This window comes from Nonomuraea sp. NPDC048882, from assembly GCF_040649755.1.
Taxonomy (GTDB): domain Bacteria; phylum Actinomycetota; class Actinomycetes; order Streptosporangiales; family Streptosporangiaceae; genus Nonomuraea; species Nonomuraea maheshkhaliensis.
This window is the reverse complement of record NZ_JBEZGB010000013.1, coordinates 64142-120513: the sequence shown is the minus strand read 5'-3', so window position 1 is coordinate 120513 and position 56372 is coordinate 64142. Positions and strand designations below refer to the sequence as shown.

At 71.3% G+C, this 56372-nt stretch carries 52 protein-coding genes (1 of these 52 cut by a window edge); 27 read left to right on the top strand and 25 right to left on the bottom strand.

The genetic code is table 11. The features are described 5' to 3' along the window. Positions 1–1128, bottom strand: partial view of a prolyl oligopeptidase family serine peptidase gene (locus AB0C27_RS38305; RefSeq protein WP_357854797.1) — the 5' portion only. The gene continues 945 nt to the left of window position 1, outside the view; only the first 1128 of its 2073 coding nucleotides appear in the window; its start codon is at positions 1126–1128; its stop codon lies off the left edge, out of view. Positions 1129–1161: 33 nt separating this feature from the next. On the opposite strand from AB0C27_RS38305, the gene mshB reads away from it, so the two are divergent. The 3 genes from mshB to AB0C27_RS38290 are packed head-to-tail and all read left to right on the top strand — an operon-like array spanning position 1162 to position 3007. Next, entirely contained in the window at positions 1162–2067 is a 906-nt protein-coding gene (mshB, locus tag AB0C27_RS38300) for an N-acetyl-1-D-myo-inositol-2-amino-2-deoxy-alpha-D-glucopyranoside deacetylase (protein WP_357854794.1), read from the top strand. Positions 2068–2078: 11 nt separating this feature from the next. Continuing rightward, positions 2079–2495, top strand: a complete 417-nt coding sequence (locus tag AB0C27_RS38295) for a DUF6113 family protein (RefSeq protein WP_357854791.1) — start codon at positions 2079–2081, stop codon at positions 2493–2495. A 17-nt stretch (positions 2496–2512) separates the two neighbouring features. After that, positions 2513–3007, top strand: coding sequence for a flavin reductase family protein (locus AB0C27_RS38290; RefSeq protein WP_357854788.1), 495 nt, complete (start codon positions 2513–2515; stop codon positions 3005–3007). Between the two features lie 109 nt (positions 3008–3116). Here the strand turns inward: AB0C27_RS38290 and AB0C27_RS38285 are convergent, their stop codons facing one another. Further along, positions 3117–4214, bottom strand: a complete 1098-nt coding sequence (locus tag AB0C27_RS38285; protein WP_357854785.1) for a hypothetical protein — start codon at positions 4212–4214, stop codon at positions 3117–3119. A 74-nt stretch (positions 4215–4288) separates the two neighbouring features. On the opposite strand from AB0C27_RS38285, the gene AB0C27_RS38280 reads away from it, so the two are divergent. Beyond that, positions 4289–4714, top strand: coding sequence for a hypothetical protein (locus AB0C27_RS38280; protein ID WP_357854782.1), 426 nt, complete (start codon positions 4289–4291; stop codon positions 4712–4714). 69 nt (positions 4715–4783) lie between these two features. Here the strand turns inward: AB0C27_RS38280 and AB0C27_RS38275 are convergent, their stop codons facing one another. From AB0C27_RS38275 to AB0C27_RS38240, 8 genes are all read right to left on the bottom strand, one after another. Next, the gene (locus AB0C27_RS38275; protein ID WP_357855522.1) at positions 4784–7270 is read right to left on the bottom strand and encodes a penicillin acylase family protein; all 2487 of its coding nucleotides are present in this window, start codon (positions 7268–7270) and stop codon (positions 4784–4786) included. A 143-nt stretch (positions 7271–7413) separates the two neighbouring features. Then, a complete protein-coding gene (gene cysS / locus AB0C27_RS38270; protein WP_357854779.1) occupies positions 7414–8781 on the bottom strand; it encodes a cysteine--tRNA ligase in 1368 nt (455 codons plus the stop codon). A 20-nt stretch (positions 8782–8801) separates the two neighbouring features. Then, positions 8802–10646, bottom strand: coding sequence for a sigma factor-like helix-turn-helix DNA-binding protein (locus tag AB0C27_RS38265; protein WP_357854776.1), 1845 nt, complete (start codon positions 10644–10646; stop codon positions 8802–8804). 48 nt (positions 10647–10694) lie between these two features. Then, positions 10695–12515 carry a UvrD-helicase domain-containing protein gene (locus AB0C27_RS38260; protein ID WP_357854773.1) on the bottom strand — a complete coding sequence of 607 codons (1821 nt, stop codon included), beginning with the start codon at positions 12513–12515 and terminating at the stop codon, positions 10695–10697. A gap of 4 nt (positions 12516–12519) precedes the next feature. After that, a complete protein-coding gene (locus tag AB0C27_RS38255; protein ID WP_357854770.1) occupies positions 12520–14880 on the bottom strand; it encodes a hypothetical protein in 2361 nt (786 codons plus the stop codon). Positions 14881–14992: 112 nt separating this feature from the next. Then, positions 14993–15769 (bottom strand): class I SAM-dependent methyltransferase, encoded by a 777-nt coding sequence (locus AB0C27_RS38250; protein WP_106240821.1) that lies wholly within the window; start codon positions 15767–15769, stop codon positions 14993–14995. A gap of 102 nt (positions 15770–15871) precedes the next feature. Next, positions 15872–16942 carry an extracellular solute-binding protein gene (locus tag AB0C27_RS38245; protein ID WP_357854765.1) on the bottom strand — a complete coding sequence of 357 codons (1071 nt, stop codon included), beginning with the start codon at positions 16940–16942 and terminating at the stop codon, positions 15872–15874. 17 nt (positions 16943–16959) lie between these two features. Beyond that, positions 16960–17190: a hypothetical protein gene (locus tag AB0C27_RS38240; RefSeq protein ID WP_357854762.1), complete on the bottom strand. Its 231-nt coding sequence runs from the start codon at positions 17188–17190 to the stop codon at positions 16960–16962. Positions 17191–17295: 105 nt separating this feature from the next. Here AB0C27_RS38240 and fdxA point away from each other — a divergent pair, with 105 nt between their 5' ends. The 3 genes from fdxA to AB0C27_RS38225 all read left to right on the top strand — a co-directional run bounded on the left by fdxA (position 17296) and on the right by AB0C27_RS38225 (position 19557). Continuing rightward, on the top strand, positions 17296–17622 hold the full coding sequence (gene fdxA, locus AB0C27_RS38235) for a ferredoxin (RefSeq protein WP_106240826.1): 327 nt from the start codon (positions 17296–17298) through the stop codon (positions 17620–17622). Between the two features lie 114 nt (positions 17623–17736). Then, the gene (gene dapC, locus AB0C27_RS38230; protein WP_357854759.1) at positions 17737–18807 is read left to right on the top strand and encodes a succinyldiaminopimelate transaminase; all 1071 of its coding nucleotides are present in this window, start codon (positions 17737–17739) and stop codon (positions 18805–18807) included. Between the two features lie 93 nt (positions 18808–18900). Next, complete coding sequence (locus AB0C27_RS38225; protein WP_357854756.1) at positions 18901–19557, top strand: DUF4178 domain-containing protein; 657 nt, start codon at positions 18901–18903, stop codon at positions 19555–19557. 15 nt (positions 19558–19572) lie between these two features. Here AB0C27_RS38225 and AB0C27_RS38220 read toward each other — a convergent pair whose 3' ends face one another. Then, the gene (locus AB0C27_RS38220; protein WP_357854753.1) at positions 19573–20385 is read right to left on the bottom strand and encodes a hypothetical protein; all 813 of its coding nucleotides are present in this window, start codon (positions 20383–20385) and stop codon (positions 19573–19575) included. A 43-nt stretch (positions 20386–20428) separates the two neighbouring features. Here AB0C27_RS38220 and AB0C27_RS38215 point away from each other — a divergent pair, with 43 nt between their 5' ends. The 6 genes from AB0C27_RS38215 (at position 20429) to AB0C27_RS38190 (ending at position 25513) form a co-directional block, all read left to right on the top strand. After that, positions 20429–21262 carry a 2,3,4,5-tetrahydropyridine-2,6-dicarboxylate N-succinyltransferase gene (locus AB0C27_RS38215; protein WP_357854750.1) on the top strand — a complete coding sequence of 278 codons (834 nt, stop codon included), beginning with the start codon at positions 20429–20431 and terminating at the stop codon, positions 21260–21262. Next, positions 21262–22329 carry a succinyl-diaminopimelate desuccinylase gene (gene dapE, locus AB0C27_RS38210; RefSeq protein ID WP_357854747.1) on the top strand — a complete coding sequence of 356 codons (1068 nt, stop codon included), beginning with the start codon at positions 21262–21264 and terminating at the stop codon, positions 22327–22329. Before AB0C27_RS38215 ends, dapE begins: the two co-directional genes overlap by 1 nt. 216 nt (positions 22330–22545) lie before the next feature. Further along, positions 22546–23343, top strand: coding sequence for a TIGR00730 family Rossman fold protein (locus tag AB0C27_RS38205; protein ID WP_357854744.1), 798 nt, complete (start codon positions 22546–22548; stop codon positions 23341–23343). A gap of 22 nt (positions 23344–23365) precedes the next feature. Next, positions 23366–23950 carry a TIGR00730 family Rossman fold protein gene (locus AB0C27_RS38200; protein WP_357854741.1) on the top strand — a complete coding sequence of 195 codons (585 nt, stop codon included), beginning with the start codon at positions 23366–23368 and terminating at the stop codon, positions 23948–23950. An 82-nt stretch (positions 23951–24032) separates the two neighbouring features. Next, on the top strand, positions 24033–24965 hold the full coding sequence (locus tag AB0C27_RS38195) for a hypothetical protein (RefSeq protein ID WP_357854738.1): 933 nt from the start codon (positions 24033–24035) through the stop codon (positions 24963–24965). Positions 24966–24994: 29 nt separating this feature from the next. Next, positions 24995–25513 (top strand): DNA-3-methyladenine glycosylase I, encoded by a 519-nt coding sequence (locus AB0C27_RS38190; protein WP_357855519.1) that lies wholly within the window; start codon positions 24995–24997, stop codon positions 25511–25513. Here the strand turns inward: AB0C27_RS38190 and AB0C27_RS38185 are convergent. Genes AB0C27_RS38185 through AB0C27_RS38175 form a run of 3 tightly spaced genes read right to left on the bottom strand, consistent with a single transcriptional unit; the run spans position 25485 to position 29419 of the window. Then, on the bottom strand, positions 25485–27812 hold the full coding sequence (locus tag AB0C27_RS38185; RefSeq protein ID WP_357854735.1) for a polysaccharide lyase 8 family protein: 2328 nt from the start codon (positions 27810–27812) through the stop codon (positions 25485–25487). The two genes, AB0C27_RS38190 and AB0C27_RS38185, sit on opposite strands and share 29 nt — an antisense overlap. A 36-nt stretch (positions 27813–27848) precedes the next feature. Beyond that, positions 27849–28625, bottom strand: a complete 777-nt coding sequence (locus tag AB0C27_RS38180; RefSeq protein WP_357854732.1) for an enoyl-CoA hydratase-related protein — start codon at positions 28623–28625, stop codon at positions 27849–27851. Beyond that, the gene (locus tag AB0C27_RS38175) at positions 28622–29419 is read right to left on the bottom strand and encodes a PaaX family transcriptional regulator C-terminal domain-containing protein (protein ID WP_346110980.1); all 798 of its coding nucleotides are present in this window, start codon (positions 29417–29419) and stop codon (positions 28622–28624) included. The genes AB0C27_RS38180 and AB0C27_RS38175 overlap by 4 nt, the downstream gene beginning before the upstream one ends. Positions 29420–29578: 159 nt before the next feature. On the opposite strand from AB0C27_RS38175, the gene AB0C27_RS38170 reads away from it, so the two are divergent. Beyond that, positions 29579–29746, top strand: a complete 168-nt coding sequence (locus AB0C27_RS38170; RefSeq protein WP_020545024.1) for a DUF3117 domain-containing protein — start codon at positions 29579–29581, stop codon at positions 29744–29746. A 79-nt stretch (positions 29747–29825) separates the two neighbouring features. Continuing rightward, on the top strand, positions 29826–31229 hold the full coding sequence (locus AB0C27_RS38165) for a leucyl aminopeptidase (protein WP_357854729.1): 1404 nt from the start codon (positions 29826–29828) through the stop codon (positions 31227–31229). 133 nt (positions 31230–31362) lie between these two features. Here the strand turns inward: AB0C27_RS38165 and AB0C27_RS38160 are convergent, their stop codons facing one another. After that, on the bottom strand, positions 31363–32001 hold the full coding sequence (locus tag AB0C27_RS38160) for an O-methyltransferase (RefSeq protein WP_346110978.1): 639 nt from the start codon (positions 31999–32001) through the stop codon (positions 31363–31365). Between the two features lie 173 nt (positions 32002–32174). Between AB0C27_RS38160 and sigE the strand changes: the two genes are divergently transcribed. The 4 genes from sigE to AB0C27_RS38140 all read left to right on the top strand — a co-directional run bounded on the left by sigE (position 32175) and on the right by AB0C27_RS38140 (position 35934). Beyond that, positions 32175–32807, top strand: coding sequence for an RNA polymerase sigma factor SigE (gene sigE, locus AB0C27_RS38155; protein WP_357854726.1), 633 nt, complete (start codon positions 32175–32177; stop codon positions 32805–32807). A 1-nt stretch (position 32808) separates the two neighbouring features. Next, positions 32809–33336: a zf-HC2 domain-containing protein gene (locus AB0C27_RS38150; RefSeq protein WP_357854723.1), complete on the top strand. Its 528-nt coding sequence runs from the start codon at positions 32809–32811 to the stop codon at positions 33334–33336. 165 nt (positions 33337–33501) lie between these two features. Then, positions 33502–35298, top strand: coding sequence for a trypsin-like peptidase domain-containing protein (locus AB0C27_RS38145; RefSeq protein ID WP_357854721.1), 1797 nt, complete (start codon positions 33502–33504; stop codon positions 35296–35298). Positions 35299–35565: 267 nt separating this feature from the next. Beyond that, complete coding sequence (locus AB0C27_RS38140) at positions 35566–35934, top strand: sec-independent translocase (protein ID WP_357854718.1); 369 nt, start codon at positions 35566–35568, stop codon at positions 35932–35934. 119 nt (positions 35935–36053) lie between these two features. Here the strand turns inward: AB0C27_RS38140 and AB0C27_RS38135 are convergent, their stop codons facing one another. The 3 genes from AB0C27_RS38135 to AB0C27_RS38125 form a co-directional block, all read right to left on the bottom strand. Next, on the bottom strand, positions 36054–37190 hold the full coding sequence (locus tag AB0C27_RS38135) for a P-loop NTPase (RefSeq protein WP_357854715.1): 1137 nt from the start codon (positions 37188–37190) through the stop codon (positions 36054–36056). Positions 37191–37443: 253 nt separating this feature from the next. Then, on the bottom strand, positions 37444–37923 hold the full coding sequence (locus AB0C27_RS38130) for a DUF1003 domain-containing protein (protein WP_357854712.1): 480 nt from the start codon (positions 37921–37923) through the stop codon (positions 37444–37446). Then, positions 37913–39124, bottom strand: a complete 1212-nt coding sequence (locus AB0C27_RS38125; RefSeq protein ID WP_357854709.1) for a CBS domain-containing protein — start codon at positions 39122–39124, stop codon at positions 37913–37915. Before AB0C27_RS38125 ends, AB0C27_RS38130 begins: the two co-directional genes overlap by 11 nt. A gap of 93 nt (positions 39125–39217) precedes the next feature. Between AB0C27_RS38125 and AB0C27_RS38120 the strand changes: the two genes are divergently transcribed. Beyond that, a complete protein-coding gene (locus AB0C27_RS38120; RefSeq protein ID WP_357854706.1) occupies positions 39218–40198 on the top strand; it encodes an EamA family transporter in 981 nt (326 codons plus the stop codon). 12 nt (positions 40199–40210) lie between these two features. On the opposite strand, the gene AB0C27_RS38115 is transcribed toward AB0C27_RS38120, so the two are convergent. Then, entirely contained in the window at positions 40211–40594 is a 384-nt protein-coding gene (locus AB0C27_RS38115; protein WP_357854703.1) for a hypothetical protein, read from the bottom strand. A gap of 64 nt (positions 40595–40658) precedes the next feature. On the opposite strand from AB0C27_RS38115, the gene AB0C27_RS38110 reads away from it, so the two are divergent. Beyond that, positions 40659–41591 (top strand): CoA ester lyase, encoded by a 933-nt coding sequence (locus tag AB0C27_RS38110; RefSeq protein ID WP_357854700.1) that lies wholly within the window; start codon positions 40659–40661, stop codon positions 41589–41591. Here the strand turns inward: AB0C27_RS38110 and AB0C27_RS38105 are convergent. Together AB0C27_RS38105 and AB0C27_RS38100 are read right to left on the bottom strand one after the other, a co-directional pair. Beyond that, on the bottom strand, positions 41581–42126 hold the full coding sequence (locus tag AB0C27_RS38105) for a DUF6529 family protein (RefSeq protein ID WP_357854697.1): 546 nt from the start codon (positions 42124–42126) through the stop codon (positions 41581–41583). The two genes, AB0C27_RS38110 and AB0C27_RS38105, sit on opposite strands and share 11 nt — an antisense overlap. Then, a complete protein-coding gene (locus tag AB0C27_RS38100; protein ID WP_357854694.1) occupies positions 42123–42851 on the bottom strand; it encodes a hypothetical protein in 729 nt (242 codons plus the stop codon). Before AB0C27_RS38100 ends, AB0C27_RS38105 begins: the two co-directional genes overlap by 4 nt. A gap of 99 nt (positions 42852–42950) precedes the next feature. Between AB0C27_RS38100 and AB0C27_RS38095 the strand changes: the two genes are divergently transcribed. Both AB0C27_RS38095 and AB0C27_RS38090 read left to right on the top strand, forming a co-directional pair. Next, on the top strand, positions 42951–43937 hold the full coding sequence (locus tag AB0C27_RS38095; protein ID WP_357854691.1) for a CPBP family intramembrane glutamic endopeptidase: 987 nt from the start codon (positions 42951–42953) through the stop codon (positions 43935–43937). A gap of 181 nt (positions 43938–44118) precedes the next feature. Continuing rightward, positions 44119–47223, top strand: coding sequence for a hypothetical protein (locus AB0C27_RS38090; protein ID WP_357854688.1), 3105 nt, complete (start codon positions 44119–44121; stop codon positions 47221–47223). 85 nt (positions 47224–47308) lie between these two features. Here the strand turns inward: AB0C27_RS38090 and AB0C27_RS38085 are convergent, their stop codons facing one another. Continuing rightward, positions 47309–47710: an NUDIX hydrolase gene (locus AB0C27_RS38085; RefSeq protein ID WP_357854685.1), complete on the bottom strand. Its 402-nt coding sequence runs from the start codon at positions 47708–47710 to the stop codon at positions 47309–47311. Between the two features lie 89 nt (positions 47711–47799). Here AB0C27_RS38085 and AB0C27_RS38080 point away from each other — a divergent pair, with 89 nt between their 5' ends. From AB0C27_RS38080 to AB0C27_RS38070, 3 genes are all read left to right on the top strand, one after another. Further along, positions 47800–48426 (top strand): DUF6758 family protein, encoded by a 627-nt coding sequence (locus tag AB0C27_RS38080; protein ID WP_357854682.1) that lies wholly within the window; start codon positions 47800–47802, stop codon positions 48424–48426. A gap of 52 nt (positions 48427–48478) precedes the next feature. Further along, the gene (locus AB0C27_RS38075; protein WP_346110958.1) at positions 48479–49195 is read left to right on the top strand and encodes an MBL fold metallo-hydrolase; all 717 of its coding nucleotides are present in this window, start codon (positions 48479–48481) and stop codon (positions 49193–49195) included. 71 nt (positions 49196–49266) lie between these two features. Next, positions 49267–50184: a PD-(D/E)XK nuclease family protein gene (locus AB0C27_RS38070; protein ID WP_357854679.1), complete on the top strand. Its 918-nt coding sequence runs from the start codon at positions 49267–49269 to the stop codon at positions 50182–50184. Positions 50185–50262: 78 nt separating this feature from the next. On the opposite strand, the gene AB0C27_RS38065 is transcribed toward AB0C27_RS38070, so the two are convergent. The 3 genes from AB0C27_RS38065 to AB0C27_RS38055 all read right to left on the bottom strand — a co-directional run bounded on the left by AB0C27_RS38065 (position 50263) and on the right by AB0C27_RS38055 (position 54638). Next, positions 50263–51177 carry an oxygenase MpaB family protein gene (locus AB0C27_RS38065; protein WP_357854676.1) on the bottom strand — a complete coding sequence of 305 codons (915 nt, stop codon included), beginning with the start codon at positions 51175–51177 and terminating at the stop codon, positions 50263–50265. A 13-nt stretch (positions 51178–51190) separates the two neighbouring features. Further along, positions 51191–52081 (bottom strand): alpha/beta hydrolase, encoded by an 891-nt coding sequence (locus AB0C27_RS38060; protein WP_357854673.1) that lies wholly within the window; start codon positions 52079–52081, stop codon positions 51191–51193. Between the two features lie 559 nt (positions 52082–52640). Further along, positions 52641–54638, bottom strand: coding sequence for a DEAD/DEAH box helicase (locus tag AB0C27_RS38055; RefSeq protein WP_357854670.1), 1998 nt, complete (start codon positions 54636–54638; stop codon positions 52641–52643). 353 nt (positions 54639–54991) lie between these two features. Between AB0C27_RS38055 and AB0C27_RS38050 the strand changes: the two genes are divergently transcribed. Beyond that, positions 54992–55636: a ferritin-like fold-containing protein gene (locus AB0C27_RS38050; RefSeq protein WP_357854667.1), complete on the top strand. Its 645-nt coding sequence runs from the start codon at positions 54992–54994 to the stop codon at positions 55634–55636. Positions 55637–56372: the final 736 nt, after the last annotated feature.

The following is a 56372-nucleotide window of genomic DNA, read 5'->3' as shown; positions in this document are numbered from 1 at the left end:
GCCGTCCCACGTCCACAGCTGGATCTCGGTCGGGTCGCCGCTCGCGCTGAACAGCACGCTGTCGTGATCGACGTCGAGCACGGCGCGCACCTGCAGCGTCGGGGGCGTGACGGCGCGGTCGCCGACGAACAGCCGGTGGCCGCCCTCGGAGTTGGCCACCCACACGAGCGAGCCGTCGTCGAGGTGGGCGGGCACGCCGCCGACGATGTCGACCCAGGCGGGGTCGGTGTCCTCGCGCACCAGCGTGGACGCGCCCGTCGCCGGATCGACCGTGAACAGCCGCATCGTCCGCTGGTCACGGGTGAGGGTGACGATGGACAGCGCGTGGGAGTCCCAGGCGGCGGTGGTGAGGTATTCCTCGTCGTACGGCACCGCCACCCGCGACCCGTCGAGCCCCAGCACGAACAGCCCGGTCACCGCGTTGGGCGTGCCGGCGGCCGGATAGCGCTGGGCCACGGCCGGACGGTCGGGGTTGGCCGGGTCGGCGATGTGCCACACGTGGACGGGGGCCTCGTCGGCCCGCTCGACCAGGAGCGCGTCACTCGAAGGGGCCCACCAGTAGCCCCGCATCCTGTCCATCTCCTCGGCGGCGATGAACTCGGCCAGCCCGTAGGACACCGTCTCGGTCTCCGGCTCGGCCAGCGCGCGATCGGCGCCGGAGGACAGGTCCTGGACGCGCAGGGCGCCCCCGGTGACGTAGGCGACATGTCGCCCGTCGGGGGACAGGCGGGGGTCGATGACCGAGCCCGGGGTGTCGAGCTCGCGCACCTGCCCGTCGGCCAGCTCCACCACGTAGAGCGCGCCGGACAGGGCGAAGCAGGCCCTGGTCAGGTCGGCGTCGGGGGCGTAGGCCACCACGCCGCCCGCCGACTCGCGGCTGCGCTCGCGCCTGGCCCGCTCCTCCGGTGGCAGGTCCTCGTCGTCCGCGTGGAGGGTGCGCGGATCGACCACCAGGCGCTCGACGTGGGTGCCGGTGTCGAGCTCCCACATACAGGTCACCGGATCGGTGCCCGACCTGGTGCGCAGGAACACCACCCGGCCGCCGTCGGGGGAGATCGTGAAGCCCCTGGGCACGCCCAGGGTGAAACGGCGGGTCCTGGCAGACAGGCGCGGGAAGCTCTCGCTCATGGCCTCAATCCTGCCATTGCTACGCTCGTGGGCATGACTGATCGACGGCTGCTGCTCGTGCACGCCCACCCGGACGACGAGTCGATCGGCACCGGCGCGACCATCGCCAAATACGTCGCGGAAGGCGCCCACGTCACGCTCGTGACCTGCACGCTCGGCGAGGAGGGGGAGATCATCCCCCACGACCTCGCGCAGCTCGCCTCCGACCGGGACGACGCGCTCGGCCCCTACCGGGTCGGTGAGCTCGCCGCCGCCTGCCAGGCGCTCGGCGTCGAGGACCACCGATTCCTGGGCGAGCCGGGCCGTTACCGCGACTCGGGCATGATGGGCGCGGCCACCAACGACCACCCGAAGGCGTTCTGGAGCGCCGACCTCGACGAGGCGGCGGGCGAGCTGGTCAAGGTCATCCGTGAGGTACGCCCGCAGGTCCTCGTCACGTACGACGCCAACGGCTTCTACGGCCATCCCGACCACATCCAGGCGCACCGGGTTTCGCGCAGGGCGTTCGAGCTGGCGGCGAAACCCGGCTTCGGCGAGGGCGAGCCCTGGCAGATCGCGAAGTTCTACCACACGGCCATGGCCAGGTCCGTCATGCGGCGCGGGGCGGAGGCGATGCGCGAGTCCGGGACCGGCTTCCTCCTGGAGGAGGTCGACGACATGCCCTTCGGCTGTCAGGACGAGGACATCACCACCGAGATCGACGCGCGTCCCTGGATCGGCAACAAGATCGAGGCCATGCGGGCGCACGCCACGCAGATCACCGTCGAGCCGCCCTGGTTCGCGCTGTCCAACAACATCGGCCAGGAGCTCCTGGGCGTCGAGCACTACACGCTGGCCATCGGCGTGCCCGGCCCTCCGGTGCCTGGTCCGCCCGTCGAGGCGGGGGGTCTCGGAGAGCCGTACAACCGCGAGAACGATCTCTTCGCGGGCATCCACTAACCTCGTGCGATATGGAACATCGCAGCCAGGCCGAGTCGGCGCTGGGCGGGGCGGCGTACGGGATGCTGTTCGTGCTCGGGGTCGTCATGGCGATCGTGGGAGGGTTCACGCATCCCGTGTGGCAGCCCGGCCTGATCCCGGTGTCGGCGATCGGCTGGGTGCTGGCGTTGTTCGGGGTGTGCGTGGGGGCGGGCCGGCTGATGCGGGCGAGGCTCGGCGCCACGACGGCCGGGCTCGGGTGGCTGCTGGTGACGATGCCGTTCACGCTGGAGCTGAGCGCCGGGGATCTGGTGATCGCGAGCGGGGCGCCAGGGTTTGTCTACCTTTACGGGGGATTGGTCGCTCTCGTGGCGGGCTATCTACTTTCGCCCTCGTCAGGAGGGGGTTCGTGGCTCTTGCGTGGGTACCCTCCGAAGAATCCGATGTAGAGGCATAAAGTGGCTAAGTGCATTCCATCGAGCGGCACGTGGACCCGGCAACCTACCGTAAAGTCGTCGGCCGCTTCGCCACAGGAGTCGCGATCGTCACGACCAGACTCGGTGACGTCGATCATGCGATGACCGTCAACTCCTTCACCTCCGTCTCGCTCGATCCGCTGCTCGTGCTGTTCTGCGCGGAGAAGGTGGCCCGGTTCCACGACGCGGTGCTGGAGACCGGGACGTGGGGCGTGTCGGTGTTACCGGCCTCCATGGAGGACGCCTCGCGCTTCTTCGCCCACCGGGGGCGGCCGCTGAACGGCCAGCTCACCAGGTGGCCGCATCATCGGGGGGAGTCGGGGGTGGCGCTGTTCGACGGGGCCATCGCCACCGTCGAGTGCGCGACGACTGCAGTGCACGACAGCGGGGACCACTCGATCGTGGTGGGCGAGGTGAGCGCGCTGGACACTCCGGCGGACGCCGCGCCGCTCCTGTACCACGAGGGGCGTTACAAGACCTTCTGAGGCTAATGTCCGCCGGGTCGGGAGCGGGGAACGAGGCCGGGCATGGACCGGGCCAGGCGCTTCGGCCTGGCCCGGTCGTGTGCTCGTGCTACTGGTCGGGGACGGTGACCTACTCGTGATGCGCGGCGGTCGTGGCGTCGGCCTTGGTGTCGGTCGTGGTGTCGGTGGGGGTGTCGGTGGGGGTGTCGGTCGGGACGCTCGTGTCCGTCGGCGTCGGCGTCGGGGTGGGGGTCGGTGTCTCGCCCGGCGTCGGGGTCTCCGAGGGGTCCTCGGCCGGAGGTTCGGACGGCGGCGGGCAGGTCGGGATCTCAGCCGTCGGGGTCGCGCTCGGCGGAGCGGTGTCCGCGGGCGGGTCGCTCGGCGTTTCTGACGGCGGTACGGTCGGCGGATCGGACGGGGGATCGGTCACCGTGGGCGTAGGCGTAGGCGTGGGCGTAGGCGTAGGCGTGGGCGTAGGCGTCTCGCTGGGCGTCGGCGTCACGGTGGGGGGAACGCTCGCGGACGGTGAGGTCGTGTCCGCGGGAGGCGCCGTGTCCGTGGGATCGGCAGGCGGCTCGCTGGGCGGATCAGTGGGTTCGACGGACGGCTGACAGGTGAACGTCACCGTCGGCCCCGGCTCCGTGACGGTGACCGTGGGACCCGGTTCGGTCACCGTGACCGTCTCCTTGATGGTGACGGTCGGCAGCGGCGCCATGGCGACGTCGGCCTCGCCTTGCTTCTTGTACGTGCCGCGCCCCAGCCGGGCCCGGGTGTTCCCTTCACCGCCGAGCACGGTGAACTCCACGCTCGCGGTCTTGCACGATCTTCTCTTGCACACCCGCTGCTCGACGGCGAAGAAGCCCGCGCCTTCGTAGGTGACCGAGACGTTCAGATAGGAAACGCCCCGCCTCTTGACCACCTTCGTCTCGGCGGTGTATTCCCCGGTCGTGGGGCTCTCCGTGGGAGTGGGGGCCGGGGTCAAGGTCTCGGCCGGGGGCGGCGTCTCGGTAGGCGGCGTCGCACCAGGTGTCTGGGACGGGGGCGTCTGGGACGGGGGCGTCTCGGACGGCGGCGACGTGGAGGGTTCGGCGGCTAACGCCAGCCGCGCGTTGGAAGGGGTGTCAGTGAATCGTAGGGAATCGGTCGCTGACGTCTGGGTGATCGCGACTCCGCCGGCTCCTGCCAGTGCAACGGTGCCGAGCAGCGCGCCCAGGATGGAGAATCTCATAATCCTGCTCTTTGGGAGATTTCAGGACGGGGATCATTATTCCGACTTGTCAAGATTGGTCAAGACTCAGACGCATGAACAGGCGCTTCCGGTTCCGGCGGGCGGCGAACTACGTCAACCTCTCCACGCCGCTCGGTCTGCTGATCGCTTTCGTCGGCAGGGCGTCCAGGACGCCCGGTCCCAACGGCCTCATCCTGGCCTTCGGTTACCGCTACAGGTTCCCCATCGCGGGGGCGTTCACCGTCGGGAATGTAGTCCTGACCAGGCAGGACTCACTGAGTGAGCAGCTCATCCTGCACGAGGGGCGCCACGCCACGCAGTGGGCCTGGTGCGTCGGGCTGCCGATGCTGCCGCTCTACCTGCTGTCCATGCTCGTGTCGGTGATCGTCTGCGGGCACCAGGCCTCGTACAACGTGTTCGAACGGCTGGCCGGGCTGGACGACGGCGGTTACCCGCGCAGGCCAGCGCGGTGGCGGCGCGGCACCGGCAGCGCGGGTTGACGCGATCGTGTAAAGAAAGGCGCTCCGGTCAGGGCTCGCTCTCCGCCGAGAGGACGCCACCCCGCGTGCTCACGGCGTGAGCCGCAGCGTGTGGACCGCCGCCTTCTTGACCGCCTCGGGCGAGGAGTACATCGGCAGCAGCTCCCCCTTCGCCCACACCTTCGCCTGGTCCCAGTAGTTGTCGTGGAAGGCGTGCCCCGAGGCGCCGGTCAGGTTGATCCAGCGGGACTTGTCCAGGTCCGACAGATCGACGACCATGCGCATCGACGGCACGGCGGTCACCGCGTACCCCTCCTGGACGTTCCACCCCGTGGCGTTGACCGCGTCCTTGCTCCCGGACACCGCCAGTGGCCCCCGGTTGAACAGCGCCTCGACCGGCGCGACGCCCGACACGCCGAGCGAGCCGTTGACCAGTTCGAGCTGGTGCAGGTCGCCCCAGCGCCACGCCTTGACGTCCGTCCCGAGCCGGTCGGCGAGCTCCTGGTACGCCGACGCCAGCGCCTGGCGCAGGACGTCGTCGCGGCTCTCCTTGAGCTCCTTGGTGCCCACGTCGTCCCAGAACGGGTCGTCAGGGGCCTCCAGAAGCCGCCTGACGACCTCGTACCAGCGGTCGCCTCCCGTGGGCCGGGCCGCCTCCGGCAGGTCGTCGTCGAACGTCAGCGTGAGCAGGTGCCGCCAGACGGCGTTGAAGTAGGCCGCGGCGGCCGAGCCGGATTCCTGCGTGCGGTCCCACGACTTCAGTAACTCCCTCGCCTGTACGGCGGGCCCGGCCAGGTCCACCTTCATCAGGGCGGGCACCAGCGTCTCGGCGAAGCCGTTGGCGGAGTCGCGCTGGATCCGCAGCATCGTCTCCGTGTCGATCGGGCCCTTCTGGAGCGCCTCCCTGAGCAGGGTGCGGATGCGTTCCGAGCGGTAGCCGTAGGCCCAGTCCTTGGTCAGCAGCGGCTGGTAGCGGGCGGGGTCGATGACGGCGTTGTTGGCGGTGACGATGTAGCCGTCCTCGGGGTCCTCGACGGTGGGCAGCTGGTCGTACGGGATGGGCGCGGGCCGCCACTCGTACTCGCCGGTCCAGCCGGGAACGGGCCAGGTGCCGTCGCCCTTCTCCCGTACGGGGACGCGCCCGGGGGCCTGATATCCGATCTTGCCTGTCGTGTCGGCGTAAATGAGGTTCTGGGAGGGGACGTCGAACAGCGAGGCCGCCGCCTTGAACTCGTTCCAGTCGGTGGCCTTGTTCAGCGCGAAGATCGCGTCGGCCGTGCGGCCCGGCGTCAGCGCGGTCCACTGCAGCGCCACCGCGTTGGCCTCGCCGCTGGGCCGCGCGTTGGGCATCACCTCGTTGATCAGCGGGCCGTGCCGGGTGCTCTTGACGGTGATCGTGACGGGCGACCCGCCGGCCACCTTGATCACCTCTTCGCGGGTCTCCAGCTTGACCTGCTCGCCCTGGTACAGGTACGTGTCGCCGGTCACCTGCTCAAGGAACAGGTCGGCCACGTCGGGCCCGAGGTTCGTGAAGCCCCAGGCGATCTTGTCCGTGTGCCCGATGACCACGCCGGGCAGCCCGGCGAAGGTGAACCCGGTCACGTCGTACGGGCACGCCTCGGTGATCGCGCGGCAGTGCAGCCCCGCCTGATACCAGACCGACGGCATCTGCGCCGACAGGTGGGGGTCGTTGGCCAGGAGCGGCTTGCCGCTGAGGGTGTTGGCGCCGGAGACCACCCACGAGTTCGACCCGACGCCCTCCCGGTCCGCGGTGCTCATGGTGCTCGGCACGTTCCGCAGCGTCCCGGCCGCGTCGGTGAGCGCCCGCCCGGCCCGCACCCGTGGCTGGGCCCGCTGGTCGAAGCGGCTCTGGGCGATGCCGCCCTCGTTGACGATCGGCAGATGGCGGTCGTAGGGGTAGCCGGGATAGAGCTGGTCGACGCGCTCCCTGGGCAGCTTGGTCAGGGCGAGCGCGCGGTCGATCTCGTCCTCCATGTTGGAGCGCAGGTCCCACGCCATGGCCTTCAGCCAGGCCAGGGAGTCGACCGCGGTCCACTTCTCCGGCGTGCCACCGCCGCCCTGGAGCTTGAGCACGGAGTATTCGAGGCTGCGGTCGGAGGCGTTGGGGTTGGCGCTGAGCCAGGCGTTGACGCCCGCCGCGTACGCGTCGAGGTAGTCCTTCGTCTCCTGGGCCAGCTCGGGCAGCTCCTGCTCGGCCACCCGGCGCCAGCCCATGGTCCGCAGCGCCTTGTCGTTGGCGAGCGTGGCGGCGCCGAACAGCTCGGACAGGCGTCCTGCGGTCGTGTGACGGCGGAAGTCCATCTCGTAGAAGCGGTCCTGGGCGTGCACGAAGCCCTGGGCCATGAACAGGTCCTTGGCGCTGTCAGCGTAGATGTGTGGAATTCCAGATTTATCGCGATAAATCTCCACACTTCCCGTCAAGCCGGGCAGCCGCAGCGACCCGTCCACCTGGGGGAACGACTTCCGCACCGTGTAGACCAGCACGCCCGCCAGCACGAGGACCAGCGCGAGCGCGACGGTCAACGACCGGGCGGCCCACCGCAACGGCCACGGCATCCACGCATAGGGCCTCACCGCCACCTCCTTCATGCCGAACTGGCATCAAGTCTGGCAGTTCGCGATCACTCCTCCGGACGCGTTCCCGGCCGCGACGGCGCCGACCGCGGGCGCTCGGCCCCACGTCCTTCGGGCCGCGACGATCACTCCCAGGTCTGGCCTTCGGAGGTGTCGGACACCCGTACGCCCAGGTCGGCGAGCTTGTCGCGGAGCCGGTCGGAGGCCGGCCAGTCCTTCGCCTCGCGCGCCCGCTCCCGCGCCTCCAGCAGCTCACCGGCCCCGGGCGGCAGCACCTTGGCCTTGCCGATCTCGGTGGACAGATCGAGCGCCAGCACCTGGTCCAGATGGAGGAACGTCTCGAACTTCGTCCCTGGCGCCACCGATTCGTCCCGCTCCAGCTCGCGCAGGATCCGCAGCGCCGCCGGAGTGTCGAGGTCGTCGTCGAAGGCCGCCTCGACCCGGTCGGCGTAGTCCCTGGACAGGGGAGCGCTGACCGACTCGGACCACTCGGCCACCCGGGCCCGCCACCTGCGCACCGTACGGTCGGCGGCCCGCAGCGTGTCCCAGGTCAGGTTGAGCTGCTGGCGGTAGCGGTGCTCCAGGAACGCCAGCCGCACGGCCAGCGGGTCCAGCCCCTCGGCGACCACGTCGGACAGCAGCACCACGTTGCCCGTCGACTTGGCCATCTTGCGCCCGTCGAACAGCAGGTGCTCGCCGTGCACCCAGTGACGCACCACCTCGTGCCCGGCCGCCGCGTCGGACTGGGCCCGCTCGTCCTCGTGGTGCGGGAAGCGCAGGTCGATCCCGCCGAGGTGGAGGTCGATGCGCGAGCCGAGGAAACGCAGCGACATGGCCGAGCACTCCACGTGCCAGCCGGGAAAGCCCCTGCCCCAGGGCGTGTCCCAGGTCAGCTCGCCCTCGGCGGGCTTCCACAGGGCCCAGTCGGCGTGGAACCGCTTGCGGGGATCGACGGCCTCGATGCGGTGGGCGGGCCTGAGCTCGTCGAGCCGGTTGCCGGATATATCGCCATATGAGGGGAACGTACGGACATCGAAGAAGACCGACCCGTCGGGCACGGTGTAGGCGTGCCCCTGCTCGATCAGCTTGGCGATCAGCTCCACCATCAGCTCGACGCTCTCGCTGGCGCGCGGCATGTGCTCGGGCGGGCGCAGGTTGAGCGCGGAGGCGTCGGCCACGAACGACTCCTCGTGGAAGCGGGCCAGCTCCAGCGGCGAGCGCCCCTCGGCCTGCGCCTGGGCCAGAACCTTGTCCTCGCCCTCACCGGCGGAGGAGTCGGCGAGGTGGCCGACGTCGGTGATGTTCTGGCAGGCCACGACCCGCACCCGCCGCCGCTCCAGGACCCGTCTGACCAGGTCGGAGAGCACGTAGGTGCGCAGGTTGCCCACGTGCGCGGGGCGGTAGACCGTCGGCCCGCACGTGTACATCCGCAGCGCCCGCCCGGCGTCGATCCGCTCGACCTGCCTGGCGCGCGTGTCGTAGATCCGCAACATCTCCCGAGCTTAGCCCGGCGTCATCCGCCCAGGAAACCGAGTATGTCCCGGTCACCGCGCTCGCGCAGCCTGGCGATCACCTCTTCGCGGCCGGCCGTGTCGGGCAGCCCGATCCTGGCCCCGATCAGGCGCAGACCCTCCATCTCCGAGCTGACGGGAGCGGTGTAGCCGAGCAGGTAGAGCGCCCGGTTCACCGGCGGCATCGCCAGGGGCGCGGCGGGCAGGTAGCGCGTCAGCAGCTCGCCGCCGTCGGACACGGTGAGGAAGACGTGGTCGCCCTCGTTGGCCTTGTACTCGACCAGGATGTTGCGGATCGACCCCATGGTGGGCTGGTTGTGCCAGCTGATCACCACGTCGCCGGACGGCGCGGAGGCGGTCAGTTGCCCGCCGGGCGCCATCCCCAGGTACGCCGCGAACCCCGTCGGCAGCGGCGAGCCGGAACCGCGCAGGTGCTCGGCGTTGATGTCCACCCGGTGCCACCAGCGCCCGTCGCGGGAGCGGAAGCTGCGCCGGGTCTCCGAGACGTCCTTGCGCGGCTGGTACGGCTCCGCCTCCCCGCCCGGCGAGGTGCCCGCCACCCGGATCCAGCCCCGCTGCGTGCGCTCGAACCCCGGCCCGCCCGAGTACGCCCGCACGGAGCTCTCGCTCACGTCGTAGCGCGAGGTGAGGTTGGCCACGATCGTGCTCACCGACGCCTCGCCGCCGGCCCGCTCGATCTCCCTGGCGATCATCTCCCTGATCCCCAGGTATTCGTCGCCGCCCCACCTGGTCAGCCCGTACTTGTTGCGGTCGAGCCGGCGGAAGCGCTCGTCGGCGGTGAGCTGGTTGCGGATGCCGACCAGGCTGTAGTCCTCGCCGATGCGCTCCTGGATCTCCTCGGGCGACAGAGGTGTGCCCGCCACCGCCAGCACCGCCTCGGCCTTCTCGTTGATGCTGCGCGGCCACGGCACCACGTGCTGGCCCAGCACGCGAAGCTGCGGCACGGCCAGGATCCACCGCTCGGCCACGTCCTCGTGCACGCCGAGCTGAGACACCATGGACACGGCCTCGGGCAGCGGGCGGGGCCCGTCGGTGAAGAGCTGGCGCGTCTTCTCCCGCAGGTCGTCGGCCCCGCCGGCCACCAGCCAGCCGTCCGACTGCTCGTAGCCGGTCATCAGCGTACGCACGAACCGCCACGCCGGGATCCCCAGCGCGCGCAGGTCGCCCGCGTGCCACGGCACGACGGTCTGCAGGTCCTCGGCCGGCACGGCCACGCCCAGCCGCCCGCGCAGCCACGTCACGTGGGCGACCAGGCCGCCCGCCTCGGGCTTGGCGAGCCAGGCGTCGATCTGCTCGCGCAGGTCGCGCTCGATCTGCCTGATCCGCTCCCTGGTGACGGAGAAGCGCTGCGCCAGCTCGTCCAGGGTGGCCCGCTGCTCGGCGTACAGCCGGTCGCGCGCGATGGCCCGCTGCCGGTCGTCCAGCGCCGCGAACAGCTCGTCGATCAGCTCGGGCAGCGGCTTGTCCGTCCTTGCCGGGCCTGGCCCGGCCTCGGGCGCGGGTTCGAGCAGCCGCTCGAAGACGCCGCTGAACAGTTTCTGCACCACGTCCTTGCCCAGCGTCTCCGGCGTCCGCTCGGCCTCGGCGGGGTCGGAGAACCGCAGCAGCGGCAAAATGTCGCCGAGCGTCAGATGCCCCCAGCAGGCCACGGCCAGGTCGGCCAGACGGCCCGCCACGGTCTGTGTGCCGACGATGGCGCACGCGCGGTCGAGAGGAATCGCCTGCCACCAGGCCTCGGGCAGCTGTGGCTCCTCCACGATCGGCGCGATCTGACCAGGAGAGGTCCAGCGCAGTGGTGGCGTGAGGTCGCTCAGGCTGAGGTTCATTGAGGTCCAACCGGCAAAGGGAAGATATCCGCAGTTCAGACTATGTGATCAGAGCGGTAGAAACGGGCTGCCTCTTCCAGAATGGGAGATATAGAGCATCGAGCGAGCACGGGTGCAGGCGACGAACAGTATGCTCCGTTCGCGTTGCAGAGCGTGCGCGCGTGCTTGCGGTTCCTCCGGCAGCGGCCCTGGCACCACGTCTTCGGCGACGCCGACGAGCGCCACGCGTTCGAATTCGAACCCCTTGAGTTGCGGGAAGCTCGCCACCCGCACATCCAGGCCGTCGAGCGCGCGGCCGGCCCGGCGCGCGAGCCGCTGGTGACGGGCGCCGACGGCGATCTCGCCGGCCGGCACGCCGTCGGCCAGCCAGCCCTCGACCGTGGCGCGCAGGCCCGCCAGCTCCGCCTCCAGCGTGTCGTACGCCCGCACGAGCGGCCGATCGCCGTTGCGCGTCGCGCTGAGGCCGTACATGTCGGTGACCCCCGCGACGAGCCCGGAGGACAGGCCGCCGCCGCGCAGCCGGACGACGAACGACAGCACCTCCTGCGGCAGGCGGTAGGAGAGCTTGAGCGCGTGCTGGACGGCGGGGATGCCGAGCGCGCCGAGCGCCACCCGAGCGTCGGTGACGCGCTGGTGCGGATCGCCCACGATGAACAGGTCGTCACGCGCCCGCGGCGCCGCCGCCCGCAGCAGCCGCCACTGCGCCGCGCTGATGTCCTGCGCCTCGTCCACGACGATGTGACGGTACGGCTTCAGCCCGGGATCCACATCGTCGAGCAGATCACCCGTCGAGATCGACAGCAACCGCAACGCCTCGTCGGTCAGCTCGGCCAGCGAGCGCGCCCCCGGGCCGACCAGCGCCGGGCGGCGGCCCTCGGCGTCGGCCACGATGCGCAGGGCCAGGCGTTCGACGTTGTCCACCTCGACCCGCTTGCGCACCACCTCGTCCTCGATCAGCAGGTCCAGCTTGGCCGACAGCTCGTCGGCCAGGCTCTGCGAGAACGTCACCAGCAGCACGGGCCCCGCGCCGCGCGCCGCCAGATGGGCCGCCCGGTGCAGCGCCAGGACGGTCTTGCCGGTGCCCGCCCCGCCGATGACCAGCACCGGGTGCTCGTACCTGGCGGCCCTGGCCAGCCGGTGCTGCGGCGGGTCGAGGAACGTGCACCAGTCCGGCGCGTCCAGCACCCGCTCCAGCGCCACCTTGTCCTGGACGAACGCCGCGCGGTCGGGGCTGCGCCGCAGCGCCGCGTACAGGTCGTCGGTGTCGATCGGGCCGCTCTCCGGGTCTGCGGCCCGCCAGGCGTCCAGCTCGCGCCACGCCTCCGCCAGGGTGCCGCCGCGCGCCAGCACGGCCAGCGGGGCGTACTGGGTGGGCGGCAGCAGCGGTTCGAGCGCGGCCACGTCGGCCTCGGTCGTGATCAGCCGGAACAGCGGCAGCGCGTGCAGGTCGAGGCCGAGGCCCAGCAGGTCGCCGTCGCAGATCGGGTCGAACAGCCCGGACGACCCCGCCGATCGGCGTAATGCGGGCTCCACCCGCTCCAGGGACTCCGCGTCCCACTCCTCGACGACGCCGATCACCGGGTTGACGCCGTAGCGGTGGCGGCGCGCGTACGACCAGGCCTCGGCCTCCGGCAGCACGTCGCGCAGCCAGTAGACGTCCCGCTGCCGCACCACCACCCCGCGGTGGCCGGCCGCCAGGCGCAGGGTCGCGACCCGCGGATCGCGCGCGCCCCGCACCCTCTCGGCGTGCGGGGCGCCGGCCACGTTCAGCAGGAACCGGCGCAGCGCGACCACGGCGTCCCTGCGCACCGGCGGGGCCAGTGCGCTGAGCTCCCTGGGGAACTCCGGGCCGATCGCGAGCCGCGGCACAGGCTCAGTCCAATAGTTCGAGCAGGTCGCGGTCACCGCGTTCGCGGAGCCTGTTGAGCAGGTCGGGCAGGGCGACGGGGCCCGTCATGCCGATCCTGGTCGCGATCACCCTGGCCGCTTGATCTCGTGTGCCTCCAGGGGCCGTGTACCCGACCAGGCGCAACGCCTTGGTGATCTTCTCGGCGCCCTGCGCGGCGACCGGCAGGTGCCTGGCCCTCAGCACGCCCTCGTCCGACAGCGTCAGGAACAGGTGGCCGCCCTCGCGGGCGCCCACGTCCACCAGCAGGTGCTCGATGGACTGCAGCACCGGCGAGCCGTGCCAGGTCATGGTCAGCTCGCCCGCGGCGCTCCTGACCGTCCTGCTCTCACCCGGGTTCAGCCCCAGGTACGAGGCGAAGCCCGTCGGCAGCGCGCACTCGCCGCCCGCCAGCTGCTCGCCGGTCACGTCCACGCGCAGCCACCAGCGGCCGTCCGGCTGCCTGAAGCAGCGCCTGGTCTGAGAGACGTCCTTCAGCGGCTGGTACGGCTTGTCCGGCTCGGGCGCGCCGCCGTTCGTCTCGCTCGCGGGCGGGGCCACCGGGCTGAACGCCTGGAACTGTGGCGGGCCCGGGGGAGGCGGCGGCGTCTGGGCGGGGCCGAACGCCGACTGCAGCAGCTCCACCGGCTCCTGGCGCATGGCGGCCTGCTGGTCGGGGCCGTACTGGTCAGGCTGATCGTGAACCTGCTGGTCCGGGATCCGCTCGGGCTGGGCCTCGGGCTCCTGGGGCTGCTCGTACTGCTGCTCCCGCACGGGCGGCGGGGCCAGCGTGGTCAGCACGAACTGCCAGGCGGGGACCTCCAGCGCGCGGATCTCGACGTTGTGCCAGTCGGCCGCGCCGATGATCCGCTCCTTGGGCGCCTCGGGGCCGATCGTCGCGACCAGCTCGTCCAGATGAGCGCGGTACGGGGCCGCCTCGTCGCTGGACAGCCAGTGGTCGAGGCGGGCGCGCAGCTCGTCCTCGGTGGCGGCGATCTCGGCGGGCGGGACGGCGAAGAGCTTGGCGAGCTGGTCCACGGCGGAGGGCTCGTCGGTGAAGACCCGGTTCTGGGCCACGGCCCAGCTCTTGTCGTCCAGACCGGCGAACGCGGCCTCGATCAGCTCGGGCAGCTCCTGCTCGCGACCGCCCTCGGCACCGGCCTGCTCGCCGTGCTGCTCGGCGGGCTCCAAGGGGAACTGCTCGACCGGGACCTGCTCGGCGTGAATATTTTCGTGAACGTCTGCGTGACCGTTTTCGTGAACGTTTTCTGGGATCTGCTCATCGAGGACGTCCCCGGCCGGCTCGGCCTCCTGGGCGTCGGGCACGGGCTCGTCGGCGGTATCGAGCGCGTCCCCGTGGTGCACCGCGAGCGCGTCGCCGTGCGGCGCCTCCAGTGCGTCCCCGTGCGGCGCCTCCAGCGCGTCTCCGTGGTGCTCGTGGTGCTCCTCAAGGGCGTCGCCGTGGTGTGCCGCCACGACCTGCTCGCTCTCGGGCTCGCTCCCGGGCGCGCTCTCCGGCTCGGCTTCCCGCGCGACGGCCTCCTCGGCCTGTTCCGCGACGGCGACCTCGGCCGCGTGCTGGGCGGCGGCCACCTCGGCGTCGTGCCGGGCGGCGTCCCCAGCCTCGGCACCGGTTTCAGGGCCATTCTCAGCGCCGGCGGCGTCCCCAGCGGCGTTCTCCGCCGCGACCGGCCCCGCGTGGGCCTCTTCGGCCTCGTGCTCCGGCTCCGGCGCCGCAGCGGCGGGCTCAGCCTCGCGCGCGGCCACCGGCTCGGCGGGCTGGGCGGCCACCAGCTCCGCGGGCTGGTCCGCGGGCTGGTCCACTGGCTGGTCCACTGGCGGGGCGACGGGCTCGGCGGCCACAGGTGCGGCCTGCGGCAGGCCGGCGGGCGTGGCGAGCGGCGGCTCCTGCCTTCCGCCCAGGGCAGGAGCGGCGTACGCGAGCGGCTGCGCGAGGTGCACCAGGACGGCGGAGAACAGCGTGTTCAGCACCGGCCGCGCCTGGATGAAGGGCTGGTCCACCAGCTCCCGGCTGGTCAGCGCCAGCAGACCGGCCCACGACCCGGTGCGGTCGAGCGCGATGGCGACCGCGGGCTCGTCGGCCTCGTCCGGGTCCAGCACGTGCAGCGCGGGCAGGACGTCGCCGATCGAGGCGGCCGGCCAGTGTTCCAGGGCGATCTCCGTCAGCAGCTCGCCCAGCGACTCGGGGCCGATCGCGGCCAGGACGCGGGGCATGGGCAGGCTGCGCCACCACGCATCCGGCAGGTCCGGCTGCCCGGTGAGTAGCGTGATCGTCGACGCGTCGCTCCACCTCAACGGTGGTACGAGGTCGCTCAGGCAGAAGTTCATCCCGTTCCGTTCACCAGCCCCTCACGCCGCCGCAGCGGTGCAGCCCAAATCTCGCCGCCCACGGAACAGACCATAGTCCGGCAAAACAGCCCTACGCATCATGCACGACGCATCAACGCCGAACAGCGGCAAAGCGTAGACGCACGTAGTCGGCCATCCAGCCAGTCTCCCTGCGAAGTGCGGGCGCGGCCAGTTCGTTGACGCGACGGAGCAGGGGCTCCACGATCTCCGGGGGAAGCCCTTCGAGCACCGATGCGGCGAACACGCGCACCCAGTCGGCGGCCCCGCCGGGGCACTCGTCAAGGGGGGTCGGCCGGTCGAAGTATTCGAGCAACCTGACGACGAACCCCTCCTGCTCGAGGCGGCGGGCGTACTCGGCAGGCGTGGGAAAGTACCACGGGAGCTCGGGTTCGCGCAGGCCGTATTCGCGCCACGCGGTCAGCATCGCGGTGGTCAGCTCGGCGCAGTTGCCCGCGCCGCCCATCTCCGCGACGAAGCGTCCGCCAGGCTTGAGTGCCTCGCGGACGCTGGCGATCACGGCGGCGGGGTCGCGGCTCATCCAGTGCAGCGCCGCGTTGGAGAAGACCGCGTCGTACGGGTCCACCACCGTGAAGTCGTGCCCGTCGCCGATGATGAAGTCGATGCCGGGATACTGCGCCAGCGCCTTCTCGATCATGGCGGACGAGCCGTCGATGCCGAGGACGTCGGCGCCCCTGAAGGCGATCTGCGCCGTCAGCACCCCGGTGCCGCAGCCGAGGTCGAGCACTCGCTCGCCGGCCCGGGGGTCGAGCAGGTCGACCAGTGGCGCGCCTTGGGTCGATACGTAGCCGAAGCTGCTGTCGTAGGCGCGACTGTTCCACCGCTCCAAACTCGGTGTGTCGTATCGCAAGACGATCAGCTCACAATCGATCAGACATCGGGCCCCCGTGGCCGTGCTGTCTGTTCACTTTAGAGGCTGATTGTCGCTACCACATATCAAGTCACATAGGACTCATCCCACCTTCTTGCCCCACTCCTTCCTCAGGTACGCCTTCGCCGCGTCTGCCTGCGGAATCGTCATGAGCACCGGCGGGCCGGGCGCCTTGGGCAATTTCCCGGCCTGCTCCCTGTCGAGCGTGCCCTTCATGAGCATCGCCTCGCCGCGCACCGGCCGGGCGTACCCCTTCTGGAGCAGGTTCTGGCCCTCGTCGGAGAACAGGAACTCCTGCCAGAGCCGGGCCGCGGCCGGGTGCGGGGCGTTCTTGTTGATCGCCTGCACGTGGTAGCCGCCGAGCGCCGCGTCCCGGGGGATCGTCACCCTCCAGGCGTCGCCGTGCTCGGCGCTGCGCGCGGCGTTGAGGTGGTCCCAGGCGATGACCACGTTGGCCTTGGCCAGGTCGGTCAGCCTGCCCGCCTGCTTGAGCTTGGCGAACAGCTCGACGCCCTGCTGCGGCTGCGGCGTCCCCGAGCGCATGGACGCCGCCATGACGCCGCCGAACGCCGACGCCGAGCGCAGCGGGTCGCCGTCGAGGGCGACCTTGTAGCCGGGCCCGAGCAGGTCGGCGAAGGAGGCGGGCGGCTTGACCGCGCGGGGGTCGTAGCCGATGGACATGTAGCCGCCGTACGCGGCGTACCAGGCGCCGGACGGCTCCTTCACGTGGTCGGGCAGGTCCTGCCAGCCCTGGACCTGGTAGCGGGCGAACCGGTCGGCCGCGGAGACGGCCACGTCCATCGTCAGGTCGAACACGTCGGGCTTGAGCTGAGCGGCGGCGTCCAGTTCGCGCTTGCTGCTCGCGGTGGGCTCCAGCTCGTTGACCTTGATGTCGTACTTGTCGGCGAAGGTGTCGATGACCTCGCCGTAGTTGACCCATTCGCGGGGCAGGGCGATCACGTTGAGCTCGCCCTCGCGCTTGGCGGCCTCGGCCAGGCGGTCCATGGTGCCGAAGCCGGCCTTCAACGAGGTGGCTCCGGTGTTGATCGGCGGCAGGTTCCTGGCCTCGGTGGAGGCGGTGTCCGTGGACGACGCGCCGCATCCGGCGCTGGCGAGGATGGCTGCTGCGGCGGCGCAGGTACGTAAAGTCACGTATTGAATACTTACTGTTACATCCGCCCAGGTCGAGGAGGCGCGGCCGGAACGACCTTGGCGGCCACGAGTGTCTCTTCGGGGATCTCCACCACGGTGCCATCCCTTTTGCGAACTTTGAGAAGTCCGTCCGACCACGACACGAGCACGCCCACCGCGTCGCGGAACCCGCCCGGGACGCGTCTGCGGGTGGTGATCCGTGCGCCAATATCCTGACTTGTGATGGCGATGACGAGGCGCGCGGCCATGAGTTTGGCACCCTCCGTTTCGGCCAGCGTGCAAGCACGGCAATACTAGGGCGTAGCAAACCGCGGTCGAAGTCATGCCATGGTGCGGAGAAGAAGGAGCTCGAGGTGACCTACGTCATCGCGCAGCCTTGCGTGGACGTCCTGGACAAGGCGTGCATCGAGGAATGCCCCGTTGATTGCATCTACGAGGGCGAGCGCATGCTTTACATCCACCCCGACGAGTGCGTGGACTGCGGCGCGTGCGAACCAGTGTGCCCCGTCGAGGCCATTTTCTACGAGGACGACCTTCCCGAGCAGTGGAAGGACTTCTACAAGGCGAACGTGGACTTCTTCGAGGACCTCGGCTCGCCCGGTGGCGCCTCGAAGGTGGGCAAGATCGAGAAGGACCATCCGGTGGTGGCCGCCCTGCCGCCGCAGGGCGAGGACCACTGACGAGTCCCGACGTCGTGCACGGGGGCATCCGCAGGGATGTGCCCCGTTCGCGCCGTGCGCCCGTGACGCGGCTCCGCTGAGTCGCCGCGCCCCAGTACGCCGAGGAGAAGAATCGTGAACAAGCTGCCTGACTTCCCCTGGGACCGGCTGGAGCCGTACAAAGAGCGTGCGCTGGCACATCCCGACGGCATCGTCGACCTGTCGGTCGGCACGCCCGTCGACTCGGTGCCGCGGGTCGTCCAGGACGCCCTGGCCGGAGCGTCCGACAGCCCCGGCTACCCGCTGACCCACGGCAGCGTGGCGCTGCGCGAGGCCGCGGCCGGCTGGCTGAGGCGCAGGCACGGCGTCACGGTCGGGCCGCGCGACGTGCTCCCGCTGATCGGCTCCAAGGAGTTCGTCGCCTGGCTGCCCACCTACCTGGGCGCCAAGCGGGTGGTCTTCCCCGAGCTGGCCTACCCCACCTACGACGTGGGCGCCAGACTCGCCGGCGCGGTCGGCACCGCGTCCGACAGCACGCTCGCGCTCGGACCCGAGCCCGTCGACCTCATCTGGGTCAACAGCCCCGGCAACCCCACGGGGCGCGTGCTGCCCGCGGAACACCTGCGCAAGGTCGTGGCCTGGGCCCGCGAACGCGGCGCCGTCGTGGCCTCCGACGAGTGCTACATCGAGCTCGGCTGGGAAGAGCAGCCGATCTCGATCCTCCACCCCGACGTCTGCGGCGGCTCCCACGAGGGGCTGCTCGCCGTCCACTCGCTCTCCAAGCGCTCCAACCTGGCCGGCTACCGCGCCGGGTTCGTGACGGGCGATCCCGTCCTGGTCAAGCGGCTGCTGGAGGCGCGCAAGCACGCCGGCATGATCATGCCGCAGCCCGTGCAGGCCGCGATGGCGGCCGCGCTCGGCGACGACGAGCACGCCGAGCACCAGCGCGAGCTCTACGCCGCGCGCCGCGCGATGCTGCGGCCCGCGCTGGAGAAGGCCGGCTGGGAAATCGACCATTCGACGGCAGGGCTGTACTTCTGGGCGTCCAACGGGCAGAACGCCTGGGATCAGGTAGCCAAGCTTTCCGAAATCGGCATTTTGGTCGCGCCGGGCGAATTCTATGGATCAGCAGGTGGGCGCCACATCCGCATCGCGATGACCGCGACTGATGAGCGGATCGGTGCGGCGGTGCGCCGCCTCCAGTAGGATCGCGCGTCATAGCCATCCCAACTGGCTTGAGCACGCATAAATTGATAAGGGCTTATGCCGAGGCAGACCGCGAGTGGAGCGAGCTGATCGATGAGCATGACCTCCATGGTCGTACTCGGGCTGAGCATCGCCACTGTCCTGCTGCTGCTGGGCGCCTTCTTGGCTACCATGCGGCAGGACAGGAGAGGCCGCACGAGCGCGCCGCCCGCGCAGGTCGCGTCCTTCGAGACCCCGCTGGCGGCGCCGGTGAGCGTCCCTGCGCATGTCGGCACCGACTACACCGACCCTCGCACCCTCCGGATCGGGGACCGGATCCAGGTGCACGGCTCACGCGCCCGCGTGCTCGGAGCGATGTACATCTCGTGGCAGGGCCACGAGTGGACGGAGTTCTTCCTCCGCGACTCCTCCAGGCGCTACCAGTGGCTCTCGGTCGAGGTGCTCGACGGTGACCCGCCGCACCTCGAGGTCCAGCTCTGGAACGACGTGCCGACGCAGGGCATGGTCCCGGCCAAGAGCATGCTGATCATGGAGGGCGTGGAGTTCTTCCCGATCGAGCGCGGCACGGCCGCGTTCAGGACCGAGGGCGACACCGGCTACCCCGAGCGGGGCCTGCTCGACTTCGCCGACTACCGGGCCGCCGACGGGCGGCTGTTGTCGTTCGAACGCATCCAGGGCGGCTCGTGGACGGCCGGCTACGCCCAGCCGCTCCCGCCCGGTTCGATCTCCATCATCCGCCGCGCCTCCTGAGCAGCGCTTCCCTTTTCAGGACAGCTCGACCTGGCGGTTGCCGGCCTTGCCGCCCGCCTGCCAGCCCTCGAGCTCCACGTCGTTGGACCAGGTCACGCCGCTGTAGCCGACCCGGCTGATGGCGTACTGCTCGGCGTGGGCCACCGACCAGGCGGCCACCAGCCACCCGCGCTTCTTCGACGTGATCGCCGTGCTGCCCAGCGCCCTGGCCAGCTGCTTGCGCGCCTCGGCGGTCTTCGGCTGCGGCGGCGGGGTCTTGGCCGAGGGATACCAGCAGTGGACCGACTTCGGGACCCGCCCGGTGAAGGCGGCGGCAAGGATCTTCGCGTCGCCCTCGTGCGGCGCGTACGCGTAGCCGCCCGCCGAACGCTGCACGGCCTGCGCCGCCTCGGCCAGCGGGAGCTTGCGGTAGTTCTTCACCTTGACCAGCGCGGCGAAGAACTTGTTCGTGGCGTAGACGGGGTCCATGAGCTGTTTCTTCCTGCCCCAGCCCTGCGACTCGCGCTGCTGGAACACCCCGACCGAGTCGCGGTCGCCGTAGTCGAGGTTGGACAGCTTCGACTCCTGCAGCGCCGTGGCGTACGCGATCACCACGGCCCGCTCGGGCAGCCGGCGGCGCGCCGCCACGGCCGCGATGGTGGCCGAGATGCGGGCCTGCTCGATGTCGAGGCCGAGAGTGCCGTCGGGCGTGACGGCGGTGCAGTAGGCCTCAGGCTGGACCGCCAGCCGCGGAGCCCGCTTCAGCAGGTGGTAGAGGCCCACCGACACGCCCACCGCGAGCACGACGACCACGACCACGATGGTGATGACCCCACGAGAGAAGCGCACGCGCACCCTGAAGAACCTACCCGGCCGGATAAGCTCCGTGGCCATGAGTCACGTGAGCACCTCGTCACCGATACCCCCGGTGGTGGACGAGCTGTGGGAGCGCCGCGCGGAGCTGTCGCCGGCCGACGCCGAGGCACGTCACCTGGTGACCGGCGCGATCGATCTGCTCGACCGGGGAGAGGCCCGCGCGGCTCACCTGGTCGGCGGCGAAGTCGTCGTGGACGAGCGGGCCAAGCGGGCGATCCTGCTCAGCTTCAAGGTGCTCGGCCTGGTCCGCTCGCAGGTGGGCGACTTCCACCAGCACGACCGGCATCCGCTCAAGAGCTCCCTCGACGGCGTCCGCGTGGTGCCGGGGGCCATCGCGCGCTGGGGCTCGTACCTGGCGCCCGGCGTGGTGCTGATGCCGTCGTTCACGAACATCGGCGCGTACGTCGATGCCGGCACGATGGTCGACACCTGGGCCACGGTCGGATCCTGCGCCCAGATCGGCAAGAACGTGCACCTGTCCGGGGGCGTGGGCATCGGCGGCGTGCTGGAGCCACCAGGCGCGGTGCCGGTCGTGGTCGAGGACGACGCGCTGATCGGCAGCCGGTCGATGATCGTGGAGGGCGCCAGGGTCGGCGAGGGCGCGGTCGTCGGCGCTGGAACGATCCTGTCCGCCTCGATGCCCGTCATCGACGTCGAGAGCGGCGCGGAGCTGGCCCGCGGCGCGATCCCCGCGTGGTGCGTGGCGGTGAGCGGCACGCGGCAGAAGGAGTTCCCCGGCGGCACGTTCGGTCTGCCCTGCGTGCTGGTGATCAAGCGCCTGGAGCCGGGGCGCAGGCACGACAAGGCGGCGCTCAACGAGGTGCTGCGCGAACACGGAGTGAACACCTGATGCTTGACCTGACCCAGGACGTACGCGACCTGACCGCCGCGATCGTGGACATCGAGTCGGTGAGCGGCGCCGAGAAGGCGCTGGCCGACGAGGTCGAACGGGCGCTGACGGCGCTGCCGCACCTGAAGGTGACCAGGTCGGGCGAGACCGTCGTGGCCCGCACGGAGCAGGGGCACGCCGAGCGCGTGCTGATCGCCGGCCACCTCGACACCGTCCCCCTCGCGGGCAACCTGCCCAGCCGGGTGGAGGGCGACCTGCTGTACGGGTGCGGCACCTCCGACATGAAGGCCGGCGTGGCGGTCGCGCTCAGGCTGGCCGCCACCGTGCCCGCCACTGGGCCCGCGCCCGTCAGGGACGTGACCTACGTCTTCTACGACTGCGAGGAGATCGAGGCCGAGCGCAACGGCCTCACCAGGGTCGCCAGGGAGCACCCCGACTGGCTGGAGGCCGACTTCGCGGTGCTGATGGAGCCCACCGACGGCGTGATCGAGGGCGGCTGCCAGGGCACCCTGCGGGCCGAGGTCACGGTCACCGGCCGGCGCTCCCACAGCGCCAGGTCGTGGTTCGGGGTCAACGCCATTCACGGGATCGAGCCGGTGCTGGCCAGGCTCAACGCGTACGAGGCGCGCCGGCCGGTGGTCGACGGGCTGGAATACCACGAAGGGCTGAACGCGGTCGGCGTGCGCGGCGGGGTGGCCGGCAACGTCATCCCCGACGTGTGCGTGGTGACGGTCAACTACCGGTTCGCTCCGGACCTGACGCTGGAGGCGGCGCAGGAGCACGTACGCGAGGTGTTCGACGGCTTCGCGGTGAGCTTCACCGACGGCGCGCCCGCGGCCAGGCCGGGGCTGACGCATCCGGTGGCGGCGGCCTTCACCGCGGCCGTCGGCGGCACTCCGCGCGCCAAGCTGGGCTGGACGGACGTGGCCCGCTTCTCCGCGCTGGGGGTGCCCGCCGTCAACTACGGCCCCGGTGACCCGAACCTGGCACACCAGCAGGGCGAGTACGTGTCGCTGCCCAAGATCGTGGAGAGCGAGCGGGCGATGCGGAACTGGCTCCACATGTGAAAGTGGCCTTCCTCGCCGGCCATTTGGCGGGGAAGACCACTTTCAGTCCCGAGCAGCACCCTCGGCAGTTAGACGCGGGGGAGTGGAAATCCGGTTCCCGGCTTCGTCCAGATTTTTTCAGACAATGTTCCGTCCGTCCGACCAGCGATTTCGCCTTCAGCCGACAGACTCGGACGACGGAACCGGCCGCGCGTGAGAAGGGCTAGCGTCATCCCCATGGAAAAGATTCGCCGAGAGCGCCGCCAGGGACAAGCCGTCGTCCGTGGCGACCTCGTCCCCAGCTCCACCCACGACCAGCGGCTGCTGGCCCGCCAGGGACCCTCCGACTGGGTCCACATGGACCCGTGGCGGGTGCTGCGCATCCAGGCGGAGTTCGTGGAGGGCTTCGGACAGCTCGCCGAGTTGCCGCCGGCGGTCACCGTCTTCGGCTCGGCCCGCACCGCCCCCGACACGCCCGACTACGCGATGGGCCGCGCGCTCGGCAGGAAGCTGGCCGAGACCGGCTACGCCGTGATCACGGGCGGCGGGCCCGGCGTCATGGAGTCGGCCAACCGGGGCGCGCTCGACGTCGACGGCGCGGTGTCGGTCGGGCTCGGCATCGAGCTGCCCTTCGAGCAGCGCATGAACGACTACGTCGACCTCGGCATCGAGTTCCGCTACTTCTTCGTGCGCAAGACGATGTTCGTCAAATACTCCTGCGGCTTCATCGCCCTGCCCGGCGGCTTCGGCACCCTCGACGAGCTGTTCGAGGCGCTCACGCTGGTGCAGACGGGCAAGGTCACCTCCTTCCCCGTGGTGCTCATGGGCTCGGAGTTCTGGGGCGGGCTGCTCGACTGGATCAAGAGCACGCTGCTCGGCACCGGCAAGATCGCGCCGCAGGACCTCGACCTGATCACCATGACCGACGACGTGGACGAGGCCGTGCGGATCATCGTCGACGCCGACCGGGCCCGCTCCCATCAGCGCCAGGAGGAGCTGAAGGCCGCCGCGGTCCAGACCGCGGAGCCCCAATAGGCTCCGAATAAGCTCTTGCGACGTGAACATCTGCGTCTACTGCGCCTCAAGCCTCAACATCGACAAGAAGTACATCGAGCTGGCCGCGAACGTCGGCACCGAGCTCGCCCGGCGGGGCCACACCCTGGTGAGCGGCGGTGGGTCGGTGTCCTGCATGGGCGCCGTCACCGCCGCCGCCAGGGCCGCCGGGGGCCGGACGGTCGGGGTGATCCCGCAGGCGCTGGTGGACATGGAGGTGGCGGACGAGGAGTCCGACGAGCTGATCGTCACGGCCGACATGCGCGAGCGCAAGGGCATCATGGACGCCCGCTCCGACGCGTTCCTGGTGCTGCCCGGCGGCATCGGCACGCTGGAGGAGCTGTTCGAGATCTGGACCGCCCGCGTGCTCGGCCTGCACGATCGCCCGCTGGTCATCCTCGACCCGTTCGGCCTGTACGACCCGCTCAAGCACCTGGTGGACGGCATGTACGAGCAGGGCTTCACCCGGCCCGACGTCTTCGACGCGATCTCCTGGACCTCGACCGTGGCGGAGGCGTTCGCCGCGCTCGAATCGCGCACCCAGCCGGTGCGGCCGAGCGTCGCCGAACTCGGCGAGGCCGCAGGCTGACCTGCGCGGCTTCGCTCGCTTCCGGGGGCGGGCGTGGCAAGTGCGGGACCTCGTGCCCCGATGGTATGAGTACGATGCCAATGTGCTGGTCATACTCGCCATCGCCGCCATCGCCATCTTGGCCTGCGTGGTGCTGGTCTCCCTCGGCAGGGGCGGTGAGCTGACCGAGTTCCCGCCCGACGTGCCGCCGCTCGACCTGCCCGAGGCGGGGCAGCTCACCGCGGTCGACTTCATGGCGCTCCAACTGCCGGTCAACCTGGTCGGCTACCACACGCAGAGCGTCGACGAGACCCTGCGCAGGGCCGCCGGCGCGATCAGCGCCCGCGACACCCGGATCGCGGTGCTGGAGCAGCGGGTCTCCGAGCTGCTGTCGAGCCGGCTGTACGCGCGGCAGGAGGTCTACGCCGCGCCGGGGGCGGGGCCGCGTACCGAGCACGAGCCCGAGGCGCCGGCCACGCCGCGCGAACTGCCCGAGTCCGGGGATCCGGTGGGGGCGGGCGGGGCCACGGCGACGTGGGAGCACGCCGCGCAGCTCAAGCGCCCGCCGGAGTGGAGAGTCGCCCAGCCGGGCGACACCGCCGCCAGCAACGGCGAGGCCCACGACCGGCCCGGCGACGCCCCGCACGACGCCACCGCCTCCGACGCCCCGGCCTCCGAGGTTCCGGCCGGGGAGGAGACCGCCGAGAAGCCGGACGACGAGCCCGTGGCGGAGGCCGGGGATGAGCACCTCGCCCAGCCGGCCGATCCTTCGGGCGAGCAGGTGGACGACCAGGCGGGCGATCAAGCGCCCGACTCGGCGGATGACCAGGCGACCGACCGAGTGGCCGGCTCGGCGGATGACCAGGGCGACGGGGCCGGGGCCGACGAGGAGAAGCCGGACGAGACGGTGGCGCTGCGCGAGCAGCCCTCGGCCGACGACGAGGACGAGGTCGAGCTCCCAAGCGCCCACTCGGGCATGGACGAGGACGAGCCTCAGCGCGCCGGCCGGGGCAAGGACGGTGACGAGCGCCCGTGAGCGAGCCCATCCGCTGCGCCTGGGCGGGCATGGCCGACCCGATGTACCTCGCCTACCACGACGACGAGTGGGGCCGCCCGCTCAGGGGCGACGACGAGGTCTTCGAGCGCGTGTCGCTGGAGGCGTTCCAGTCGGGCCTGTCGTGGCTGACGATCCTGCGCAAACGGGAGAACTTCCGCGCCGCCTTCGACCGCTTCTCGATCCCGAAGGTCGCCGCGTACACGGAGCAGGACGTCGAGCGCCTGCTCGGCGACGCGGGCATCGTCCGCAACCGGGCCAAGATCGAGGCTGTGATCGGCAACGCCAGGGCCGCCTACGACCTGCCCGGCGGCCTGTCGGAGCTGGTGTGGCGGCACGCCGACCCCGACGCTCCCGTGCCCGCGACGATGGCCGACGTGCCCGCCGTCACCCCCGGCTCGAAGGCGCTGGCCAAGGAGCTGAAGAAACACGGCTTCAGGTTCGTCGGCCCGACCACGGCGTACGCGCTGATGCAGGCGATCGGCCTGGTCAACGACCACATCAAGGACTGCCTGGCCCGGAGTCGCTGAGCTCCACGCCGTGGCCGCTCCCCAGCGACCCGCCGACCGCCACGGTGATCACGGGGGTCCTGCCTGTGCGCACGCTGACGCTCTCGTCGGCCCTGACGACCCCGCGGGCGGGGCGGTCGAGCGTGATCGTCACGACGTCCACGGTCCTGCTCGGGTCGGCCACGGCCAGGATGAGCCGTTCGCGGGTCCGGCGCAGCATCACCACGCAGGGCTGATCCACGCTGACGATCCCCGCTGTCCCCGGCGTCCAGAAGGTCGCCCCGAGCAGCGAGCGTGTCCGTACGGCCTGCACGTCCCGCGTGTTGGCCAGCACCCGCGCGGGCCGGGCGCCGCGAAAGGACCTGGTCCGCTCGCGGGTGGCGTTCGGCAGCAGCACGTAGGCGTACGTGGCGTCCTGCGGGTCGATGCCGTGGTCGTACCAGATCGTCACGTAACGCCGGGAGACGAGGTCGGTGGCGCCCTCGGTGTCGTCGCCCGCGTTGATGTCGCGCCAGCGGCCCGAGCGCGTCTCCACCAGCATCGAGGCCTCGTCGACGACGTAACCGCCCGCCCCGGGCAGGTGGATCCAGCCGTCGCCCACGTACGGCTCCACATCCGTGGCGCGGTTGTCCACCACGGTCTCGATCCTGCGGCCGTCGCCACTGCTGATGCCGCTGCCCAGCGCCACCACGGCCGAGTCGAGGCAGAACCACGACTTGCGCGCCCGCAGCGTGACGCCGTCGCCGATCAGCTCCATGGCCGCGACGCCGTAGCGCCCCTCCAGCGCCACCCCGCCCGCCTGCTCGTTGGCCGGCCGGTAGGCGCTGAAGTCGAGGCCGGTCCGCTCGCGGGTGTCCACGGTGGTGCCGGGCAGCCGGTACGGGTCCACGGTCGGCCAGAAGTCGTGCCCGTAATGGCCGAGGTCGCCGGTGTAGAGGTAGGTCATGCCGTCGCCGGTGTACCAGCCGTGCGGGTTCTCCCCGTTGATCGCCTCGTAGGCGGCGACCCGCCGCGACGACATGCTGATCGCGACCGACCAGCCGGGCCGCCGGTGCACGACCCGGTCCATCGAGGGGAACACGAAGTGCCCCGAGGGGCCCGGTGCGGCCTCCACGCTCTTGTCGTCGAGCACCGCGACCGCCCGCCTGGTCTCCGGCACGTTCGCGTGCCGCAGGTAGGCCCTGCTCCCGCCACGCTCGATCCACCCCTTGGCCAGCGCCATGAACCGGCTCCGGTACGGCTCCGGCGCGCTCTCCGCCAGCAGCAGCACGGCCGAGATCACGCCATGGCCCGCCACCCGGTCGGAGAACGCCTGCCGCGTCGCCGCCCGCCCCCTGACGGTGTCCATGAGCAGCCCGTCGTGCACGAAGGGCGCGAAGGAGTGCTCGACCGCGTCCAGCACCACCCGCAGCCCCGGGTCGCTCACCTCCCAGGGCGAGCCGTGCAGCAGCGCCACGCTCTCGGAGACCGCGATGAGCAGGGACAGGCCGTAGGAGCCCGTGTAGGCCACGCTGCCGTGCTGGATGAACGAGCCGTCGCGGTAGAAGCCGTCGCCGCTCTCGGCGTAGCGGAACACGCTGTGCCGCCCGCCGTCACGCACGTCGGAGAGCCCGTCGCGGGCCAGCGCCAGCCGGCCGGGGTCGCGCCCGGCCACGCCGCGGAAGGCCACGATGGAGGCCTTGTCGGCCCGGTTGGAGCCGCTCTCGGAGGCGTCCGGCCAGCCCGCGCGCCGGTCGGCGTCGGGGCAGAACCGGTCGATCGCCCTCAGGTACGCCTCCGTCCGGCCCGCGTCGAGCCGGTCGCCGAGCAGCACGCACACCCGGGCCAGTTCTGCGGGCGTGCCGATCTCCCAGAACCACCAGTTGCCCGTCTCCGGGAGCCGCTCGTTGTAGTGGCCCTCGTGCAGCAGGTCAAGCGCCTCGATCACCTGGGCCGCCACGGCGTCGTCGCCGTACTGGGCGGTGCCGGGCGTGGCCCACGCGGTGGCGATCAGCCGCAGCCGGCCGTAGCTGCCCGTCACGCGGCCTGGCCGGTCCCCGAGCGGCAGGTCCGGCCAGAGGAGACCGGGCGTCATCTCGGCCAGCCGGCGGGCGGCGCGCTCGCTCAGCGTGGCCAGCGGCCGCTCGTAGACCGGGTCGGACGCGTCGAACGCGCCGCCCGTGAGCAGGCGCACGGCGCTCGCGCGCAGGCCCTCGACGCCATAGGGAGAGCGCGGGCGCTCGGCGTCGTGCGGAGAGCGCGGGACCTCGACGTCGTGCGGAGAGCGCGGGCCCTTGACGTCGTGCGGAGCGGGCGGGCGATCGGATCCGGAAGAGCGCATGGCGCAAGCCTTACCCAAGCGGCCGTGACGGCTCGGTCACTCCGCGTTGAAGACCGGCACTTCTTTGGCGAGGAAGGCCCGGGTGGCGTCGAGATGGTCGCGGGTCGCGACGCATTCGTCCTGAAGCTCGGCCTCCAGGGCCAGCGCGTCGGGCAGCGAGTGCGTGGCGGCGTAGGCCAGCGCCCGCTTGGTGGCGGCGTAGGCCAGCGTGGGGCCCTGCGCCAGGCGTACCGCGAGCTCCTGGGCGCTCTTCAGCACCTCGCCCGGCGGGACCACCCGGGTGACCAGGCCCAGCTCCAGCGCGCGGGCCGCGTCGAGCGGCTCGCCGAGCAGCATCAGCTCGGCGGCCCTGCCGGGGCCGACCAGGCGCTGCAGCGTCCACGACGCGCCCGTGTCGGGCGCCAGGCCGATGCCCGCGAACGCCAGCGCGAACTTCGCCTTCTCCGAGGCCACCCGCAGGTCGCAGGCGAAGGCCAGGGACGCGCCCGCGCCCGCGGCCACTCCGTTGACGGCGGCCACCACCGGCTTGGCCATGGTGGCGATCAGCTCCACGATCGGGTTGTAGTGCGCGCGCACGGTGTCGGCCAGGCCGCGGCCCGCCTCCAGGTTCGCGGCGTGCTCACCCAGGTCCTGCCCGGCGCAGAAGGCCCGGCCCGAGCCGGTCAGCAGCACGGCCCTGACCCCGCGGTCTTCCGCGGCGCGGCGCAGGGCGGCGAGGAGCTCCTGCTTGGTCTCGGCGGTCAGCGAGTTCATCGCCTCGGGACGGTCGAGGGTGACGGTGGCGACGGCGTCGGCCGTCTCGTAGCGGATCACATCAACTCCCTGTCGACGAACGCGGCGGCTGCGGGCAGCAGCCGGGCGGCTTCCTGCTCGAAGTAGGCCCTGGCCTTCTCGCCCGGCCAGCCCGCTGGCAGCAGCTCGGGCGGCAGGCCGGGGTCGCGGAACAGGAAGTTGCGCCACCCGTGCACGAGTCTGCTCCTCGTGGCGAACACCAGGTCGGCCGGGGCCTGTTCGGGCAGCGTGCTGATCAGCGTGACAGCTTCGGCGTGCCAGCTCTCGTACGCCTCGCCGATGGAGGTCAGATCCCAGGCCCTGGCCACCAGCTCGCGCGGGTCGCCCTCCAGCCCGGCGTCGAACCTGTCGGCCCGCACCCCCTCGCCTTCGAGCAGGTTGTCCAGCTCGATCGAGGAGCGCGGGCCGATCCAGGTGGTCTCCGACAGCGACGCGTAGCCCAGGAAGGTCAGGTCTGCTTTGAGCCGCTCTCTTCGCGGACGCTCCTTGACCGGCTCGAAGACGATCAGATGCCAGCGGCCGTGCCAGGTCAGCGTTCCCGCTCGGTAAATTCTCAGTGCGGCCTCATCCAGCCGTCTGACGCATTTCGGCGTCAGGCCGTAGCCGGCGCCCTGAGGCAGTCTCAGTGGCCGCAGCCACCCCTGCCGCACCATGCGTGAAACCGCCGTTCGTACGGCGGGAGCGGCGATGTCCAGGGGTTTCATCAGCCGGACGAGTGCGGCGACGGATGCCTGTCCACCGCGTGAGCGTAAGTGGTCCCCATAGAGGTCGAACAGAGCGGCGCGAGCGTGCACGAGGTCCAGTTTGGACGTCATCGCACGCCTCGACAACGCATTCTGGGAGGAGATCGTTACCCATGAGCGCTCTCGATGCGGGAGAATAGGACATCACAGAAGACGTGAATGCGCCGACCACCCCCTCGGGAGGTCGGAAATCGCGGGCCGCGGGAGCCCAAGGCAGGAAGGGATGCACGCATGGCGGCGATGAAGCCGCGGACCGGCGATGGTCCGCTCGAGGTCACCAAGGAAGGGCGCGGCATTGTCATGCGGGTCCCCCTGGAGGGTGGCGGCCGGCTCGTCGTGGAGATCTCCGCCGACGAGGCGAAGGCTCTCGGCGAGGCGTTGAAGAACGTCGTCGGCTGAGAGCTCCCGAGAGACCACTTGATTGACGACCCTGGCGTGGCCCGGCGCCAGGGTCGCTGACGTTTGAGGAGATGTTCCCGTGCCCATTGAGACCACGGCGTCGGTGATCGCCGAGGTTCCCGGCGATGCCGAGCTCCTGGCCGTACCTTACGCCTCCGACCTCGCTCCCGCGGTCGAGTTGCACCTGCCGGTGCCCGACCTGCTGGCGCACTACGAGGCCAAGGGAGAGGCGGGGGAGATCGTCGAGGTCCCGGTGGCACGGGCCGGTGGCGTGGGACGGGTCCTGCTGTACGGCGTCGGCGACGGCTCACCCCGCGCCCTGCGCAAGGCCGCCGCGGCGCTGACCAGGAAGGTCAAGGGCCGCGACACGCTGACCGTGGTGGTGCCTGATGGCGACGTGGCCGTGTTCGCCGAGGCGGCGCTGCTGGCCGCCTACTCCTTCAAGATCGGTGCCGTGGGCAAGCAGCCCGTGCGGGCCCTGGTGTTCGCCGGCGCCGACGAGGCGGCGGTGCGCCGCGCCGCCGGTGTGGCGGGGGCCGTGGCGCTCGCCCGTGACCTGGCCAACACGCCCGCGTCCGTCAAGGACCCGTCCTGGCTCGCCGAGCGGGCCGCCGAGGTGGGCGTGCCGGTCGAGGTGTGGGACGAGGAGCGGCTGCGGGCCGACGGGTTCGGCGGCCTTCTCGCCGTCGGGAAGGGCTCGGTCAGGCCGCCCCGGCTGATCAAGCTCTCCTACACGCCCGCCGAGCCGGCCGAGCGCCACGTGGTGCTCGTGGGCAAGGGCATCACGTTCGACTCGGGCGGGCTGTCGCTCAAGCCCACCGAGAACATGAAGACCCAGAAGACCGACATGGCGGGCGGCGCGGTCGTCATCGCCGTGCTCGGCGCGCTGGCCGCGCTCAAGGCTCCCGTACGCGTGACCGGGCTCGTCGCCGCCGCCGAGAACATGCCGTCCGGCACCGCCCAGCGGCCCAGCGACGTCATCACCCCCTACGGCGGGCGCACGGTCGAGGTGCTCAACACCGACGCCGAGGGGCGGCTGGTGCTGGCCGACGCGCTCGCCTACGCCGACGCCGTGCTCGACCCCGACGCGGTGGTCGACATCGCCACGCTCACCGGGGCGATCACGGTGGCGCTCGGCCGTCACGTCGGCGCCGTCTACTCCTCTGACGACGTCCTCGCCAAGGAGCTCGTGGAGGCCGGGCAGGCCGCCGACGACCGGCTGTGGCGGATGCCGCTGATCGAGGACTACACGCCCGCGCTGGAGTCGTCGATCGCCGACCTGGCCAACGTCGAGACCGGGTCCACGTACGGCGCGGGGTCCATCACGGCGGCGCTGTTCCTGCGCGAGTTCGCGGGCCGGCGGCCGTGGGCGCACCTCGACATCGCCGGTGTCGGGCGCAGCACGGTCGACGAGGGCACGCTCAGCAAGGGCGCCACCGGCTTCGGCGTACGCGTCCTGCTGGAGTGGCTCACCCGAGCCTGACCGGCTGGTACGACCGAGCCCGAACGACCGAGCCCGAACGACCGAGCCCGAACGGCTGAGCGGACCGAGCCCGATCGGCGGCCCGCCGGACGGGCTCAGCCGAGGTCCGGCCCGCCGGGCGGCTCGGCGCGGGCTAGTCGGCGATCTTGACGGCGGCGAGGAGGCCGTCGCCCAGCGGCATGAGCACCGAACGCAGGCGCTCGTCCGACTGCACCAGCTTGCCCACCTCGCGCAGCGTCACCGTCTCGGTGTCGCGCTGCGCGGGGTCGGCCACCCGGTTGTGCCACAACATGTTGTCGAAGGCCACGATGCCGCCCACGCGCAGCAGCCGGACGGCCTCGGCGAGATAGTCGGCGTACTCGTACTTCGCGGCGTCGGCGAACACCATGTCGTAGCCGCCGTCGGACAGCCGCGGCAGCACGTCGAGCGCCCGCCCCGAGATGAGCCGCACCCGGCCGCCGGAGAAGCCGGCCTCCGCGAACGCCTGCCTGGCCAGCCGCTGATGCTCGGGCTCGACGTCGACGCTGGTCAGCGTGCCGTCCGCGCGCATGCCGCGCAGCAGCCACAGCCCCGACACCCCGCAGCCCGTGCCGACCTCGACGACGGACTTGGCGTTCACGGCGGTGGCGAGGAAGCACAGGGCCGCCCCTCCGCCGGGAAGGATGGGCATGGCCCCCATCTCAAGCCCGCGCTGCCGCGCCGCGTGCAGGATCTCATCTTCGTGATGGAACTGCTCCGCATAGGCCAGAGTGGCCTCCACCGGACTGGTCATCGGCCTCCTCCCCCCACTTTCGTGCGATTGGTCCGCGAGATTGGCACCGATCGCAGCCTAGGGGAGACACGCCGGGACGGGAACTCAGGAGGGACCTAAGGCGTTGCAGGTTTAAACGGGCTTTGCCGGTCCGGAAGGCAGGCAGTACGCACGAAGGGACGAAACCAGGCACTATGGCGGTAGCGGTGGTCCCAAAGAGAGGAGTTCTGGTGGACGAAAGCGACCACCAGACGGATACTCCCGTGTCGTCTGACTGGACGCCTCCCACCTGGGAGGAAGTGGTGCGGACTCACTCCGCACGCGTGTATCGGCTGGCCTACCGGCTGACCGGCAACGTTCACGATGCCGAAGACCTGACACAGGAGGTCTTCGTCCGGGTTTTCAGGTCGCTGTCGAGTTACACCCCCGGCACGTTCGAGGGGTGGTTGCACCGGATCACGACGAACCTGTTCCTCGACATGGCGCGGCGCAAGCAGCGCATCAGGTTCGAAGGTCTGGCCGACGACGCCGCCGAGCGGCTGCGCGGCCGCGAGCCGTCGCCGGCGCAGGCGCTCGACGACGCTCACTTGGAGCCCGACATCCAGGCCGCCCTCGACGCGCTCGCCCCCGAGTTCCGGGCCGCGATCGTGCTGTGTGACATCGAGGGTCTGTCTTACGAGGAGATCGCGGCCACGCTCGGCGTCAAGCTGGGTACGGTCCGAAGCCGTATTCACCGTGGCCGGGCGCAGTTGCGGGAGGCGCTCGACCATCGGGCCCCCCGTAATTCTCAACTCCCCCCGACCGTGATCCGTGGGGAGGAAGTCTGATATGGCTCATCTTGGAGAACGTGTATCCGCGCTCGTCGACGGCGAACTCAATCACACCGAACGCGAGCGCGCGCTCGCCCATCTGACTTTCTGTGCTGACTGCAGGCGCGAGGTCGAGTCGATGCGGGCGCTGAAGACGCGCCTGCGGTCGCTGGAGACTCCGGCGATGCCGGCCGACCTGACCATGTCGCTGCTCCGGATGGCTGAGCCGGGTGGCCCGCTGCCGCCGAGGGAGCGCCCTTTCCCTTCCCGCACGTTCGGCGGTGTGCCCATCCCCGGTCCCCACAGCATCGCCCCCCTGGACAACCGCCCGCGCAGGGACGCCATCGGTGGGGGCTCGGGCCCTGGCCGCGGTTCTAGGAGGCGCACGACGTACGTGGCGGTCGGGGTGGTCTCCGCGGCCGTGGCGCTGGGCACCTTCTTCGCCGCTTCGGGCGTCGGGCAGGGCAATCCGGCTCCGCCCGTTGAACTGTTCCAGCAGCAGGCTCGTACTACGCCTACGAACGCTCCTTCCACCGCCACGCCTTGACCCCCGGTATGCCGGGAACAGACGGTTGGCGTAGTCGGCGGCGAGCGGGGCATACGATCTGGGTTCGGGAATTGTCACAAGCAAGTCCTGACTAAAGCTTTATGACCCTCGTATGCCGCAGTAGCGAGGATTGCGGTGGCCGAGCCAAGGAGTGGTGAGACTTAGATGACCGACGAGCGCCCCAGAGAAGGACGCACGCCGTCGGACTACCCCGAGCCACAGGGGCGGCCGGACTTCCTGCCCGCGGACGACAGGTCCGACTACGACGGCAGGCGGCCCGAGCCGCCCGCCTCGTTCGGCTCGTCGTGGGGCGACCCGTCGGGCCGCTCCGAGGGCTACGGCTCGCCGCCGTACGAGTACCGCTCGTACGACGCCTCATCCTCCAGCGGCTCCCCATCCGGCGCGTCCTCCCACGACCCCCGCACCGACCCCCGCACCGACCCTCGCACCGACCCCCAGGCCGGTTACCGGACCGGCCCCCAGACCGGCTCACAGACCGGCCCCCAGTTCGGCGCCCCCACGTTCGGTCCTCCCGACGGCTCGGGCTCCGGGCCGTCCTACGGCTCACCCGGCGGAGGCTCGTCCGGCGCGGGCTCGTCCGGTACGCCCGACAACGGCACCCGCGCCTACGACAGCCCGTTCTTCGGCTCCTCCGACAGCGGCGCGCGCTCCTACGAGGGCCCGTCGTTCGGATCCTCGGGCGAGCAGTCCTACGGCGGTTCCCGCCCCTACGGCGGATCCGCGCCGCCGCCGCCCCCGCACCAGGCGCTCGGCATGGGAACGGGCTGGGCGCCACCGCCCCCCGGCCCCCAGGGCGTGGGCACCGCCAGGCGCCGCCCCTCCACCGGGCTGCTCGTCGTGCTGGCCGTGGTGATCGCCCTGGCGGCCTCGATGCTCGGCAGCGTCGGCACCTACCTGCTCACCAAGCCGACCAGCGGCAACGACCCCTCCTACAGCCTCGGCCCGCTCCCGACCGGCGCCACCAACCGCGCGCCCGACTCGGTCGCCGGCGTGGCCTCGCGGGTGCTGCCCAGCGTGGTCTCGCTGGAGGTCGGCAACGGCACCAACACCGAAGGCGCCTCAGGCTCCGGCTTCCTGATCAAGAACGGCTACGTGGTCACCAACAACCACGTGGTCTCGCTGGCCGCCAAGGGCGGCGAGATCCGGATCATGTTCAACAACCGCAAGACCACCTCGGCCCGCATCGTCGGCCGCGACCCTGGCTCCGACCTGGCCGTGGTCAAGCCGGAGGAGACGTTCGGAACGCCGGAGATCACGCTCGGCAACTCCGACCAGGTCGTGGTGGGCGACCCCGTCATCGCCATCGGCTCGCCCCTGGGCCTGACCGGCACGGTGACGACCGGCATCGTCAGCTCGCTCAACCGCCCGGTCATCGCGGGTGACGACACCGGCACCAGCGCCGAGGAGCCCGCGTACATCAGCGCGATCCAGACCGACGCGGCCATCAACCCGGGCAACTCGGGCGGGCCGCTGGTGAACGGCCGGGGCGAGGTCGTCGGCGTCAACTCGGCCATCGCCACGCTCGGGCGCTCGATGAGCAGCCAGAGCGGCAGCATCGGCCTGGGCTTCGCGATCCCGGTGAACCAGACCCGCCGGGTGGCGGAAGAGCTGATCACGACCGGCAAGGCCAAGCGCCCCAAGATCGGCATCGTGCTGGAGAAGGACTACCGCGGGGTCGGCGTGAAGATCGCCACCGAGCCCGCCGGCGGCCAGCAGCCGGTGGACGCCGACGGTCCGGCCGGGAAGGCGGGGCTGAAGGCGGGTGACGTGATCCTGGAGATCGACGGGCTCGCGCTGCAGGACGGGAACGAGCTGATCGCCCTCATCCGCAGCAAGGCTCCGGGCGCCAAGATCAACGTGAAGTACCAGCGCGACGGCAAGGAACGCTCCGCCACGCTCGTCGTGACGGCGGACGAGGAGCCCAAGCCGACACCGTCCTGATCGCGGCCCTGAACACGGCACCAGGCTCACGGCTCTGGGCTCACGGCTCCGGGACTCCGGCGGCTTGACCAGGACACCTCGCTCACGGCTCCGGGAGACACCACCGTCTCCCGGAGCCCTGTTCGTCCGGGAACGAACCCTCCTGGGCGAAGCCGTTCCCGCCGGTGATATGACCTAGGTGGACGACCGACCTACCCCCAGGAGCCCGTAGTCTGTGGATAGGCCGGGGTTGTCCTCGGAGTGGTTGGACTGCGGTAGGAGCTCACGGTGTTCGGACTTGGGTGGGCGGAGATCGGAGCGCTGATCGTGATCGCGCTCCTCGTCTTCGGTCCCGACAAACTGCCTCAGGCCGCCTCACAGGCGGGCAAGACGCTACGCAACCTGCGGCGGATGGCGAACAACGCGCGTGACGACCTTCGCGCCGGTCTGGGCCCGGAGTTCCAGAACTTCGACCCCGCCGACCTCAACCCGCGAAACTTCGTCCGCAAGCACCTCCTCGACGACATCGAGGACGACTGGAACAACAACGGCAAGCAGCAGACGCTGGAGCCGGTCGCCGCGGCCCCCTACGAGCCTGAGCCGGTCGACGAGCTCGGGTTCGGTGAGATCCCGCCCTACGACGCCGAGGCCACCTGAGCGTCCCGCACACACGAAGAGCCCGCCCCCGCGTACGCGAAGACCGCGTGAGCGTCCCGCACATGCGGAAGAGCCCGCCCCCGCGTACGCGGTGAGCGGGCCCTTGTCCGTTCTTCGGGTCAGCGGTTCGGGGACAGGCCCAGCTGGAGGCCCTTCAAGCTGGAGGAGCGCTTGCTCAGGCCGGCCGCGATCTTCCGCAGCTCGGCGGCGGCCGGGGCGTCGGGGTCGGTCAGCACCAGCGGCTTGCCCTCGTCGCCGCCCTCGCGCAGCCGCAGGTCGATCGGCACCTGGCCAAGCAGCGGCACCCGGGAGCCTAGCGTGCGGGTCAGCGCGTCGGCGACGGTCTGGCCGCCGCCCTCCCCGAACACGGCGATGCGCTCGTCGCAGTGGGGGCAGGGCAGCCAGGCCATGTTCTCGATGACGCCGGCGATCTGCTGGTGGGTCTGGGCGGCGATGGAGCCGGCCCGCTCGGCCACCTCGGCGGCGGCCTGCTGCGGCGTCGTCACGACCAGGATCTCGGCGCCGGGCAGCCGCTGCGCGACGGAGATGGCGATGTCGCCGGTGCCGGGCGGCAGGTCGAGCAGGAGCACGTCGAGGTCGCCCCAGTAGACGTCGGCGAGGAACTGGTGCAGCGCCCGGTCGAGCATGGGCCCGCGCCAGACCACCGGCGTGTTGCCCGGGGGCTTGAACATGCCGACCGAGATGACCTTGATGTCATGCGCCACCGGCGGCATGATCATGTCCTCGACCTTGGTGGGCCGCTCGGCGGCGCCCAGCATGCGAGGAATGCTGTGGCCGTAGATGTCGGCGTCGACGATGCCGACCTTGAGGCCGCTCGCGGTCATGGCGGCGGCGAGGTTGACCGTGACGGAGGACTTGCCCACCCCGCCCTTGCCGCTGGCCACCGCGAAGACGCGGGTCAGCGAGCCGGGCTGGTTGAACGGGATCTCCTTCTCCGGGCCGCGGTCGCCGCGCAGCTTGGTCTGCAGGACCTTGCGCTGCTCGGTGCTCATGACGTCGAGCTCGATCTGGACGCCCGTCACGCCTTCGACCTTGCCGACGGCGGTGGTGACGTCGCGGGTGATGGTGTCCTTCATCGGACAGCCGGCCACGGTGAGGTAGACGCCGACGCGCACCGCCCCGTCGGGAGCGATCTCGATGCTCTTGACCATGTCGAGGTCCGTGATCGGGCGGCGGATCTCGGGGTCGATGACGGTGGAGAGCGCCGCCGTCACCAGTTCCTGGGTAGGTGCCATCGAAGTCTCGGCACGAGGGAGTGCCGTCCCTCCTTAGTCGATATATGTGTGGCAGGCGCGGGACGCCCAGCGAGGATGCCCCTCCATGGTATGAACCGGAGCCCCCGCCGGGTTAATCCGGGCTGTCAGATGTCCGTGCGAAGTCGGTGTGCGCTGAAGCTGTCTGTGCTGAAGCTGTCTGCGCTGAAGTCTGTGTGCGCTGACGTCGTCATCAGGTTACTCGGTGTCGCTTCCACCGCCTAAGGGGCAGGGCTCACCGGCGCTCCTGAGCGCCCTCCTTGAGCTCCTCCAGCAGCCGGTTCAGCTCAGCGCGGAGGTAGTCGCGGGTGGCCACCTCGTTCAGCGCGATGCGCAGCCCCGCGATCTCGCGGGTCAGATACTCGATCTCGGCCTGGTTGCGCTCGGCGCTCTCGCGGTCCTGCTCGTACTGGACGCGGTCGCGGTCGTCCTGGCGGTTCTGGGCCAGCAGGATCAGCGGCGCCGCGTAGCTGGCCTGCAACGACAGCATCAGCGTGAGGAAGATGAACGGGTAGGGGTCGAACGTGAGGCTCGGCGGCGCGGCCACGTTCCAGATCACCCAGAGGATCACGAAGACGGTCATGTAGACGATGAACCTGGCGGTGCCGAGGAACCGGGCGATCTGCTCGGACAGCCGCCCGAACGCCTCGGGGTCGTAATGGGGACGCAGCGAGCGCCGTAGCGCGCGAGGCTGGTCGAGGCGGTCACTCGTCACGGTCGTCGGCCCTTTCGCGCCAGCCCTCGGGCAGCATGTGGTCCAGCACGTCGTCCACGGTCACCGCGCCGACGAGCCGGCCCAGCTCGTCCACGACGGGCGCCGCGACCAGGTTGTAGTTGGCCATGTAGTACGTGACCTCGCGCAGCGTGAAGTCCGGCCTGATCGGGTCGATCGAGGGGTCGAGCACGCCGCCGAGCAGCGTGGACGGAGGCTCGCGCAGCAGCCGCTGGAAGTGCGAGACGCCCAGGTACTTGCCTGTCGGCGTCTCGTTCGGCGACCTGGTCACGTAGACCTGGGCGGCCACGGCGGGTGGGAGGTCCTGCTGCCTGATGTGCGCCAGCGCCTCGGCGACGGTGGCGGTGGGCGGGAGGATCACCGGCTCGCTGGTCATCACGCCGCCCGCGCTGGTCTCCGGGTACGTCAGCAACCGCCGCACCGGCTCGGCCTCGCCCGGCTCCATCAGCGCCAGCAGCTCGGCCGCCCGCTCGGCCGGCAGGTCGTGCAGCAGGTCGGCGGCGTCGTCGGGCCCCATCTCCTCCAGCACGTCGGCCGCCCGCTCCGGCTCCAGCGTCTCCAGGATGCCGATCTGGTCGTCGGGCGGCAGCTCCTCCAGCACGTCGGCGAGCCGGATGTCGTTGAGCGCGCGGGCGATCTCGACGCGGCGCTTGCTCGGCAGGTCGTGCAGCGCACTGGCCATGTCGGCGGCCCGCAGCGACTCGAACGCGGCGATCAGCCTGCTGGCCCCCTGGTCCTTCTGCAGCGTGTCGAACCCGGAGACCTCCTCCCAGTCCACGATCCGCGGCTCGCGCCGCCTGCCCTTGTAGACGGCGACCTTGGTGATCTCCCAGGTGGACGGCCTGACCTCCTCCATGGCCACGTCGTAGACCGTCATGGGCTGCTCGCCGAGGCGCACGCTCAGGTCGAGCATCTCGCCGATGACCAGTGTCTCGGCGGCGCGCTGCTCGAACCTGCGCATGTTGAGCCGCCCGGTGAAGACCAGAGCGCCCGCCTCGATGCGGCGGACCCGGGTGATGGGCAGGAAGACGGGGCGGCGCGGCTGCACCTCCACCACGAAGCCGTGGACGTTGGGCCGGCGGCCGATCCGCAGCCCGACCACGACGTCTCTCACGCGGCCGATCTGGTCGCCCGCGGGGTCGAAGACCGGGGTGCCCGGTAGCCGGGCCACGAAGATCTTCACGTGGTCAGGCTAACAGTGCCGCCCCATTGCGCCCGGGACGCCCGGCGTGTCAGTATCAAACCCGCTTAACGGTAATTACGGGTGAGGTGTGCGATGAGGTATGCGGGGCTCGCGCTGGCTTTCGTGTCCTCCTGTTGTTTCGGGTTCTCTGGTCCCATGGCCAAATACCTCATCGAGGCCGGCATGACGCCGATCGAGGCGGTCTGGACGAGGATGGCGGGCGCGGGGCTGCTGCTCCTGGCGGTGCTGGTCCTGGTGCGCCCGCGGGCGCTGCGGATTCCCGCGTCCAGGCTGCCGTTCCTGGCCCTCTACGTCGTCATGGCGGTGGCGGGCGTGCAGACGCTCTACTTCGTGGCGATCACGCGGCTGCCGGTCGGGATCGCCCTGCTGCTGGAGTTCATGGCGCCGGTGATGGTGGTGGCGTGGGTGCGGGCCGTGCGCCGGATCCGCCTGGCCAGGGCCGCGTACGTCGGCGCGGTCGTGGCCGTGGTCGGCCTGGCGATCGTGGTCGAGGCGTGGCAGGGGATGCGGCTCGACGCGCTGGGCGTGCTGCTCGGCCTGCTGGCCGGAGCGTGCTGCGCCGGATATTTCCTGATGAACGATAGCTTCGGCGACGACATCGACCCGCTCGGCCTGATCGCCTGGGGCATGACGGGGGCGGCCGTCGTGCTGATCCCGTTCGCCCGGCCGTGGGACCTCCCGTGGGAGGCGTTCACCCTCTCCGTCACGCCGGAGGGCGGGCTGACGCTGCCCGTGCTGGGCGCGTACCTGTGGATGGTGCTGATCGCCACCGTGATCGCGTACATCCTGGGCATCTACGCCGTGCGGCGGCTGTCGGCCGCGGTGGGGGCCACCGTGGCCACGCTGGAGCTCATCGGCGGCGCCGTGGTGGCGTGGGGGGTGCTCGGGGAGACGCTGGGCGTGTTCCAGATCGTGGGCGGCGTGCTCGTGCTCTCCGGCGCGCTGCTCGCCCAGACCGCCACCGCGAGCGCCCACCCCGAGCCCGAGCCCGGGCCGCTCAGCGCGCGAGGTGAGCCGCCGGCGGCCGAAGCCGCTCAGGGCGCGTCTGTGTGAAGCGGGGGGCGCTCACCGTTCGGGGGTGAGGCGCCAGACCTTGGAGTCGCGGGCCCAGCGCTCGGGCAGGTGCTCGCTGTCGCGGGCGTTGAGCCGCTCCTTGGCCAGCACCGCCACGACGTCGGCCGCCGCGGCCTGGTCGACGGGCGAGACCGCCGCCTCGAACTCCACCAGCCTGGCGCCGTTGTCCTTGCTGCGCAGCGTGACGTGGACGCGGTCGAGGGCGTCGAGCCCGGGCAACTCCTGCTCCTCGCCCCCCGACACCAGGTAGATGGCGCCGTCGTGCCAGGCGTGCCAGGCCAGGCGGGGGCGGTCGAGGGTGAGCCAGAGGATGCCGGACTTCTTCGCGCCCTCCTCGATGGCCGCGCCGGTGCCGGCCGCGCTGTTGTCGCTCACAGCTCAGACTGTAACGGCGAACGGGCCGCCGGTCGAAGGTCACATGGGGCAGTAGCGTGTGCGCATGCGCTCACGACGTTCGGTGCTCGCCGTGCCAGGCAGCAACCCCCGGTTCCTGGAGAAGGCCCAGACCCTGCCCGTGGACGAGGTCTTCCTCGACCTGGAGGACTCCGTCGCGCCGCTGGCGAAGGAGGAGGCGCGCGGCAACATCGTCGCCGCGCTGCGCGAGGGCGACTGGTCGGGCAAGACGCGCGTGGTCCGGGTCAACGACCTGACCACCCAGTGGACGTACCGCGACGTGATCGAGGTCGTCGAGGGGGCGGGGGAGTTCGTCGACTGCGTCATGCTGCCCAAGGTGCAGGACCCGACCGAGGTCGTCTGGCTCGACACCCTGCTCACCCAGATCGAGAAGACCATGGGGTACGACGTCGGCAGGATCGGCATCGAGGCGCAGATCGAGAACGCCCGCGGCCTGGTCAACGCCGACGCCATCGCCGGATCGTCCAAGCGGCTGGAGACGCTCGTCTTCGGCCCCGCCGACTTCATGGCCTCGGTCAACATGCGCACGCTCGTGGTCGGCGAGCAGCCGCCCGGCTACGACGAGGGCGACGCCTACCACTACATCCTCATGCGCCTGCTGATGGCCGCCAGGATGCACGACCTCCAGGTGATCGACGGGCCCTACCTGCAGATCAAGGACGTCGAGGGGTTCACCAGGGTCGCGCGCAGGGCCGCGGCGCTGGGGTTCGACGGCAAATGGGTGCTGCATCCGGGGCAGGTCGACGCGGCCAACGAGGTGTTCTCGCCGACGCAGGAGGACTATGACCACGCCGAGCTCATCCTGGAGGCGTACGAGTACTACACCTCCGTGGAGAAGCGCGGCGCGGTCATGCTGGGCGACGAGATGATCGACGAGGCCTCCAGGAAGATGGCGCTCGTCGTGGCCGCCAAGGGGCGGGCGGCCGGGCTCACCCGTACGAAGAGCTTCACACCTTGAAGCCCACCGCGGTGAAGAACCAGAACGACGACGTCAGCCAGAGCCCCACGAGCACCGTGAACGACAGCCCGCCGAGCACCGGCAGCGTCCAGCCCGGCGTCCCCTGCTTGGGCAGGGCCAGCATCTTCGCGGTGAACAGGCCGTAGAAGAAGCAGCCGAGCAGCGAGTGCGCGAGCACGCGGGGCACGTCGTACTGCAGGCCGAGCGCGTACAGGCAGTGGAAGGCGACGGGGATCGTGAGAATGAACGCCAGCCGTCCCGACCAGCGGTGCACGCCGGGCGGGATCGTGACGCCCAGCTTGCCCCACATCGACATGGCCGAGACGACCTGCACGATCGCCAGCACGAACGCACCCGTCGTCAGCCACACCTTCATCGGCAGCGCGGCGGAGAAGCCGGCCACGCCGACCGCGAAACCGGTCGGCGTGTGCGCGCGGCCGTACACGCCGAGTGCGAGCATCACGAGCCCGCCGATCAGCACCGGCACCAGGAGCGGGGTCAGGCTGCGGGAGGGCTGCTGATGGATGGCGGTCATTGCATCTCCTCGATGAAGCCGTCCACGTCCTTCGGGTAGACCGTGGTGTCCTCGACCGTCACGGGGGCGGTCGGCTGCTCGCTGTTCAGCTGCGGGACGTCGAACTGCTCCTCCCCGGCGAAGGCCGCGCCCACCTGGTAGTAGCGGCCGTTGGCGTCCTTGATCATGATCCAGCCGGCGCGGAACTTGGCGCCCCTGACGATGGCGGTGGCCCGGTACAGGCCCGACGGCTTGACCACGGTGGGCGCGGTGAAGTTCCACCGCTTGCCGGCGACCGACACCCAGCCCTTGGCTCGGCCGCCGCCCAGTTCGGCCGTGACCTTGGACTTGGCGCTCGCCAGGCCGGTGAGCTGGAGCTCGCCGGACGACTCGTTGCCCTTGAACCAGGCTTCCGTCCTGCCGTCGCAGAAGTAGGCGACGGCCTTGCCGTTCCTGATCGAGATGGCGATCAGAGCCCCGTTGCCCTGCACCCGGCCGCCGTAGTCGGCCTTGGCGATCTTCTTGGGCTCCGTTCGCGTGGGTGAGGGGGACGGCGCGGCCGAGGCGTCCGCTCCCGTGCCCTCCTGCGTTCCCTCCTGTGTGGCCTCGTCGGCCGAGGGCGGTTGTGCGGCGTTGTCCGCGGCCGCGTTGTCGGCGGCCGGTGTCGCCGTGATGCTGGCGACACCCAGCCCCACGGCGAGCACTGCGCCCGCCGCGAGCGTGATGACAGGTCCCAGCCTTGACATGGACTGCTCCCAGGGTCGAAATGTCTACGCCTCCGAGCATCCGCCTAAAACGGTGGACCGTCTGTGAACTATTGCGCATCAAGCGGACAGAATGGAGTCATGCAGGAAAATCCAGGGTCACCATTTCCGTACGGCGCGCAGCAGGCCGGATATCCCTACGGGCACCAACCGCCCTCCTGGTTCCTGCCGGTGCCCAGCGGCGCCAGATTCGACCACCTCGCCAGGAACGCCGTCGCGCGGCCGTGGCGCTCGATCGTGGGCACGCTCATCATCGGCGTCGGGTTCTTCGCGATCGGCATCCTGGTCGTCTTCGCGTTCGCGATCCTGGCGGCGGCCCTCGGGCTGCCCTCGCCGTTCGACCCCGCGACCGGGGCGCCCGCGGGCACGCCCTTCGGCCTGGCCATGACGCTGGTGTCGATCGCGCCCGCGATCCTGCTCGTGCTCGGCACGGCGGCGCTCATCCAGCGGCGCAGGCCGGGGACGCTCTCCTCGGTGGCCGGGCGGCTGCGCTGGTCGTGGCTGCTGCGCTGCGCGGCGCTGGCCGTGCTGGCGCTGGCGCTCGGGCAGACGGCGCAGTGGCTCGCGCTGTCGGCGGCCGGTCTGGACAGCGAGATGTTCGGCTGGGCCGGGTGGGAGGTCTTCCTGCCCCTGATCATCGTGATCCTGCTGCTGGTGCCGTTCCAGGCGGCGGCCGAGGAGTACATGTTCCGCGGCTGGTTCATGCAGGCCATGGGGGCGCACGTGCGCAATCCCCTTTGGGCGATCGTCATCGGGTCGGCGTTGTTCGCCTCGCTGCACGCGTACTCGTGGGCGGGGCTGGTGGACGTGTTCGCCTTCGGTGCCGTCATGGCCTGGCTGGCGGTGCGGACCGGGGGCCTGGAGGCGCCGATCGCGCTGCACGTGGTCAACAACGTGGTGGCCTTCGGGGTGAGCGCCGCGGCGGGCAACCTCGACGACGCGCTCGACCAAGGGAAGGTGCCGGTGCCGTGGCAGGCGTTGGCGGGAACGGTGGTGCAGCTCGGGGTGTATGCGTTTGGTGTGATGTATCTAGCTAAAAAGCGGTCAGTTAGCACTGTTTCGGAATAAATCCGGCAAGAGGTGCGGGGAATCTCACTAGAGAGGTCTCGCTATTCCGGCTCAGGCATGCTGGTCTGGATGCTGTCGGGACGGCGCGGGATTTCCCTGACCGCCCTGGAACGGTCCGCGCGAAGCGGCCGGGAACGACCTGTACGACCCGTACGACTAGTTCGACTAGGAGGTGCGGCGCGTGGCCTCCGGCCCCAGCGAACCGCCACGGCGACCGCCGGAAGACGACGAACCACGTTCCGGGAGCACATCAGAGCCGCAGGCTCCGGCCGAGCCCAGGATCAGCCACTCACCGCCCGGTCCGACCGACGACCGGGCCAGAGGGCTGCCGCTGACCTCTCCCTGGGGCATGCCGCCGTTCGCCGCGCCGATCCCGGACGAGGAGCCGCCTGAGCCGCCCAGGGGGCGCCGGCCGTACGCCTCGCCGACGGCCGAGCCGGAGACCGAGTCCCGCCGGCGGCCCCGCCGCATCGTCAACCGCCCCGACAAACTCGTCGCCGGCGGGCCCCTCTCCCCGGAGAGCCCCCTGCCCGGGTCGCCTCCGCCCGGGGAACGCGCTCCCGAATCCGCCGCCTCCGTTCCGGAGGGGCGTGCGTTCGCGTCTGACGGGCCCGAGCGGCCGTCGCCCGCCGCCGACGACCCCACCAGTGATTCGGCCCGCGACTCGGCCGGTGATTCTGCCGGGCGGGAGCCGGACGGCGGGGCCGAGGTGCCCGGATGGTTCGAGCCCGTTCTCCAGGTGCCTCAGCCCCGGCCAGAGGCGGATCTGACCCGCGAGCCCGACCCGTACGACGAGGAGCAGGCGGGCGACGAGCCCACCGTCAGTGACCACACCGGTGACGACGCCGGAGAGGACACCGGAGACGACGACGAGGACGAGCCTGAAGTGCGGCGGGTCGGACGGCCGCCCGCGGGCCGTCCCACCAGGCCCGACCTGCTGGTCGCGACCGGTGCGCCGCGCCCCCAGGGCCCCGCCGGCCGCCACCACAGGGGCCCCGCGCCGGCCGCCTACCGCAGGTCCAGCCCCGTACGCAGAGGCAGCAGGGCCGTCCCGGTCGTCCTGAGCGTGGCGGTGGCCGTCCTGGTGGCGACCGGCGTGCTCGTGTGGCAGTGGCCCGACGAGGAGGCCGGCGGCCTGCGCCTGGAGGCGGGCACCGGTCGTTCCGGCGACGACCTGTTCACCGTCCAGGCCGCCGCCGACGGCACCGACCAGAAGCTCAACGACATCATCGCGGTCGGCCGCGCCGTGGTGGCGGTCGGCAGCGACACGACGAGCCCGACACCGCGCCCGCTGTTCCTGTTCTCACCGGACGGCGGCAAGAACTGGCAGCTCGGCCAGGTGAGCGGAGCCTCCACGCCCACGGTGCGCCGCGTGGTCGGCGGGAACGGCCGCTGGCTGGCCAGCGGCGGCGACGACGTCACCGGCGAGCGCGGCCTGTGGACCAGCGCCGACGGGTTCAGCTGGACGGCGGTGGAGGCGTCAGGGCTGGCCGCGTTCAGGAACGGCGACCACATCGAGGACATCGCGCGCACCGGCTCGGGATTCGTCGCGGTCGGCAGCACCGCGGCGGACGGCGGCGGATCCGTGCCGGCGATCTGGCGCTCCGGCGACGGCAGGTCGTGGGAGCGCGTGGAGACGAGGGAGCTGGAAGTACGGGCGATCAAGGCCGTGGTCGCCAAGGGTGACACGGTCGTGGCCATCGGAGCCCCCGCGGACGGCGAGGGATCGCGGGTGCTCCGATCGGCCGACGGCGGCCGTACCTGGCAGGCGACCGGCTTCCAGCTCCCCGAGGCGACCGACCTGCGCGCCGGGATGGTGGCGGTGCTGCCCAAGCGGTTCGTGCTGGTGCCGACGCGGCGACGGACGATCGACGGGGACGTACGCGTCTACTGCTCGCCGACCGGGGCGCAGTGGTCGCAGTGCGGCTCCATCGGCGGCCTGGCCGCGCAGAGCGTCGGCGTCGAGTCGCTGATCTCCTACCCGTCGGGCGTCGCCGCGATAGCCCAGGCCGGCCTGGGCAAGTACTCCGTGCTGACCACCACCGACGGCCGTTCATGGAACAAGCGGACCGACCTCGGCAACCCGCCGGGAGCGACGCTGCGCGGGTTCACGATCTCCGACGGCGGCACCCTGTTCGCCGGCGGCGACCAGGCGGCCTCCGACGTGGACAACCAGCTCCTGCTCATGAGCGCGCCGCCGCGCGGCTCGGCCTCGCGGGTGCCGCTCGGCGAGGTGGAGGGCCTGACCAGGATCGCCCGCGAGACGAACGCGCTGACCAGCCACGCCGGCCGCTACGTCGCCGTCGGCTCGGCCTCGGGCGACGCCGGCCTGTGGACGATCAAGAACTGGCAGAGCTGGAAGTCCATGAGCCTGGGCGGTCCCGGCAGGCAGACGCTGGAGGACGTGGCGTACGGCACGCGCGGCTGGCTGGCGGTCGGCGGCACCGAGACGAACGTCTCGGTCACCGACCCCCTGCTGGTCACCTCGGGCGACGGCGAGAACTGGAAGCGGGTGAACGTCACCGGCGACCTGGCCCGCCAGGCCGACCACCCCTACCTGCGCACGCACGCGGTGACGGCGGGCAAGAAGGGGTACGTGGTGGCGGGCGAGTCCAGGGACCAGGCGGGCAGGGCCAGCGCCGCTCTGTGGTTCACGCCCGACATGCGGAAATACACCCGGTCGGAGAAGCTGCCGCAGGGCGGCGTCGGCGTACGCGTCCACGACGTCGTCTCCGTCGGAGACGGCTACCTGGCGGTCGGCGGCTCGGGCGGCGCCGACCAGGAGACCAGCGTGGTGTGGCACTCGGCGGACGGCGTGAACTGGCGCGCGCGCGAGCGCGTGGCCCCTCCCGGCTCGACCTCGGCCGGGCTGCGCCGGATCACCGCCTACCGCGACCAGCTCGTGGCCATCGGCACGGCCATGGCGGACGGGGCGCGGCGCGCGTTCGCCGCCGTCTCGGACGACGAGGGCGAGAGCTGGCAGACGGCCTGGCTGCCGGCCGATCGGGCGGCGGCGGTGTACGACCTGGCCGCGGCGGACGAGGGCCTGGTCGCGGTCGGCTGGCACGGCGTGCCCGGCGAGGGCGACAGCGCGGCCTGGACCTCGCAGGACGGGCTCTCGTGGAACCGCATGGAGCTCACCCAGGACCGGCTGGCGGGCCAGGGGAGCCAGTGGCTGTCGGCCGTGGCGGTGGAGGGGGCGGAGGTGGTGGCGCTCGGGCGGTCCACCACGTACAGCGCCGACCACCTGATCCTGTGGACGTCCAGCCTGACCTCGAACCGATAGCCCCGCTGCTCGGAGCCGGCCTATGGGCCGGCGCACATCAGCCCCTGGCCGCCTCTCAAGGAGGAGGCCAGGGGGCCAGGGGAGCTCAGGAGGAGGTCGTCGAGGGCGGCCAGGGGAGGACGTCCCATTCCCGCAGCGACTCCAGCAGGCCCTCCGACAGCGGCAGCCGCAGCAGCTCGTCCCGCCCGCACCAGCGCGCGTCGGCCGCGTCGTCGCCGGCCACGAGCTCGCCCCCCGCCACGGTGGCGAGGTAGTCGCGGATCGCGTACGTGGCCCCGCCGGGCCCAGGGCGGTCCACCACGCCGGCCAGCCGGCCCACCTCGACCCGCAGCCCCGTCTCCTCCAGGACCTCACGGCGCACGCCGGCCTCGTCCGTCTCGCCCGGCTCCAGCCTCCCGCCCGGGATCGACCAGAGCCCCGCGCCGGGCGGACGACCGCGCTTGATCAGGAGAAGCCGGTCAGAAGCGTCGATGATGATCGCACCCACACAATTTACGCGCACCTGACCAAGATTACGACGAGATAACGGATAGCGGTCTTGACGCGGCCGTCCCCGAGAAAGCACCGTGGGTAGTTGTGAGAGCGGCTCCAACCTGCCCGCGGTGTTTTGGCCCGCTTCACGGGCCGAATACCTGGTCGAGTGCGTTTCGATGTGATGCGCACGGCGACGTGCTGCCCTACCAGCCGCCGTTGCCGCCGACCGGCACCGCGCTAGAGGCGATACGCAAGACGTCCGTCGTACCGGTGTGGCTGCCGTGGCCGCTGCCCGCCGGATGGCTGGTGACCGGCTTCGGCGAAGTGGGTGACCAGCGCACCGGCGCCAGAGCCAGCCTGGTCGCGCTGACCGGGCCGTCGCTGATGGAAGGGCCGGCCGATCTGCTCATCATCGCGGAGGAGCCCGGAATCGGGCTGGGGGCGGCGTTCGCAGGGCTCGACGGGCCCGATCCCGGCGAGGGGTTCGACGCGGGGCCGCCGAACGCGAAGCTCTCGGTGCTCGGCCATCCGGCCCCGCTGTGGTGCGTCGACGGCGAGGACGACCGGGCCGTCTACGCCGGCGAGGCGCTGGGCAACTGGTTGTGGGCCGTCGCCTGGCCCGCCGACGCCGGATGCGTGATCGCGCTCGGCGAACTGTCGCTGCTCGACGCCCGTGACCACGATCTGGACGTGCCGTTCGGCGCGTTCTCACCGAGACTCGAAGATTAGGACGGGCGAACGCGATTCGCGCTGTCCGGCGAACGGGCTAGAGTTCGGAGGCGTGACAGCGCGTATCGAGCGAGTGGTGACCGAGGGCGTCGTCGACATCGACGGCACCGAGCACAAGGTCGAGAACAACACCTGGATCGTGGGTGACGACGACGAGGTCATCGTCATCGACGCGGCGCGTGACGCCGAGAAGATCCTTGAGCAGGTGGGCGAGCGGGAGGTGCTGGCCGTCATCTGCACGGCGGGCCTGCCCGACCACGTCGGAGCGGCCATCGAGGTGGCCAGCCGCGACGAGGCCGTGGTCGCCCTGCACCCCAAGGACAAGCCCCTGTGGCGGGAGACCTGGCGGGAGACCTGGCCCGACATCGACATGGAGGACGACGGCATCTTCGGTGTCGCCGACGTCCAGCTCGACGTCATGGAGACGCCCGGGGTCTCGCCCGGCGGCGTGTCGCTCTACTGCGAGGCGCTCGGAGCCGTCTTCACCGGCAAGGCGCTCCAGGCCGACGGCCCCGGCAAGCTGGGCGGCGAATACCCGGCCCTGGCCGACCAGCTCACCTCGATCGGCGGGCGGCTGTTCACGCTGCCCGGCGAGACGCGGGTGCTGGCCTCCCACGGCGACGAGGTGACGATCGGCGACCTGGAGCCCCACTTCGACGACTGGGTGTCCGGTTCGCTGACCCGTACCGACACCGCCGCCGAGGCCGAGGGGCCGCTGACCGACGGCACCAAGCTCTCCGGCATCAAGCTCGACCCGAGCGACGACTAGGTGGGTGCGGGCGCGACCGGAGTGAGCAGGCGGCGTCCGGCGACGGCGCCGGCTTCGCGGGGTGAGGCCGGATGAGTTCCGTCGCGGGGCAGCTTCCGCTCGAAGGGATGCCGCGGCGGCTCTATTCCTGTACGCCGTCGCGGTTGAACACCTGGCTCGACTGCCGCCGGCGTTACCGGTTCACCTACCTGGACCGGCCGCAGCCCTCCAAGGGGCCCGCCTGGGCCCACAACAGCGTCGGCGCGAGCGTGCACAACGCGCTGGCGGGCTGGTGGCGCGAGCCGTACGAACGGCGCACCCCGCTGACGGCGGCCAACCTGCTCACCAACGGGTGGATCAACGAGGGGTTCAAGGACGTCGAGCAGTCGGGGCGCTGGCTGGGCCGCGCCCGCGACCTCGTGTCCGGATATGTCGCGACTCTGGATCCGACGGACGATCCGGTGGGCGTCGAACGCACGGTCGCCACCCGTACCAAGGTCATCGCCGTGTCCGGCCGCATCGACCGGCTCGACCGGCGTGGCGACGAGCTGGTCGTGGTCGACTACAAGACGGGCCGCCGCCCGCTCACCCAGGACGACGCCCGCTCCTCGCTCGCCCTGGCGATCTACGCCGTCGCCGCCTCGACGATGATGCGCACCCCGTGCCACCAGGTCGAGCTGCACCATCTGCCCACCGGCGAGATCGTCGAGTGGCGCCACACCGACGAGTCGCTGGCCCGCCACCTGCACCGCGCGGAAGACCTGGCCAGTGAGGCCGCCGAGGCCGACGAGCGCTACCGGGCGGCCGTGCAGGCTCCGCCCGGCACCACGCGCCGCGCGCCCCAGGGCCGTCGCGAGACGGTCGGGCCGCCGGAGGTGCCCGCCGAGGTCGACGAGCTGTTCGCGCCCAGCCCTGGGCCGATCTGCTCCTGGTGCGACTTCCGCCGCCACTGCCCCGAGGGCCAGGTCGCAGGTCCTGACCGCCAGCCGTGGGACGGCTTGGCGGAGTAGACCGGCGCGACGAAGTCGTGCCGTCCGCCCGCCTTGGACCGCGCACGGTGCCGGTGGCGGGCGTTGTGCTGCCGCGTGTCAGGCGGCGGAGCGTGCCTGCGGCCAGCGGCGGGGATCGGTCAGCCCCTTGAGGCCCTTGCGCACGTCGTAGCCGGCCGCCCCCAGCCGCGCCGCCGACGCGTGCAGCATGTCGCGGGTGGCCGGCATGAAGGCGTGGTCGTGCACGGGCTCGGGCAGCGAGTTCGCGGCCAGCCTGAACGCCGCCAGCGCCGCTGTGACGCTCGCCCTCGGGACCTCGGGCAGCGCGCCGTACATGCGCCTGGCCCAGCCGGGCAGCGTGTAGTAGCAGAGGGCGCCGAACGGGAAGTAGGCCGGCTTGCCGGGCGAGAGCAGCCGCAGTTCCTTCGGCAGCCGCGGCCAGAGCAGGAACCGCACGGTCGCCGCCGCCTCCGGCGTCACGCGCAGGCGGGGGCGCACCCGCTTGAAGTAGGCGTCCATCTCCGCGCACGAGCCGGGCACGTCCTCCGGGTGCAGCCCCACGTACGTGGCGCTCTTGCGCTGCTCGCGCAGGTAGCGGTCGGCCTGGCGCTCACTGAGGCCCAGCCCGCCGCGCCTGGTCACCTCCAGGTACGACGACACCTCCGCGCAGTGCACCCACAGCAGCAGCTCGGGATCGTCCACCCGATGCGTCCTGCCGGTGGCGGGGTCGTGGATGCGCAGCACCTTGTGGATGCTCCGCACCCGCCTGCCGATCTCGTCGGCTTCCTCCGGGCTGCCGAACGTCACCCGCCCGACGAAGTCCGCCGTGCGGCGCAGCCGTCCGAACGGGTCCTCCTGGAAGTTGGAGTTCTGCCAGACGCCCAGCATGGCCAGCGGATGCAGCGCCTGCAGCATGAGACCGCGCACGCCGGCCACCCACATCGAGCGGTCGAGGTGCACCTGCCAGGTGGCGCTCTGGGGCGGCTGGACGACGATGTCTTCGATGGCCGTCATAGTAAGTACAGAATTACATGGCGTTGGACCTTGTGTCCAAGTAGTGCTTTTCGGCGGCGTTCCAGAACCTGACCAGCGCCGCCGCCGTCGTCTCCGGCGCCTCGACGGCGGGGGAGTGCACGGCCCCCGGCACCACCACGCACTCGGCGCCGAGCCTGGCGGCCATCTCCGACTGAGCGTCGGGCGGCCAGCCGTCGTCGTGCTCGCCGTAGAGCACCAGCGTCGGGATCTCGACCTGACGCAACTCGTCGGTACGGTCGCGCATGGTCAGCACCTCCTCGGCCATCCGGGACAGCCCGGTCGGCGAATTGGTGAGCAGGCGCTTGCGCAGGAACACGAGGATCTCGTCGGAGACGTCGGCGGCCAGCGCTTCGGGTTCCAGCCGGTGGTGCCAGACGTGTTCGAGCCCCAGCGCGGGGATCTCTTCCATGATCTTCTTGCCGTTGCGGGCCCGCCTGCCCTCGATCGCGCCGGGCCCTGAGCCCATCAGCGTGAACGACGCGAACTTCGTCCGCCCGTCGATGACCGCCTCCCTGGCCACTAGCCCGCCGAACGAGTGGCCGACCAGATGGACGGGATCGCCGCCGCCGACCACCTGGGCGAGCAGGTCGACGTCCGCGCCGAGCGCGGGGCAGGTGTAGGCGTCGGGGGTCTCGGGGCCGGGGGTCTCGTACTGGCCGCGCAGATCGATGGCGACGACCCGGCGCCCGGACTGGGCGAGGGTCATCAGGACCGCGATGAAGTCCTCCTTGCTGCCCGTCAGGCCGGGGACCAGGAGCGCGGGCCATCGCTCGACCACACCACTGACCGGCAACGCCTCCAGGGCCGCGAACGTGCCCTGTGGCGTCTCGATCTTCTGTGGTGCAACGCCAGGAGGCAGGTCGAGGAATCGCGGCGTACTCACGTGGGGCAACAATACCCAGAGGTCAGCGCCTCGACACCGGCATGCCCGCGACGCCGGTGCGAGTTCGGGGGAGTTGCGAGGTATACGACCCCTGCCGCTCCGGCCCGCCCCGGGCGTGCGATCGGCCGGGTGAGGCCGTCCGGACAGCCGGGCACGCAGGGCACCGGAGGCCCATCGCGGAGCCGTGAGAGCCGTGAGAGCGTGGAACGAGCCGTAGGCGCTCCTCAGACGACGCCAGGGCGCATCGCCGCCCATCGGGGCGCTCCTGGCGGCCCGACCACCCAGACGCGCGCTCAGGGCCGTCCACGAGCGTCTGGCGCCCGTCCCGGCGCCTCTGAGCCTGGGCGGCCCGCGCGAGAGGACCCGTTCCGCGCGAGGGCCCGTCCCATGCGAGGGACCGTCCGCGCAAAGGACCTGCCCGCGCAAAGGACCGTCCCACGCAAAGGACCTGCCCGCGCGCAAGGGGGTTCTGGATGCGCGGAAGGCGCGCACCCTGGGTCGGGTGCGCGCCTTTCGTCGCGTATGCGCCTGTGTCAGGCGCGTACCGGTGTCGCCTCGGTCAGCCGGCGCGGCGGCGGTTGCCGCCACCGCCACCGCCACGGGCCTGGCGGCGCTGCTGCTTGCGCTCGGTCGCGGCGGACGGCGCGATGTCGTCCTCGTCCGTGGCCAGGTCCGGTGACTGGAAGATCACCGCGAACGGGCTGGGCGGGATGATGCGCTCCGGCTCCTGGCGTACCGGTGGGGGCGGCGTCGAGAAGCTCGTCTCGGGCACCTGCTGTGCGACAGGCTCGGGCTGACGCGCAGCCACGGGCTCGGGCTGACGCGCCACCGGCTCGGCCTGACGCGCCGCCACCGGCTCGGACCGGCGCTCAGCCGCGGGTGCGGCCTCACGCTCGATCACCGGCGCGGCGGCCCGGCGCTCGGTCACCGGCTCGGCCGGCTCGGCCGCCTCCGGCTCGGGGGCGGCGGCACGGGCGCGGGTGCGCCTGGCCGGAGCCTCCGTGACCGCATCGGCGGGAACGTCCGCGGCCGTCCTGCGGGTACGGGTCCGCCTGGCGGGCGCCTCCGTGACCTCCTCGGCGTCGGCCGGCTGCGAACGGGTGTCCGCCACCGGCGACTCGGGGGCCTCGGCGAGAGCCTGCTCGATGGCCGAAGAAGCGGCGCCCCTGCGGGAGCGGGTGCGCTTCGGCTCGGCCGCGGCCTGGACCTCGTCCGCCGTGAAGATCGCCGGAGTCTCGTCCGTCTTGGCATTCACAGGTTCGACCTCCGGCCTCTCGAGGGGTGCGTTCTCCGCCAGCTCCCGTCCGCCGCGGGTGCGACGGCGCTGGCGCGGCGTGCGGGCAGGGCGCTCCTCGCGCTCTTCCCGGCGGCGTCCGCCACGGGTGCGGATCCGGCCGGTCTCACCGAGGTCCTCGATGCGCTCCGCGGACAGACCGGCGCGTGACCGGCTGGCATGCGGCAGGACGCCCTTGGTGCCCTTGGGGATGTTCAGCTCGGAATAGACGTGCGGCGAGGTGGAGTAGGTCTCCTCGGGCTCGGCGAACTCCAGGCCGAGCATCTGGTTGATCATCTTCCAGCGGGTCAGCTCCTCCCACTCCACGAACGTGACCGAGATGCCCGTGCGCCCGGCCCGGCCGGTGCGGCCGATGCGGTGCACGTAGGTCTTGTCGTCGGTGGGGCAGTCGTAGTTGACCACGTGGGTGACGTCGTCGATGTCGATGCCGCGGGCCGCCACGTCGGTGGCCACGAGCACGTCGATCTTGCCGTTGCGGAACGCCCGCAGGGCCTGCTCGCGCTGGCCCTGGCCGAGGTCGCCGTGGACGGCCGCGACCGCGAAGCCGCGCGTGTCGAGCTGCTCGGCGACCATGTCGCAGGCCCGCTTGGTCTCACAGAAGACCATGGTGAGCCCGCGGCCCTCGGCCTGCAGCAGCCGCGCGACGATCTCGATCTTGTCCATCCGATGGGCGCGCCACACGATCTGGCGCACCTGCGGCGTGGTCTCGCCCTCGCCGCTCTCCATCTCGGCGCGTACGTGCGTCGGACGGTTGAGGTATTTGCGCGACAGCGAGACGATCTCGCCCGGCATGGTCGCCGAGAACAACATCGTCTGCCGCTGCGCCGGGATCAGCTTGAAGATCCGCTCGATGTCAGGCAGGAAGCCCAGGTCGAGCATGCGGTCGGCCTCGTCGAGCACGAGGGCGGTGACCTGACTCAGGTCGAGGTGCTTCTGCTTGACCAGGTCGAGCAGGCGGCCGGGGGTGCCGACGATGACGTCGACCCCGGCCTTGAGCGCCTCGATCTGCGGCTCGTACGCACGGCCGCCGTACACGGTCAGGACCCGGGAGCCGAGCTTGCCGGCCGCGGTCACGAGGTCCTCGCTGACCTGCACGGCCAGCTCGCGGGTCGGCACGATGACCAGCCCGCGGGGCTTCTTGCGGTTTTTGCGTGGCTTGCCGATGCTCTGGAGCATCGCGATGCCGAACGCGAGGGTTTTTCCCGTGCCTGTGCGGGCCTGGCCGATCAGGTCCTGGCCGCTCAGGGCGAGCGGGAGCGCCATCTCTTGGATGGGGAACGGTGTGACGATGCCCTCGGTCTCGAGGGCATCGGCGATCTCTGGTGTGACTCCGAGGTCTCGGAAAGTCGTCAGCGTGGCCTGCCTCAGTCTCAAATGAAGGCGGGCCTGCCGGGACCGACGGGCGGAAAACAGCCCCCGTGTCGTGGGTCCTCGCGGTAGAGCCAGCCCTCTCGCGTCATCGCGACCGCGCACCCGGGGAATCGGGGGTTATTATCGGGGGATTCCCCCGAATTAACACAGTGCGGTCGCACTTTCACAGAGCAGTGTACTCGATACCACAACGCTGGCCGAGCTTGCGTATGTTCCCGTAGATTCACCGAAGTACGCTGCCTTCCATGAAGGAGTCTCCTGGAGTCGTCGATTTGCTCGGCGTGCTGGCCTATGCGGAGCTCAGCGCCTACGAGCGGATGACCGAGGACGCCGCCACCCTGGCGCCCTCGCTGGCCGACCGGGCCGCGCTGAGTGAGCTGGCCGTGACCGAGTACGCCCACTTCCGCCTCCTGCGCGACCGGCTGGGCGAGCTCGGCGCCGATCCCGACGCGGCGATGGCGCCGTTCGTGGCCGCGCTGGACGCCTGGCACGCGCAGACGAGGCCGGCCGACTGGCTGCAGGCGTTGGTCAAGACGTACGTGGGAGACGGCATCGCGCTCGACTTCTACCGGGAGGCGGCCAGGCACCTCGATCCTTCGATCGCCAAGCTGGTGGACGAGGTGCTGGTGGACGAGGAGCGCTCGCAGTTCGCGGTCGAGCGGGTCAGGGCGGGCATCGAGGCCGAGCCGACGGCGGCCGGGCGGCTGGCGCTGTGGGCACGGCGGCTCGTCGGGGAGGCGCTCAGCCAGGGGCAGCAGGTGGCCTCCGCGCGGCCGGAGCTGGCCCTGCTGCTGATGGAGTCGCTGGGGGAGGGGCAGACCGACCTTTCCCGGCTTTTCGCAAGGCTGACCGAGGCCCACAACAAACGCATGACCGCCATGGGCCTCTGATTGCTCCCCGCCGGTCGGGGGAGGTCGTACCGCTCGCCGTACCGGCTCGCGGGTCGCATGGGGGTGGCTGCATGCGGTCGCGGTGGCGGTCGCGGTGATGGACGCATGGGCGGCTGTGTGCGGTCGCGGTGAAGCTCGCACGGGTGGCTGTGTGCGGTCGCGGTGATGGTCGCCCGGGCCGGCCCGGCCCGGGTCAGGCTGTGGCTGCGGCTGTTGGGTGAGGGTCGTGTGGCTGTTGCGTGGGTTGTCCTGCGGGGGTTGTGCGGCTGTTGTGTGGTTTGTTCTGCGGCGGGTCTGGTCATCGGGCGGCGCGAGGGTACGAAACGGCTGTAGCGTGCAGACATGAGGGCCTCGCGCCGCTACGGCAGTTCCTTGACCAGATGTGGGCCGAATCGCTGGACCTCGCGCGCGGTGTTGCGGAGGGGGAGCGCGGGATGCCCGGCGACCGAATCGGGACGGGCGTGCGTCCCCCGGCGCCGATGGCCCCGCGCCTGCGAACTCGCCCGACCCACCATCCACCACTGACCCACCCCGCCACGCCACCCGGCCACGGCAACGCCGCGCGGCCGGCTCCTTTACGGCGCGGCTTACCTATGGCCCCCGGCTGACGTGCGGCTGCGCTCACCCCACGGCCCGGCTCACCCACGGCCCGGCTCACCCACGGCCCGGCTCACCCACGGCCCGGCTCACCCACGGCCCGGCTCACCCACGGCCCGGCTCACCCACGGCCCGGCTC

Bases quoted from the DNA above. Each gene is read 5' to 3' on its own strand.
- mshB (WP_357854794.1), top strand. From the start codon at position 1,162: ATGACTGATCGACGGCTGCTGCTCGTGCACGCCCACCCGGACGACGAG.
- AB0C27_RS38295 (WP_357854791.1), top strand. From the start codon at position 2,079: ATGGAACATCGCAGCCAGGCCGAGTCGGCGCTGGGCGGGGCGGCGTAC.
- AB0C27_RS38285 (WP_357854785.1), bottom strand. From the start codon at position 4,214: ATGAGATTCTCCATCCTGGGCGCGCTGCTCGGCACCGTTGCACTGGCA.
- AB0C27_RS38280 (WP_357854782.1), top strand. From the start codon at position 4,289: ATGAACAGGCGCTTCCGGTTCCGGCGGGCGGCGAACTACGTCAACCTC.
- AB0C27_RS38275 (WP_357855522.1), bottom strand. From the start codon at position 7,270: ATGCCGTGGCCGTTGCGGTGGGCCGCCCGGTCGTTGACCGTCGCGCTC.
- cysS (WP_357854779.1), bottom strand. From the start codon at position 8,781: ATGTTGCGGATCTACGACACGCGCGCCAGGCAGGTCGAGCGGATCGAC.
- AB0C27_RS38265 (WP_357854776.1), bottom strand. From the start codon at position 10,646: ATGAACCTCAGCCTGAGCGACCTCACGCCACCACTGCGCTGGACCTCT.
- AB0C27_RS38255 (WP_357854770.1), bottom strand. From the start codon at position 14,880: ATGAACTTCTGCCTGAGCGACCTCGTACCACCGTTGAGGTGGAGCGAC.
- AB0C27_RS38240 (WP_357854762.1), bottom strand. From the start codon at position 17,190: ATGGCCGCGCGCCTCGTCATCGCCATCACAAGTCAGGATATTGGCGCA.
- AB0C27_RS38225 (WP_357854756.1), top strand. From the start codon at position 18,901: ATGAGCATGACCTCCATGGTCGTACTCGGGCTGAGCATCGCCACTGTC.
- AB0C27_RS38215 (WP_357854750.1), top strand. From the start codon at position 20,429: ATGAGTCACGTGAGCACCTCGTCACCGATACCCCCGGTGGTGGACGAG.
- dapE (WP_357854747.1), top strand. From the start codon at position 21,262: ATGCTTGACCTGACCCAGGACGTACGCGACCTGACCGCCGCGATCGTG.
- AB0C27_RS38205 (WP_357854744.1), top strand. From the start codon at position 22,546: ATGGAAAAGATTCGCCGAGAGCGCCGCCAGGGACAAGCCGTCGTCCGT.
- AB0C27_RS38190 (WP_357855519.1), top strand. From the start codon at position 24,995: ATGGCCGACCCGATGTACCTCGCCTACCACGACGACGAGTGGGGCCGC.
- AB0C27_RS38185 (WP_357854735.1), bottom strand. From the start codon at position 27,812: ATGCGCTCTTCCGGATCCGATCGCCCGCCCGCTCCGCACGACGTCAAG.
- AB0C27_RS38175 (WP_346110980.1), bottom strand. From the start codon at position 29,419: ATGACGTCCAAACTGGACCTCGTGCACGCTCGCGCCGCTCTGTTCGAC.
- AB0C27_RS38170 (WP_020545024.1), top strand. From the start codon at position 29,579: ATGGCGGCGATGAAGCCGCGGACCGGCGATGGTCCGCTCGAGGTCACC.
- AB0C27_RS38160 (WP_346110978.1), bottom strand. From the start codon at position 32,001: ATGACCAGTCCGGTGGAGGCCACTCTGGCCTATGCGGAGCAGTTCCAT.
- sigE (WP_357854726.1), top strand. From the start codon at position 32,175: ATGGCGGTAGCGGTGGTCCCAAAGAGAGGAGTTCTGGTGGACGAAAGC.
- AB0C27_RS38150 (WP_357854723.1), top strand. From the start codon at position 32,809: ATGGCTCATCTTGGAGAACGTGTATCCGCGCTCGTCGACGGCGAACTC.
- AB0C27_RS38145 (WP_357854721.1), top strand. From the start codon at position 33,502: ATGACCGACGAGCGCCCCAGAGAAGGACGCACGCCGTCGGACTACCCC.
- AB0C27_RS38135 (WP_357854715.1), bottom strand. From the start codon at position 37,190: ATGGCACCTACCCAGGAACTGGTGACGGCGGCGCTCTCCACCGTCATC.
- AB0C27_RS38120 (WP_357854706.1), top strand. From the start codon at position 39,218: ATGAGGTATGCGGGGCTCGCGCTGGCTTTCGTGTCCTCCTGTTGTTTC.
- AB0C27_RS38110 (WP_357854700.1), top strand. From the start codon at position 40,659: ATGCGCTCACGACGTTCGGTGCTCGCCGTGCCAGGCAGCAACCCCCGG.
- AB0C27_RS38105 (WP_357854697.1), bottom strand. From the start codon at position 42,126: ATGACCGCCATCCATCAGCAGCCCTCCCGCAGCCTGACCCCGCTCCTG.
- AB0C27_RS38100 (WP_357854694.1), bottom strand. From the start codon at position 42,851: ATGTCAAGGCTGGGACCTGTCATCACGCTCGCGGCGGGCGCAGTGCTC.
- AB0C27_RS38095 (WP_357854691.1), top strand. From the start codon at position 42,951: ATGCAGGAAAATCCAGGGTCACCATTTCCGTACGGCGCGCAGCAGGCC.
- AB0C27_RS38070 (WP_357854679.1), top strand. From the start codon at position 49,267: ATGAGTTCCGTCGCGGGGCAGCTTCCGCTCGAAGGGATGCCGCGGCGG.
- AB0C27_RS38065 (WP_357854676.1), bottom strand. From the start codon at position 51,177: ATGACGGCCATCGAAGACATCGTCGTCCAGCCGCCCCAGAGCGCCACC.
- AB0C27_RS38055 (WP_357854670.1), bottom strand. From the start codon at position 54,638: ATGGCGCTCCCGCTCGCCCTGAGCGGCCAGGACCTGATCGGCCAGGCC.
- AB0C27_RS38050 (WP_357854667.1), top strand. From the start codon at position 54,992: ATGAAGGAGTCTCCTGGAGTCGTCGATTTGCTCGGCGTGCTGGCCTAT.